Origin of the sequence: Acidovorax sp. Root70, from assembly GCF_001428225.1 — a bacterium.
Lineage (GTDB): Bacteria > Pseudomonadota > Gammaproteobacteria > Burkholderiales > Burkholderiaceae_C > Acidovorax.
On sequence record NZ_LMHQ01000012.1, the window covers coordinates 1 to 55955 of the forward strand.

At 65.4% G+C, this 55955-nt stretch carries 48 protein-coding genes and 2 pseudogenes (1 of these 50 running past the window's edge); 34 read left to right on the forward strand and 16 right to left on the reverse strand.

All coding sequences use genetic code 11. The features are described 5' to 3' along the window. Nucleotides 1-246, forward strand: a 246-nt coding sequence (locus tag ASD94_RS07590) for an electron transfer flavoprotein subunit alpha/FixB family protein (protein WP_200954207.1), incomplete at its 5' end; no start/stop codon positions are given. Between the two features lie 126 nt (nt 247-372). After that, nucleotides 373-1356, forward strand: coding sequence for a tripartite tricarboxylate transporter substrate binding protein (locus tag ASD94_RS07595; protein ID WP_056640862.1), 984 nt, complete (start codon nt 373-375; stop codon nt 1354-1356). A 35-nt stretch (nt 1357-1391) separates the two neighbouring features. On the opposite strand, the gene ASD94_RS07600 is transcribed toward ASD94_RS07595, so the two are convergent. Then, nucleotides 1392-2237, reverse strand: a complete 846-nt coding sequence (locus ASD94_RS07600) for a MurR/RpiR family transcriptional regulator (RefSeq protein WP_015012602.1) — start codon at nt 2235-2237, stop codon at nt 1392-1394. Nucleotides 2238-2495: 258 nt separating this feature from the next. On the opposite strand from ASD94_RS07600, the gene ASD94_RS07605 reads away from it, so the two are divergent. The 4 genes from ASD94_RS07605 to tal all read left to right on the forward strand — a co-directional run bounded on the left by ASD94_RS07605 (nt 2496) and on the right by tal (nt 7852). Then, nucleotides 2496-3524, forward strand: coding sequence for an ABC transporter substrate-binding protein (locus ASD94_RS07605; protein WP_108626587.1), 1029 nt, complete (start codon nt 2496-2498; stop codon nt 3522-3524). Between the two features lie 99 nt (nt 3525-3623). Further along, nucleotides 3624-5783 (forward strand): iron ABC transporter permease, encoded by a 2160-nt coding sequence (locus ASD94_RS07610; protein ID WP_235510612.1) that lies wholly within the window; start codon nt 3624-3626, stop codon nt 5781-5783. 28 nt (nt 5784-5811) lie between these two features. Beyond that, nucleotides 5812-6894 carry an ABC transporter ATP-binding protein gene (locus ASD94_RS07615; RefSeq protein ID WP_056640868.1) on the forward strand — a complete coding sequence of 361 codons (1083 nt, stop codon included), beginning with the start codon at nt 5812-5814 and terminating at the stop codon, nt 6892-6894. A 7-nt stretch (nt 6895-6901) separates the two neighbouring features. Then, the gene (tal, locus tag ASD94_RS07620; protein ID WP_056640870.1) at nt 6902-7852 is read left to right on the forward strand and encodes a transaldolase; all 951 of its coding nucleotides are present in this window, start codon (nt 6902-6904) and stop codon (nt 7850-7852) included. A gap of 1002 nt (nt 7853-8854) precedes the next feature. On the opposite strand, the gene ASD94_RS07630 is transcribed toward tal, so the two are convergent. Both ASD94_RS07630 and ASD94_RS07635 read right to left on the reverse strand, forming a co-directional pair. After that, on the reverse strand, nt 8855-10252 hold the full coding sequence (locus ASD94_RS07630; protein ID WP_056058424.1) for a sensor histidine kinase: 1398 nt from the start codon (nt 10250-10252) through the stop codon (nt 8855-8857). A 156-nt stretch (nt 10253-10408) separates the two neighbouring features. Next, nucleotides 10409-11125: a response regulator transcription factor gene (locus ASD94_RS07635; protein WP_056640872.1), complete on the reverse strand. Its 717-nt coding sequence runs from the start codon at nt 11123-11125 to the stop codon at nt 10409-10411. A gap of 174 nt (nt 11126-11299) precedes the next feature. Here ASD94_RS07635 and ASD94_RS07640 point away from each other — a divergent pair, with 174 nt between their 5' ends. From ASD94_RS07640 to ASD94_RS07670, 7 genes are all read left to right on the forward strand, one after another. Next, complete coding sequence (locus tag ASD94_RS07640) at nt 11300-12550, forward strand: ABC transporter substrate-binding protein (protein ID WP_056640875.1); 1251 nt, start codon at nt 11300-11302, stop codon at nt 12548-12550. 124 nt (nt 12551-12674) lie between these two features. Further along, nucleotides 12675-13793 (forward strand): carbohydrate porin, encoded by a 1119-nt coding sequence (locus ASD94_RS07645; RefSeq protein WP_056640877.1) that lies wholly within the window; start codon nt 12675-12677, stop codon nt 13791-13793. A gap of 182 nt (nt 13794-13975) precedes the next feature. After that, nucleotides 13976-14854, forward strand: coding sequence for a carbohydrate ABC transporter permease (locus ASD94_RS07650; protein ID WP_015012611.1), 879 nt, complete (start codon nt 13976-13978; stop codon nt 14852-14854). After that, entirely contained in the window at nt 14844-15713 is an 870-nt protein-coding gene (locus ASD94_RS07655) for a carbohydrate ABC transporter permease (RefSeq protein ID WP_056058434.1), read from the forward strand. The genes ASD94_RS07650 and ASD94_RS07655 overlap by 11 nt, the downstream gene beginning before the upstream one ends. A 3-nt stretch (nt 15714-15716) precedes the next feature. Continuing rightward, nucleotides 15717-16778, forward strand: coding sequence for an ABC transporter ATP-binding protein (locus ASD94_RS07660; protein WP_015012613.1), 1062 nt, complete (start codon nt 15717-15719; stop codon nt 16776-16778). Nucleotides 16779-16888: 110 nt separating this feature from the next. Continuing rightward, a complete protein-coding gene (gene glk, locus ASD94_RS07665) occupies nt 16889-17866 on the forward strand; it encodes a glucokinase (RefSeq protein WP_056640880.1) in 978 nt (325 codons plus the stop codon). Next, nucleotides 17863-18294 carry a VOC family protein gene (locus ASD94_RS07670; RefSeq protein ID WP_056640883.1) on the forward strand — a complete coding sequence of 144 codons (432 nt, stop codon included), beginning with the start codon at nt 17863-17865 and terminating at the stop codon, nt 18292-18294. Before glk ends, ASD94_RS07670 begins: the two co-directional genes overlap by 4 nt. 45 nt (nt 18295-18339) lie before the next feature. Here ASD94_RS07670 and zwf read toward each other — a convergent pair whose 3' ends face one another. After that, the gene (gene zwf, locus ASD94_RS07675) at nt 18340-19794 is read right to left on the reverse strand and encodes a glucose-6-phosphate dehydrogenase (RefSeq protein ID WP_056640886.1); all 1455 of its coding nucleotides are present in this window, start codon (nt 19792-19794) and stop codon (nt 18340-18342) included. Between the two features lie 174 nt (nt 19795-19968). Here zwf and pgi point away from each other — a divergent pair, with 174 nt between their 5' ends. From pgi to ASD94_RS07690, 3 genes are all read left to right on the forward strand, one after another. After that, entirely contained in the window at nt 19969-21537 is a 1569-nt protein-coding gene (gene pgi, locus ASD94_RS07680) for a glucose-6-phosphate isomerase (protein ID WP_056640889.1), read from the forward strand. 113 nt (nt 21538-21650) lie between these two features. After that, nucleotides 21651-22883, forward strand: coding sequence for an AGE family epimerase/isomerase (locus ASD94_RS07685; protein WP_056640893.1), 1233 nt, complete (start codon nt 21651-21653; stop codon nt 22881-22883). Nucleotides 22884-22930: 47 nt separating this feature from the next. Further along, nucleotides 22931-23371, forward strand: a complete 441-nt coding sequence (locus tag ASD94_RS07690) for a GFA family protein (protein ID WP_056640895.1) — start codon at nt 22931-22933, stop codon at nt 23369-23371. A 54-nt stretch (nt 23372-23425) separates the two neighbouring features. Here ASD94_RS07690 and ASD94_RS07695 read toward each other — a convergent pair whose 3' ends face one another. Beyond that, nucleotides 23426-24358, reverse strand: coding sequence for an SMP-30/gluconolactonase/LRE family protein (locus ASD94_RS07695; protein WP_056640898.1), 933 nt, complete (start codon nt 24356-24358; stop codon nt 23426-23428). A gap of 101 nt (nt 24359-24459) precedes the next feature. Between ASD94_RS07695 and edd the strand changes: the two genes are divergently transcribed. From edd to ASD94_RS07710, 3 genes are all read left to right on the forward strand, one after another. Further along, nucleotides 24460-26229 (forward strand): phosphogluconate dehydratase, encoded by a 1770-nt coding sequence (gene edd / locus ASD94_RS07700; RefSeq protein WP_056640902.1) that lies wholly within the window; start codon nt 24460-24462, stop codon nt 26227-26229. Beyond that, a complete protein-coding gene (eda, locus tag ASD94_RS07705; protein WP_056640906.1) occupies nt 26220-26876 on the forward strand; it encodes a bifunctional 4-hydroxy-2-oxoglutarate aldolase/2-dehydro-3-deoxy-phosphogluconate aldolase in 657 nt (218 codons plus the stop codon). Before edd ends, eda begins: the two co-directional genes overlap by 10 nt. 228 nt (nt 26877-27104) lie before the next feature. After that, nucleotides 27105-27404: a DUF805 domain-containing protein gene (locus ASD94_RS07710; RefSeq protein WP_015012623.1), complete on the forward strand. Its 300-nt coding sequence runs from the start codon at nt 27105-27107 to the stop codon at nt 27402-27404. A 122-nt stretch (nt 27405-27526) separates the two neighbouring features. Here the strand turns inward: ASD94_RS07710 and groL are convergent, their stop codons facing one another. After that, nucleotides 27527-29179, reverse strand: coding sequence for a chaperonin GroEL (gene groL, locus ASD94_RS07715; protein WP_056640909.1), 1653 nt, complete (start codon nt 29177-29179; stop codon nt 27527-27529). Nucleotides 29180-29275: 96 nt separating this feature from the next. Continuing rightward, complete coding sequence (locus ASD94_RS07720; RefSeq protein ID WP_005799501.1) at nt 29276-29566, reverse strand: co-chaperone GroES; 291 nt, start codon at nt 29564-29566, stop codon at nt 29276-29278. Between the two features lie 522 nt (nt 29567-30088). Between ASD94_RS07720 and ASD94_RS07725 the strand changes: the two genes are divergently transcribed. Both ASD94_RS07725 and ASD94_RS07730 read left to right on the forward strand, forming a co-directional pair. Then, the gene (locus ASD94_RS07725; RefSeq protein WP_056640913.1) at nt 30089-30421 is read left to right on the forward strand and encodes a metal-sulfur cluster assembly factor; all 333 of its coding nucleotides are present in this window, start codon (nt 30089-30091) and stop codon (nt 30419-30421) included. 218 nt (nt 30422-30639) lie between these two features. Then, nucleotides 30640-31575 carry a hypothetical protein gene (locus tag ASD94_RS07730; protein ID WP_235510601.1) on the forward strand — a complete coding sequence of 312 codons (936 nt, stop codon included), beginning with the start codon at nt 30640-30642 and terminating at the stop codon, nt 31573-31575. Nucleotides 31576-31695: 120 nt separating this feature from the next. Here the strand turns inward: ASD94_RS07730 and argC are convergent. Further along, nucleotides 31696-32650 (reverse strand): annotated as a pseudogene (gene argC / locus ASD94_RS07735) (N-acetyl-gamma-glutamyl-phosphate reductase). A gap of 101 nt (nt 32651-32751) precedes the next feature. Here argC and ASD94_RS07740 point away from each other — a divergent pair. Next, nucleotides 32752-33639, forward strand: coding sequence for a LysR family transcriptional regulator (locus ASD94_RS07740; RefSeq protein WP_056640915.1), 888 nt, complete (start codon nt 32752-32754; stop codon nt 33637-33639). A 47-nt stretch (nt 33640-33686) separates the two neighbouring features. On the opposite strand, the gene petA is transcribed toward ASD94_RS07740, so the two are convergent. Continuing rightward, nucleotides 33687-34313, reverse strand: a complete 627-nt coding sequence (gene petA, locus ASD94_RS07745; protein WP_056640918.1) for a ubiquinol-cytochrome c reductase iron-sulfur subunit — start codon at nt 34311-34313, stop codon at nt 33687-33689. A gap of 336 nt (nt 34314-34649) precedes the next feature. On the opposite strand from petA, the gene ASD94_RS07750 reads away from it, so the two are divergent. Further along, entirely contained in the window at nt 34650-36026 is a 1377-nt protein-coding gene (locus ASD94_RS07750; protein WP_056640920.1) for a sigma-54-dependent Fis family transcriptional regulator, read from the forward strand. Nucleotides 36027-36106: 80 nt separating this feature from the next. Here the strand turns inward: ASD94_RS07750 and ASD94_RS07755 are convergent. After that, nucleotides 36107-36813, reverse strand: a pseudogene (locus tag ASD94_RS07755) (TetR family transcriptional regulator C-terminal domain-containing protein). 182 nt (nt 36814-36995) lie between these two features. Between ASD94_RS07755 and ASD94_RS23490 the strand changes: the two are divergent. The 6 genes from ASD94_RS23490 (at nt 36996) to ASD94_RS07780 (ending at nt 44355) form a co-directional block, all read left to right on the forward strand. Then, the gene (locus ASD94_RS23490; RefSeq protein ID WP_156391371.1) at nt 36996-37145 is read left to right on the forward strand and encodes a hypothetical protein; all 150 of its coding nucleotides are present in this window, start codon (nt 36996-36998) and stop codon (nt 37143-37145) included. Then, nucleotides 37145-38494, forward strand: coding sequence for an NAD(P)-dependent oxidoreductase (locus ASD94_RS07760; protein ID WP_056640923.1), 1350 nt, complete (start codon nt 37145-37147; stop codon nt 38492-38494). The genes ASD94_RS23490 and ASD94_RS07760 overlap by 1 nt, the downstream gene beginning before the upstream one ends. Nucleotides 38495-38547: 53 nt before the next feature. After that, the gene (preA, locus tag ASD94_RS07765) at nt 38548-39861 is read left to right on the forward strand and encodes an NAD-dependent dihydropyrimidine dehydrogenase subunit PreA (RefSeq protein WP_056640925.1); all 1314 of its coding nucleotides are present in this window, start codon (nt 38548-38550) and stop codon (nt 39859-39861) included. Nucleotides 39862-40082: 221 nt separating this feature from the next. Further along, complete coding sequence (locus ASD94_RS07770; RefSeq protein WP_056640928.1) at nt 40083-41540, forward strand: NCS1 family nucleobase:cation symporter-1; 1458 nt, start codon at nt 40083-40085, stop codon at nt 41538-41540. Between the two features lie 80 nt (nt 41541-41620). Beyond that, nucleotides 41621-43072: a dihydropyrimidinase gene (hydA, locus tag ASD94_RS07775; RefSeq protein WP_056640931.1), complete on the forward strand. Its 1452-nt coding sequence runs from the start codon at nt 41621-41623 to the stop codon at nt 43070-43072. A gap of 26 nt (nt 43073-43098) precedes the next feature. Beyond that, nucleotides 43099-44355 carry a Zn-dependent hydrolase gene (locus ASD94_RS07780; RefSeq protein ID WP_056641741.1) on the forward strand — a complete coding sequence of 419 codons (1257 nt, stop codon included), beginning with the start codon at nt 43099-43101 and terminating at the stop codon, nt 44353-44355. Nucleotides 44356-44433: 78 nt separating this feature from the next. Here ASD94_RS07780 and ASD94_RS07785 read toward each other — a convergent pair whose 3' ends face one another. Further along, nucleotides 44434-45471 carry a bifunctional nicotinamide-nucleotide adenylyltransferase/Nudix hydroxylase gene (locus ASD94_RS07785; RefSeq protein ID WP_056640933.1) on the reverse strand — a complete coding sequence of 346 codons (1038 nt, stop codon included), beginning with the start codon at nt 45469-45471 and terminating at the stop codon, nt 44434-44436. 556 nt (nt 45472-46027) lie between these two features. Between ASD94_RS07785 and ASD94_RS07790 the strand changes: the two genes are divergently transcribed. Then, entirely contained in the window at nt 46028-47269 is a 1242-nt protein-coding gene (locus ASD94_RS07790) for a diguanylate cyclase (RefSeq protein ID WP_056640936.1), read from the forward strand. Between the two features lie 33 nt (nt 47270-47302). Here the strand turns inward: ASD94_RS07790 and ASD94_RS07795 are convergent, their stop codons facing one another. The 3 genes from ASD94_RS07795 to metK form a co-directional block, all read right to left on the reverse strand. After that, the gene (locus tag ASD94_RS07795) at nt 47303-47761 is read right to left on the reverse strand and encodes a hemerythrin domain-containing protein (RefSeq protein WP_056640937.1); all 459 of its coding nucleotides are present in this window, start codon (nt 47759-47761) and stop codon (nt 47303-47305) included. Between the two features lie 36 nt (nt 47762-47797). Beyond that, on the reverse strand, nt 47798-47983 hold the full coding sequence (locus tag ASD94_RS07800) for a DUF1328 domain-containing protein (protein ID WP_056640940.1): 186 nt from the start codon (nt 47981-47983) through the stop codon (nt 47798-47800). Between the two features lie 399 nt (nt 47984-48382). Next, on the reverse strand, nt 48383-49564 hold the full coding sequence (metK, locus tag ASD94_RS07805; protein ID WP_056640943.1) for a methionine adenosyltransferase: 1182 nt from the start codon (nt 49562-49564) through the stop codon (nt 48383-48385). 132 nt (nt 49565-49696) lie between these two features. Between metK and ASD94_RS07810 the strand changes: the two genes are divergently transcribed. Both ASD94_RS07810 and ASD94_RS07815 read left to right on the forward strand, forming a co-directional pair. Further along, nucleotides 49697-50560, forward strand: coding sequence for a lysophospholipid acyltransferase family protein (locus tag ASD94_RS07810; RefSeq protein WP_056640946.1), 864 nt, complete (start codon nt 49697-49699; stop codon nt 50558-50560). Nucleotides 50561-50565: 5 nt separating this feature from the next. Beyond that, nucleotides 50566-51438 carry a lysophospholipid acyltransferase family protein gene (locus ASD94_RS07815; RefSeq protein ID WP_056641746.1) on the forward strand — a complete coding sequence of 291 codons (873 nt, stop codon included), beginning with the start codon at nt 50566-50568 and terminating at the stop codon, nt 51436-51438. A gap of 48 nt (nt 51439-51486) precedes the next feature. Here ASD94_RS07815 and ASD94_RS07820 read toward each other — a convergent pair whose 3' ends face one another. Together ASD94_RS07820 and yihA are read right to left on the reverse strand one after the other, a co-directional pair. Continuing rightward, complete coding sequence (locus tag ASD94_RS07820; RefSeq protein ID WP_056640950.1) at nt 51487-52395, reverse strand: alpha/beta fold hydrolase; 909 nt, start codon at nt 52393-52395, stop codon at nt 51487-51489. A 50-nt stretch (nt 52396-52445) separates the two neighbouring features. Continuing rightward, on the reverse strand, nt 52446-53201 hold the full coding sequence (gene yihA, locus ASD94_RS07825; protein WP_056640953.1) for a ribosome biogenesis GTP-binding protein YihA/YsxC: 756 nt from the start codon (nt 53199-53201) through the stop codon (nt 52446-52448). Nucleotides 53202-53273: 72 nt separating this feature from the next. Between yihA and ASD94_RS07830 the strand changes: the two genes are divergently transcribed. Beyond that, a complete protein-coding gene (locus ASD94_RS07830; RefSeq protein WP_056640955.1) occupies nt 53274-53903 on the forward strand; it encodes a cytochrome c in 630 nt (209 codons plus the stop codon). Nucleotides 53904-54041: 138 nt separating this feature from the next. Then, a protein-coding gene (locus tag ASD94_RS07835) for a cytochrome c biogenesis protein ResB (RefSeq protein WP_056640957.1) crosses the window boundary here: on the forward strand, nt 54042-55955 show its 5' portion. The gene runs 240 nt beyond the window's last position; the window shows 1914 of its 2154 coding nt (coding positions 1-1914); its start codon is at nt 54042-54044; the stop codon falls past the right edge of the window.

A 55955-nucleotide genomic window follows, 5' to 3' on the forward strand; every position in this document is an offset into this window, starting at 1 on the left:
GCGGCGGTGGACGCAGGCTACGCACCGAACGACTGGCAAGTGGGCCAGACGGGCAAGATCGTGGCACCGCAGCTGTACATCGCGGCCGGTATCTCGGGCGCCATCCAGCACTTGGCGGGCATGAAGGACTCCAAGGTGATCGTGGCGATCAACAAGGACCCTGAGGCCCCGATCTTCAGCGTGGCTGACTATGGGCTGGAAGCGGATCTGTTCGCGGCCGTGCCGGAACTGGTCAAGGCGCTCTGAGCCCCTGCAGATCACAAGCACAGCCCATCTGATGGGATCTGGTTGCTACAAAAAATAGAGCTATCAGCGCTTATTGGATAAGCGCTGCGGCTGTTTTATGCCTAAAAATTAGCAGGAGACAAAACCATGAGTACATTCCTTTCCCGTCGCAGGCTGGTCCAAGCCACCGGTGCAGCACTGGCCAGTGCTGCATTGCCAGCGCTGGCCCAAACCACTTGGCCCAGCCGTCCGATTCGCATCATCGTGCCTTACACGGCGGGCGGGTTTACCGACCAGATGGCGCGTCTGCTGACGGTGGGCCTGCAAAAGCAGTTCGGTCAGCCGGTTGTCATCGACAACAAACCCGGCGCGAACAGCATCATCGGTGTGGATGCCGTCGCCAAGTCCGCCCCGGACGGTCACACCTTTGGCGTGGTCATTCCGGCCTTTACCGCCAACACCACGCTCTACCCCAAGCTGCCCTACAACCCTCGAAAGGACCTGATGGGGGTGTCGCTGCTGGGTGTTTCTCCGTTGGTGGCCGCAGTGGCGCCCAATGCACCGTTCAAGACGGTGAAGGAACTTGTGGCCTATGCCAAGGCCAACCCGGGCAAGGTGAGCTTTGCTTCGTCAGGCACAGGCTCTGCGGCGCACCTGACCAGCGAACTGCTCAAGTCACTGACCAAGACCTTCATGGTCCACATTCCCTACCGCGGCGCAGCCCCGGCGCTGACGGACCTGCTCGGTGGCCAGGTGCCCTTGTTCCTCGACCCTCCGCCCAACCTGATCCAGCCCGCCAAGGCAGGCCGCATCACCCTCATCGGCGTGGCCAGCGAAAAGCGCTTGCCCATGCTGCCTGACGTGCCTACCTTCATTGAGCAGGGCGTGCCCGGCATGCTGGGCAGTACCTGGGCCAGCATGATTGCACCCGCGGGGACGCCGCGCGACATCGTCAAGCGCATGTCGGACGCGGTGAACGCCATCATCCAGAGTGATGAAACCAAGGCCAAGCTCGACACCATGGGCACCTTTGGTGAAGGCACCACGCCTGAGGCGTGCGACGCCTTTTTGGCGGCCGAAACGACCAAGTGGGGCAAGGTGATCCGCGACGCGGGTGTCACGCTGGACTGAGAAGGCGTGCGCCGGCCTGGCCTGACGGCCAGGATTTACGCGTAGCGCTTGGCCCGCAGGTTCTCTTTCATCTGCTGCAGGATGGGCTGCAGCGAGCTGCCGATGCGCAGCGCCACGCAGGTGGCCAGCACGTCGATGATGAGCAGGTGCATGAGGCGCGACACCATGGGGCTGTAGCGGTCGTAGCCCTCGGGGTGGTCGGCTGCCAGGTGGATCTGGCAGGTGCTGGCCAGGGGCGAGCCGCTGGCGGTGATGACGATGGTGGTGGCGCCGTTGCGACGGGCGATGTCTGCCGCGTCCATCAGGTCGCGGGTGCGGCCCGAGTTGGAGATGATCACCGCGCAGTCGCCCGGGCCCAGCAGGGTGGCGCTCATCACCTGCATGTGACCGTCGCTGCTGGAGATGGAGGTCACGCCCAGGCGAAAGAACTTGTGCTGCGCGTCCTGCGCCACGATGCCCGAGTTGCCCACGCCGTAGAACTCGATGCGCTTGCCCTTTTTCCAGGTGTCCGCAATCGCGTCGGCCGCGCGTTCGATGGCCACGGTGCTGGCCGCGTTGCGGTATTGCAGAAAAGCCGCCACGGCGTTGTCCACCACCTTCACCAGCACGTCGCCGGTCTTGTCGTCGGCATCCACACTGCGGTGGATGAAGGGCACGCCCTCGCTCACGCTGCCAGCCAGCTTCAGCTTGAAGTCCGCCAGCCCGTCGTAGCCCATGCTGCGGCAAAAGCGCACCACGGTGGGCTTGCTCACGTGCGCGCGCTCGGCCAGCTCGCGCACGGGCAGGCGGGCGAAGGTGCGCGGGTCGGTCAGCACCAGCTTGGCCACGCGCTGTTCGGCGGGGGCCAGCGAGGGCAGGGAGGCGGTGATGCGGTCGAGCATGTCAGTCTGTGAAGGCGGGGCAGGCTGCTCAGGGGCCTTTGAAAAAGGGGCTTGGACGGGACGCTCCATCTGGCTGCGGTCAGCGCGGTGGCGGGGCCGTCCTCATTTAATGTAACTCGGTTCCCAAAGCGGCGGGGTCCGCGCAATCCCTGCCTTTCAACCTGCTTGCGCCGACCCTGGGCGTTTCCCCCCTGGCCCGGGCGGGCTCTGCACGCATAGCATCCTCCATCACGTTATCCAGATACTGAGGAGCCTTCCATGCGCAAACCCTTGCTGACAAAACTTCTGGCCGGTGCGGCCCTGGTGGCTGCTGCGTCGGGCAGCTGGGCCCAGGGCCAGGTCAACATCATCTGCTCGGTGCAGGCCGAGTGGTGCAACCTGATGTCCACGGTGTACGCCAAGACCACGGGCACCAAGGTGAACATGACGGCCAAGGGATCGGGCGAGGCGCTGGCGCAGCTCAATGCCGAGCGCGCCAACCCCAAGACCGACATCTGGTTTGGCGGCACGGGCGACCCGCACCTGCAGGCGGCCGAACAGGGCCTGACGCTCGAATACAAGTCGCCCCAGCTCGCGCAGCTCTACCCCTGGGCGCAAAAGCAGGCGGCGGATTCCAAGTACCGCACCGTGGGCGTGTACCTGGGCCCGCTGGGCTTTGGCTACAACAAGGAGCTGCTGGCCAAGCGCAAGCTCAACCCGCCCCAGTCGTGGGCCGACCTGCTCAAGCCCGAGTTCAAGGGCGAGGTGCAGATGGCCAACCCCGCATCGAGCGGCACGGCCTACACCATGATCGCCACGCTGGTGCAGATCATGGGCGAGGAAAAGGCGTTTGAATACCTCAAGGCCCTGCACCCCAATATCAGCGCGTACACCCGTTCGGGCACAGCCCCGGTCAAGGCGGTTGCACGCGGCGAGACCACGGTGTCCGTGAGCTTTGTGCACGACGTGACGACCGAGGCGGTCAATGGCTTCCCTGTGGGATCGGCCACGCCGTCCGAAGGCACGGGTGCCGAGGTGGGCTCCATGAGCATCGTCAAGAACGGCCCCAACACCGAGGCGGCCAAGAAGTTCTACGAATGGGCGCTCACGCCCGGTGGCCAACAGTTTGGCCTGGCGGCCAAGCAGTTCCAGCTGCCCAGCAACACGCAGGTGCCCAAGGACCCGCGCATGACCGATCCGGCCAAGATGAAGCTCATCAACTACGACTACGCCAAGTACGGCGCCAGCGCCGAGCGCCGCCGCCTGATTGCGCGCTGGGAAAAAGACGTGCAGAACGCAACGCGCTAAGGGGTGGTGGTGTCGGCGGCAGCGGCGGCAGCGCACGCAACCCCCCGGACCCGGGCTCCCGGTGCCTCGGTCAACCGGCCCCTGTGGGTCTGGCTGGCCATGGGCGTGCTGGGGTACCTGGTGTTCCCCTGGTATGCACAGCAGGACGCCAATGGCCTGCTGGCGGTGGGCCAGGTCTTCAGCAGCGAGCAGGCGGCCAACGGACTGATGCAGGCGGCCTTGTTCGGGCGCCCCTGGCTGTGGCTGGGCCTGGCCGGGCTGGTGGTGGCGGGCCTGGGGGCCTGTCTGCCAGCAGGGCGCAAGCAGGGCACCCTGCTGGTGGCGGGGGGCGCGCTGGGGCTGGCGGCCCTGCTGCTCAGCGGCTTTGCGATTGGTGCGCGCGGCTGGGCGTTTGAATGGATGAACACCCACCTGGGCGAACTGGGCGCGCGCCAGCCCGGCATGGGCTGGGGCGGGTTTGTGGTGCTGTCGGCGCTGCTGGTGCTGTTGTCGTTCGGCGTGGCGCGGCGCGGCTTCTTCAAGGGCGACCTGTTCGTGGCAGCCGCCGTGGTGGGCTGTGGCAGCCTGCTGGCGCTGTTCATCGTGTTCCCGGTGCTCAAGGCGCTGTCGGCGGCGTTTTTTCTGGAAGACGGCCCGTTCTCGCTGGCCGTGGTGTGGGAGCGCATTGCGCACGAGCGCAACTTCAGCCTGTCGTGCCTGGCGAACTTGGGTGGAGGCCAGCGCTGCGGCGTGGCCTGGAACACGCTGTTCCTGGGCCTGATGACCGCTACCAGCACGACGCTGCTAGGCACCTTCATGGCGCTGATGGCCGAGCGCGCTTCGCGCCGCTATGCGCGGCCGCTGAACATCGTGGCGCTGCTGCCCATCATCACGCCGCCGTTTGTGGTGGGCCTGGGGCTCATCCTGCTGTTTGGCCGCGCAGGGGTGTTCAACCAGTTTCTGGAATACGCGTTCGGCATCACGCCGTCGCGCTGGTTCTACGGATGGCTGGGTGTGTGGGTGGCGCAGACCTTTGCGTTCACGCCCATTGCTTTCATGATCATGCGCGGCGTGGTGCAGGGCGTGGCCCCCAGCCTGGAAGAGGCCGCGCAAACCCTGCGCGCCAGCCCGCACCGCACCTTCATGACCGTGACCCTGCCGCTGCTCAAGCCCGGCCTGGCCAATGCGTTCCTGGTGGGTTTCATCGAAAGCATGGCCGACTTTGGCAACCCCATCGTGGTGGGCGGACAGTTCTCGGTGCTGTCCACCGAAATCTTCTTTGCCATCGTGGGTGCGCAGTACGACCAGGGCCGTGCCGCGTCACTGGCCTGGATCCTCACATTCTTTGCGCTCACGGTGTTTGCCATCCAGCGCGGCCTGCTGGGCAAGCAGAACTTCACCACCGTGTCGGGCAAGGGCGATGCAGGCATTGCCATGCCGCTGCCCCAAGGCGTGCGCCGCGTGGTGCATTCGATTGCGCTGCCCTGGATGGCGTTCACGCTCATCGTGTACCTGTTTGCGCTGGCCGGTGGCTTTGTGCAGACCTGGGGGCGCGACTACACCATCACGCTGGCGCATTTTCGTACCGCGTTCAGCGTGGAATGGGGCGAGTTTGGTGTGGTGTGGGCGGGCACGGCGTGGAACTCGTTCTTCACCACCCTCAAGCTCGCGGCCATCTCGGCGCCGCTCACGGCCACGCTCGGCATCGGCATTGCATGGCTGCTGGCACGCACCGAGTTCCGGGGGCAGGGCGCGTTTGAGTTTGCGGCGCTGCTGGCCTTTGCCATCCCCGGCACGGTGCTGGGTGTGAGCTACATCCTGGCCTTCAACGTGCCGCCGTTCGAACTGACGGGCACGGCGCTGATCATCGTGTTGTGTTTCATGTTCCGCAACCTGCCGGTGGGTGTGCGCGCGGGCACGGCGGCGTTCAAGCAGCTCGACCGGTCGCTCGATGAAGCGTCCGTCATGCTGCGCGCAGGCAGCGTGCAGACGCTGCGCCATGTGGTGCTGCCGCTGCTCAAGCCCGCGCTGGTGGCTGCGCTGGTCTATAGCTTTGTGCGTGCCATCACCACCGTGAGCGCGGTGATCTTCCTGGTCACGGCCGAGAACGAGCTGGCCACCACCTACATCATCGGCCGCGTGGGCAATGGCGACTATGGCGTGGCGCTGGCGTACTGCACGGTGCTCATCATTCTCATGTCGGCCTCCATCGGCCTGATCCAGCTGCTTGTCGGCGACCGCAAGTTGGGCCGGCGTGGAGCTGCCCCCGCCGCGCACTGAACACCCTTGCAGAAAAAGAAGAAACGCCATGAACCATAACGACGCGGGCATCGTGTTCCGTAACATCACCAAGCGCTACGGCAGCGACAGCAGCACGGCCCTGGCCGTCAAGGGCATCAGCTTTGAGGTGCCGCGCGGCACGCTGACCACCATCCTCGGCCCCTCGGGCTGCGGCAAGACCACCACTTTGCGCATGATCGCGGGGCTGGAGTCGCCCACCTCCGGCGAGATCTTCATCGGCGGCAAGGATGTGACCACGCTGGGCCCCGCCCAACGCAACGTGAGCATGATGTTCCAGAGCTACGCGCTGTTCCCGCACATGAACGTGGTGGAGAACGTGATGTACGGCCTGCGCATGTCGGGCCAGCCCAAGGAGCCCGCGCGCGCCAAGGCTGTGGAGGCGCTGCGCGGCGTGGGCCTGGTGGGCTATGACGACCGCCTGCCCAGCGAACTCTCCGGCGGTCAGCAGCAGCGTGTGGCCCTGGCCCGCGCGCTGGTGCTGGAGCCTGAGGTGCTGCTGTTCGACGAGCCTTTGTCCAACCTCGACGCCCGCCTGCGCCGCGAGATGCGCGAAGAAATCCGCGCGCTGCAGCAGCGCCTGTCACTCACGGTGGCGTATGTCACGCACGACCAGGCTGAGGCCATGGCGGTGAGCGACCAGATCATTGTGATGAACCAGGGCCTGATTGCGCAAAAGGGCTCGCCCCGCGTGCTGTACGAAACCCCGCACAGCGAATTCGTCGCGGGCTTCATGGGCGAGGCCATGCTGTTCCCGGCTGTGGCCGACCCTGATGGCACGGTGGCACTTGGCCCACTGGTGCTGCGCCCGCGCATGGCGGTGCAGAGCGGCCGCGTGAAGGTGGCGGTGCGCCCTGAGGCCTGGCGTATTCATCGCCAGGGCGTGGGCCTGCTGCCCGCCCGGCTGGACAAGCGCGCCTACCTGGGCGCGGTGTACGAATACACCTTCGAGACCGCGCTCGGCCACATCTTTGTGGTGTCGTCCGACCTGGACGATGTGCTGGCCGTGGGGGACGAGGTGCAATTGAGCCTGGGTGCCCATGGCGTATCGGTGGTTGGTAGTACCGAAGCTGCCCGGACCAATGCGGAATAATGGCGCCATGACGAACCAACTCGACGCCCTCAAACAGTACACCACCGTGGTTGCCGACACCGGCGACTTTCTGCAACTGGCCCAGTTCCGTCCGCAGGACGCGACGACCAACCCTTCGCTGATCCTCAAGGCGGTGCAGAAGCCCGAATACGCACCCTTGCTCAAGGACACCGTTGCCAAGTGGCAAGGGCGTGCGATGGACGAGGTGATCGACCGCCTGCTGGTGCGTTTTGGCTGCGAAATTTTGACCCATGTGCCCGGCCGCGTCTCCACCGAAGTGGACGCCCGCCTGAGCTTTGACACCAGCGCCACCGTCACGCGCGCCGAGCGCATCATCGAGCTGTACCAGGCCGAAGGCATCCACATCGACCGCGTGCTCATCAAGATTGCGGCCACGTGGGAAGGCATCCAGGCCGCCGAAAAGCTGGAGCGCAAGGGCATCCACACCAACCTCACGCTGTTGTTCTCGTTCGCCCAGGCCGTGGCCTGCGGCCAGGCCAAGGTGCAACTGATCTCGCCCTTTGTGGGCCGCATTTACGACTGGTACAAGAAGCAGGCGGGTGCCAGCTGGGACGAGGCAGCCCGCGCTGGCGCCAACGACCCGGGCGTGCAGTCGGTCACGCAGATCTACAACCACTACAAGCGCTTCGGCATTGCCACCGAGGTGATGGGCGCGAGCTTCCGCAACGTGGGGCAGATCACGGCGCTGGCGGGGTGCGACCTGTTGACCATTGCGCCCGAGCTGTTGGCGCAACTGGCTGCGAGTGATGCGCCGTTGCAGCGGGCGTTGGATGCGGAGGCGGCCAAGGCGATGGACTTGCCAGCGGTGAACTATGACGAGGCGGAGTTCCGGTTTGCGCTGAATGAGGATGCGATGGCGACCGAGAAGCTGGCTGAGGGGATTCGGGCGTTTGCAGTGGATGCTGTGAAGCTGGAGAAGTTGATCCTCGCTGCTTGAGGTCTGTTTTTTTATTGGAGCGGCTGGTGCCTGGGTTGCAGGTGCTGGCCGCTTTTGTTTTTGCTGGGCTATTGCTAGCACATCGGGCTGCATGCTTGTGTTTGGGGCGGGAGCCGGGTTGTCGCCCCGGCGGGCGAGGTACTTTTCTTTGCTTCGCCAAAGAAAAGTACCCAAAAGAAAGGCGACCCCCAGTCTGCGACCCCTTCGCGGTGCGAAGGTGCGTCGTGTCGGTTGCGGGGTGCGCCGTGGAACTCGCTTTGCGCTCGCGCGCTCCGCTCAGACAGCCACGGCGAGCTAGAGCACGAAGCATGGGCGCTGCGACGCCCATGCCACCCCACAACCGCCCCGCCGCAGGCGCAGCCAGCAGGGGTGGGACAGCCGAACATCCAAACAGCCGGACATCCATTCGGGCCATTGCTGCGCTCGGCCTCGTCTTGCGGGCGCAAGCGCCACGCGCTGCGCAAGCTGGGCCGAGCGAAGCAAAGGCCCGTGTGGATGTTCTGCTCCCTTTGCCCCTCTGGATGCGCCGAGGAGCGCAGGGTTTGGTGGATCAGGGCTCGCGATTGTCTGAGCGCAGCGAGTTCGAGCGAGACCCCGCCAAACCCGAGCACCGCAGGTTGCCCCGAAGCGAAGCGCAGGGGACGCAGACAGTGGGGTCGCCCTTTCTTTGGTTCCTTTCTTTCGGCGACGCGAAAGAAAGGGACTCGCATGCCGGGCGACTCCCGNAGGGGACGCAGACAGTGGGGTCGCCCTTTCTTTGGTTCCTTTCTTTCGGCGACGCGAAAGAAAGGGACTCGCATGCCGGGCGACTCCCGGCCTCCGCCCTCAACGAAGGCACGCCATTCGATGCGCACTAGCCCCCAGACTCAGCGCGCAAAACAGACGCATGAAGCCGTCAACTTCCGCCGGCCATCTCCAGTCCCGTAGCTAGAGTGATCACTATAAAAATCATAGCTACCAAGGCATGAGGCACTAGCGCACCCAGCCAAAAACACCAAAAAATCACCCCGCAGGCAGCCGCATCCCCACCCGCAACCCCTTCGGCACCACCCCTTCCGCCACCGTCCGCCCTCCGTGCCGCAGCGCGATCTCTTCCACGATCGACAGCCCCAGCCCACACCCCCCCGCCTTGTCTGACCCGCGCCAGAACCGCGCAAACAAATCGCCCAGGTGCTCGGCTGGTACGCCTGGCCCATCGTCCTCCACCACCAGCAGCGCCCAGTGCCCGGGCTCCTCATGGCCCACGCGCACTGTCACCGTGGCGCCGGGGCCGGCGTAGTGCAGTGCGTTGTCGATGAGGTTGTTCAACGCCTCGCGCAGCAGCAGCGGGTGGCCCTGCGCTGGCAGGTGGTCCACGCCTTCGTAGCCCAGGTCCATGCCCTGGGCCAGGGCGCGGGCGGCCCATTCGCGGGCCACCTCGCGGGCCAGGGCGGCGAGGTCGATGGACTGCATCTCCACGTTCGACTCCGAGCGCGCCAGCTGCAGCAGCTGGTGCACCAGGTGGGCGCTGCGTTGTGCGGCCGACAGCACCTTCTGCAGACGGGCCTGCACTGCGGGTTCGTGGCTTTCGTGCAGGGCCAGCTCGGTCTGGCCGATCAGGCCGGCGAGCGGCGTGCGCAGCTGGTGGGCGGCGTCGTTAAGAAAGCGCTTTTCCTTTTGCTGGCCGCGCGCCACGGTCTCCAGCAGCCGGTTGATGGTGCTGGCCAGCGAATGCACTTCTTGCGGTGCAGAGGTCAGCTCGATGGGCGGCAGCGGCGTGGTGCCCGTGTGGGGCTGCGCGCCTGCGCGTTCAATTTGCGCCTCCAGGCGTTTGAGGGGCTGCAGGCCGCGCAGCACGCCGGCGTACACCACGGCGCTCAGGGCCAGGCCCATCAGGCCCATGGGGAACACCATGCGCTCCAGCAGCTCCTGCGCAATGCGCTCGCGCACCGTGAGGCTCTGGGCCACCTGCACGCGCAGGCGCTGGCGGGTGGAGGCGGTGCCGTAGTCCACGTCCAGCAAGGCCACGCGCACCGGCTTGTCGTCCACCCGCGCCTGGTACAAAAACGCCTCGCCCACCGCCACATCGACCTGGGCAGGCGGTGCTGGCAGTTGCGCGTTGCCCAGCAAAAAGCGGCCCGGCGGGGACGACACCATGTAGGTGATGCGGTCGGCCGGATCCTGCTCCAGGATGTCCTGCGCGGCCTTCGGAAAGTCCACCAGCAGCCCGTCGCCAATCGGCTTGATCTGCCGCGCCAGCGCCCGCACCGACTGGGTCAGCGTCTGGTCAATGCCCTTCTCTCCGTTCTGCAGCGCAATGCGCCACGCCAGAAACCCGCCCGACAGCCACAGCACCAGCTGCGGCAGCAGCAGCCACAAAAGCAGCTTGCGTTGAAGAGAGACCCCGGGTACGTGGCGCATGTTTCAGCAGTCAAAAATAGGCGGCGCTGCGTTGGAAACGGGCTCGGCCCATGCGAGGGCCGCCGCGCAAGGGCCGCCCCGCCGCGCTGGCGGCGTCCCCCTTCCCGCGCACCGCGCGAGAGAAGGGGGAAGCGGCGCAGCCGCTCAGGGGGATGGTCACGGTTTATTCAGCATGTACCCCAGCCCCCGGATATTGCGGATCACCAGGTTGGACTGGTCGAGCTTCTTGCGCAGGCGGTGCACATACACCTCCAGCGCATTGGAGTTCAACGGGGCAGCGATCTGGCCGGGTTCGGGCGGGCTGGCGCGCCAGGCGGCCAGCACATCGTCGCGGGTGACGACTTCGCCGCAGCGGTGGGCCAGCAGCTCCAGCAGTTCCCACTCGCGCTGGGTCAGCTCCAGCAGGTCGCCGTTCAGGGCAGCGGCATGGCTGGCGTGGTCCAGCACCAGCGGGCCGATGGTGGTGCTGGCAACGCCGGCCGCGCTGCTGGCCTGGGTGAAGGCCGGCTGGCGCGCGCGGCGCAGCATGGCCTGCAGGCGGGCCTGCAACTCCTGCATGTTGAAGGGCTTGGTGATGTAGTCGTCGGCCCCGGCGTTCAGGCCCAGCACGCGGTCATCGACACCGTCGCGGGCAGTAAGGATCAGCACGGGCAGGCCGGCAATGTGCGCGCGGGCCCAGGTCAGCAGTTCCATGCCGTCGGCGCCAGGCAGGCCCAGGTCCAGGATGATGCCATCCACTGCCTGCGTCTGCAAAAGCGCCATGGCCTGCGCCACGCTGCTGGCGGTGCAAACGCTGTAATCGAGTTGCTTGAGCTGGCCGGTGAGAGCGTCGAGCAGGAGGGCGTCGTCTTCGACAATCAGTATCGTGGCCATGGATTGAGCATAACAAAGGCCCCTGCAGCGGGCCTGTTGTGGGGCCGCTGCGACTCTCAGGGAAAGTCCTGAGAATTAAATTAATTATTGTAATTAAAGTACCAACTGCGCTGAACGGCACCGGTATCACGGCGCAGCAACGGGTTCTGAAAACAACGTCGAGGAGACAAGGGTATGTGGAAGATGACAAAGATCGCCGCACTGGCGGTGGGCCTGGCGGCCGCGATGTCTGCCAGCGCGGGGGAGGTCGAGGTTCTGCACTACTGGACATCGGGCGGCGAGGCCAAGTCGGCTGCCGAGCTCAAGAAGATCATGCAGTCCAAGGGCCATACCTGGCGCGACTTTGCCGTGGCGGGTGGCGGTGGCGACAGCGCCATGACGGTGCTCAAGAGCCGCGTGATCTCGGGCAACCCGCCCTCGGCCGCCCAGGTCAAGGGCCCGGCCATCCAGGAATGGGCGTCCGAAGGCGTGCTGGCCAATGTCGATGCCCTGGCCAAGACCGAGAAGTGGGACGACGTGCTGCCCAAGGTGGTCGCCGACGTGATGAAGTACAAGGGCAGCTACGTGGCCGCCCCCGTCAACGTGCACCGCGTGAACTGGCTGTGGGCCAGCTCCGATGCGCTGAAGAAGGCGGGCGTGGCCAGCATGCCCAAGACTTGGGACGAGTTCTTTGCCGCAGCCGACAAGCTCAAGGCAGCAGGCCTGATCCCCGTGGCGCATGGTGGCCAGAACTGGCAAGACTTCACGACCTTTGAATCCGTGGTGCTGGGCGTGGGCGGTGCCAAGTTCTATCAGGACGCGCTGGTCAAGCTGGACGACAAGGCCATCAACAGCGACACCATGAAGAAGTCGCTGGAGACCTTCCGCCGCATCAAGACCTATACCGACCCGGGCGCTCCCGGCCGCGACTGGAACCTGGCCACGGCCATGCTCATCCAGGGCAAGGCGGGCTTCCAGCTGATGGGCGACTGGGCCAAGGGCGAATTCATTGCCGCCAACAAGGCGCCGGGCAAGGACTTCCAGTGCGCAGCGGCACCGGGCACGGCCAACGCGTTCACCTTCAACGTGGACTCGTTCATCCTGTTCAAGCTCAAGGATGCCGCAGCACAGAAGGCGCAGAGCGACCTGGCCAGCTCCATCATGAGCCCCGAGTTCCAGGAGGTGTTCAACCTCAACAAGGGATCGATCCCTGTGCGCGCCGGACAGAAGATGGACAAGTTTGACGACTGCGCCAAGCTGTCCAGCAAAGACTTTGCCGACACTGCCAAGAGCGGTGGCCTGGTGCCGAGCGTGGCCCATGGCATGGCGATTGCGCCTGCCACCGAAGGGGCGATCAAGGATGTCGTCAGCCAGTTCTGGAACGACGACAAGGTGAGCGTCGCCGACGCCATGAAGAAGATCGCGGCCGCCGCGAAGACCAAGTAAGCCGTGTACGACACACGTACCTACACGCACTAAAACCAAACCCCAGAGGGATCCCATCATGAAGACAAGAAACCGCCTCACGGCGGTGGCTTTGGCCGCCGCATGCGCGAATGGCGCCTTTGCTATGGACGTAGCAGGCTTTGAGTTCAACGGCTACTCCCGCGGTGGCCCGGTGTTCAACCACTCCGACGGCGTCAAGGGCAACCTGACGCTGGGTGGCGAACTCCAGAAATACCGCCTGGGCAACGAGGGCGACAACGGCATCGAAGTCAACTTCGCCAAGGGCTTCGAGGCCGGTGGTATCAACTGGAAGGTGAACTACATGCCCGCCAAGTGGGGCAGTGGCGACATCAGCACCGAACAGGCGTTTGTGGAAATGAGCGGCTTCTCGTTCTCGCCCGAAGCCAAGTTCTGGGTCGGCCAGCGCCGCCTGCGGATCCAGGACGTGCACATCGTCGACTACTTCCTGCTGAACTACGGCGACAACGTCGGCGCCGGTGTGACCGACGTGCCTGTGGGCGGCATGAAGCTGGGCGTGGGCGTGTTCTCGGGCGACAAGTTCGACGGCGGCCTGCCCAACAACGTGAAGGCGCACCGCATCAATGCCGACCTGTCTGACATCAACACGAACCCCGGCGGCAAGCTGCGGGTGCTGCTGACGGCCGTGGGGGGCAAGAACCAGGTGGGCGGCGCGTCGGGTTCCGGCATCTCGCTGATGCACACGCAAAAGGAATTCCTGCTGCCCAGCATCAGCAACACGCTGTACCTGCAGACATCGCGTGGCCATGCCCGCATCGACGGGGAGTTTGAGGCCATCGAGGGCACCAGCGCAGGCAAGCGTGCCACCCGCATCGCCGACTCCATCAACTGGCAAAGCGGCCCGTTTGGCGGTCAGGCCCTCATTGGCTACCAGACCAACAAGGCTGACCTGACCGGCGTGGAGACCAAGGACTTCTCGCTGGGCGGCCGTGGCTCGTACGCGTTCACCAAGAACTTCAAGGGCCTGGTGGAACTGTCCACCACCACCCGCAAGGGCAGCGGTCCGGACCAGCGCCTGTCCAAGGTCACGCTGGCGGGTGCCCTGGCCCTGAATGAAGACTTCTGGTCACGCCCTGAGCTGCGTCTGTATGTGACCAAGGCCAACTGGAACCAGGCGGCGGCCGTGGCCAACGCCGGCACCTTTGGCGCCAATGGCAAGACCTCGCGCACGCTGGTGGGCGTGCAGTACGAGGTGTGGTGGTAAGTGAGTGAGTAGCGAGTTAGTTTGAGGTAGACACTTTGTTCATTGGGGGGTGCTCTGTGCGCACCCCCCTTTTTTCATGTGACACAAAGTGGATGTGTGAATGAGTGAAACGGTGGTTGAGTGATTGATCGAGATACCGCGTACCGCGCGCGCAGTGCGTACGCAAGAGAGATTCGCAAGCAATGAAGAATTCCTTTGAAACCTGGCTGCCTAGGCTGGTGGTGACCCCGGCGTTTGTGCTGGGTTTTGCCTTCATCTATGGCCTCATGGTGTGGAACGGCGTGCTCAGCTTAACCGCATCGCGCATGCTGCCCAACTACGAATGGGCGGGCCTGGCGCAGTACGAGCGCCTGTGGGAGATGGACCGCTGGTGGGTGGCCCTGAAGAACCTGGGCATTTTTGGCGTGGGCTACGTGGGCGGCTCGCTGGTGATTGGCGTGGTGCTGGCCGTGCTGCTGGACCAGAAGATCCGCGCCGAGGGCGCGCTGCGCACCATCTACCTCTACCCCATGGCGCTGTCGTTCGTGGTGACCGGTACGGCCTGGAAGTGGCTGCTCAACCCCGGCCTGGGCATCGAGAAAATGGTGCGCGACTGGGGCTTCACGAACTTTGAATTTGGCTGGCTGGTGGATACCGAGATGGCCATCTACTGCGTGGTCATCGCTGGCATCTGGCAGAGCGCCGGTTTTGCCATGGCGCTGTTCCTCGCCGGGCTGCGTGGCATCGACGACAGCATCATCAAGGCCGCACAGGTCGATGGTGCCTCGCTGCCGCGCATCTACTGGCGCATCGTGCTGCCTGCGCTGCGGCCGGTGTTTTTCTCCACGCTCATGGTGCTTTCGCACCTGGCCATCAAGAGCTTTGACCTGGTGATGGCGCTGACGGCCGGCGGCCCCGGCTTTGCCACTGATGTGCCGGCCACCTTTATGTACACCATGTCGTTCTCGCGCGGCCAGATCGGCCTGGGCGCGGCCAGCGCCACCATGATGCTGGCCACCGTGGCGGCCCTGGTGATTCCTTATCTTTACAGCGAACTGCGGAGCAAACCCCATGACCGCTAAGCCCTCTGTGTTTCCGTCCGTGGGCCGCCTGCTGGTCTATGGCGTGCTGGCCCTGGCCACCGCGTTCTTTCTGCTGCCGCTGTACGCCATGCTGGTCACCTCGTTCAAGGACGCCGAGGAGATCCGCAGCACCTCGCTGCTGGCGCTGCCAGGCGGGTTGAACTGGTCGGCTTGGTCCACCGCATGGTCCAGCGCCTGCACGGGGGTGGATTGCAATGGCCTGCGCCCCTTCTTCTGGAACTCGGTGGCCATGGCCGTGCCGGCCGTGCTGATCTCCACCGTGTGGGGCGCGCTCAACGGTTATGTGCTGAGCCTGTGGAAGTTTCGCGGCAGCGACACGTTGTTTGGCCTGCTGCTGTTCGGCGTGTTCATGCCGTTCCAGGTCGTGCTGCTGCCCATGAGCCAGGTGCTGGGCTGGCTGGGGCTGTCCAGCTCCATCACCGGGCTGGTGCTGGTGCACTGCCTGGCCGGGCTGGCGGGCACCACGCTGTTCTTTCGCAACTACTACGCGGCCATCCCCAAGGAGCTGGTGAACGCAGCCCGCATGGACGGCGCGAGCTTCTGGCAGATCTTCTGGCGCATCGTGCTGCCGCTGTCCACGCCCATCGTGATGGTCACGCTGATCTGGCAGTTCACCAACATCTGGAACGATTTTCTGTTCGGTGTGGTGTTCTCGGGCACCGAGTCCAAGCCCATCACCGTGGGGCTGAACAACCTGGCCAACACCAGCAGCAGCGTGAAGGCCTACAACGTGGACATGGCGGCCGCCATCATCGCCGGCTTGCCCACGATGGTGATCTATGTGCTGGCAGGTAAATTTTTTGTGCGCGGGCTGACGGCTGGCGCAGTGAAGGGATAAATCATGGCTTCTTCGTTGGATATCGCAGGCATCAACAAGCGCTTTGGCAAGGGCGACAAAAGCGTGGAAGTGCTGCGCAAGGTGGACATCCACGTCGCGCCCGGCGAGTTCCTCATCCTGGTCGGCCCATCGGGCTGCGGCAAGTCCACGCTGCTCAACATCATTGCGGGGCTCGACGAGCCCACCGAGGGCGAGATCCGCATCGGTGGCAAGAACGTCGTGGGCATGCCCCCGCGCGACCGCGACATCGCCATGGTGTTCCAGAGCTACGCGCTGTACCCCACCTTGAGCGTGGCCGACAACATCGGCTTTGCGCTAGAGATGCGCAAGATGCCCAAGGCCGAGCGCCAAAAGCGCATCGACGAAGTGGCCACCATGCTGCAGATCAGCCACCTGTTGGACCGCCGACCCAGCCAGCTCTCGGGCGGCCAGCGCCAGCGTGTGGCCATGGGCCGGGCGCTCGCACGCCAGCCGCAGCTGTTCCTGTTTGACGAGCCGCTGTCCAACCTGGACGCCAAACTGCGCGTGGAGATGCGCGCCGAAATCAAGCGCCTGCACCAGGCCAGCGGCATCACCAGCGTGTACGTCACGCACGACCAGGTCGAGGCCATGACGCTGGGCTCGCGCATCGCGGTGATGAAGGGCGGCGTGGTGCAGCAGCTGGGCACGCCGGACGACATCTACAACCGCCCGGCCAACACCTACGTGGCCACCTTCATCGGCTCGCCCACCATGAACCTGCTGCGCGGCGCGGCCACGGGCGGGCAGTTTGGCATCCAGGGTGCAGCGCTGAACCTGGCCGCTCCCGCCAGCGCCAACGAGGTGCTGCTGGGTGTGCGTCCCGAGCACCTGGTGATTCAGGAGACCGCCCCCTGGCGCGGCCGCGTCAGTGTGGTGGAGCCCACCGGCCCAGACACCTATGTGATGGTGGACACGGCCGCAGGCAGCGTCACGCTGCGCACCGACGCCCAGACCCGCGTGCAACCCGGCGACGCCGTGGGACTGGCGGTAGAGCCCGCCAACGCCCACTGGTTTGACGCCAGCAGCGAGAATCGGCTGGCCTGAGTTGCGCGGCGCAAGCGCCGCCAGGTCGTTGCATCTGATTGCTATTGAAACAATAGCTGTTAGCGCATGTCCTACTAGCGCTAGCAGCTGTTTTTGCTTAAAAACACCGCATGACACCCCTGCGCCTGCTGGCCGACATCGGCGGCACCAACATTCGCCTGGCCTGGCAAGACCAGCCCGATGGCCCCCTGCACGACACCCGTGTGTTGCCCTGTGCTCAGTTCCCCACGGTGGATGCTGCCCTGTCGGCCTACTTGGCCGAGGTGAACATCGCCACGCCCCGCGAGGCTGCGTTTGGCATCGCCAACCCGGTCACGGGCGACGCGATCCGCATGACCAACCACAGCTGGAGCTTTTCGCAGCGGGCCGTGCGCGAGGCGTTTGGGTTTGAGCGGCTGGTGGTCATCAACGACTTCACTGCACTCGCGCTGGCGCTGCCCCTGCTCACGCCCGAGCAGCTGCGCCCCGTGGGCGGCGGCGGGGCTGTGCCGGGCGCTGCGATTGCGCTGCTGGGCCCGGGCACGGGCCTGGGCGTGTCGGGCCTGGTGTTTCCGCCCGGCTCCAGCCTGGGGGTGCCGCTGTCGGGCGAAGGCGGCCATGTCACGCTGGCCGCGCAGACCCAGCGCGAATTCGATGTGCTGGCCATCCTGCAAGAGCGCTATGGCCACGTGTCGGCCGAACGCGCCGTGTGTGGCGCCGGGCTGGTGGACCTGTACCACGCGCTGCGCCGGCTGGCCCAGCGCGGCGGCAAGGAGGTCAGCTCGGCCGCGCAGGTGACCGAGCTGGCATTGCAAGCCAACGACCCGCTGGCGCTGGAGGCGCTGGAGCTGTTCTGCGGCTTCTTGGGCAGCGTGGCGGGCAACCTCGCGCTCACGCTGGGAGCGCGCGGTGGCGTGTTCATCGGCGGCGGCATGGTGCCGCGCCTGGGCACGTGGTTTGACCAGTCGCCGTTCCGCGCACGGTTTGAATCTAAAGGGCGGTTCCAGTCTTACCTGGCGACGATTCCCTGCTGGGTCATCGATCCGAGCGCCACACCCGCGCTGTTTGGCGCATCGCGCGCGCTGGACATTGCGGGCTCGGATGCATGAGCAGCGACAGCGCACCACCGCCCATGCTCCGGCCCAGCGGCGTACACCATGTGGCCATCATCGCCAGCGACTACGCCCGCTCCCGCCGCTTCTACACCGAGGTGCTGGGCCTGCAGGTGGTGCACGAGCACTACCGCGCCGAGCGGCAGTCGTACAAGCTGGACCTGCAGCTGCCCGACGGTACGCAGGTGGAGCTGTTTTCCTTCCCGCACCCACCCGCACGCCCGTCCTACCCCGAGGCCTGCGGCTTGCGCCACCTGGCCCTGCGCGTGGCCGACATGGAGGCCAGCGTGGCTGCCTTGGCCGCCCATGGCGTGGCTGTGGAGCCGGTGCGGGTGGACCCGTTCACCGGTGCGCTGTTCACGTTCTTTGCCGATCCGGATGGGCTGCCCATCGAGCTGGTGGGGCCTGTGCCCGACCCCCGCTGATCTGTCTGCGCTCATAAAAAAAGGCCCTGGTGGGCCTTTTCTGTGTCACATCTCTTCACTCCAGCAATACCCGTCACGCGCAATCATCGCGCTGGCCGCACGCGGGCCCCAGCTGCCTACAGGGTAGGGGCGGGGGCCTGCAGGGTCGTTCTTCCAGGACTGCAAGATGGGTTCTACCCAGCGCCAGGCTTCTTCCTGCTCGTCGCTGCGCACGAACAGGTTCAGGCGGCCTGCGATCACATCGAGCAGCAGGCGTTCGTAGGCGCCCACGCGCTCGGTGCCAAAGCGCTGGTCAAAGTCCAGGTTCAGGTGCACCTGCGACAGCGCGGGCTCGGTCTGGTGCTGGGCCGCGCCCTGCGCCATCAGGTGCAGCTCCAGCCCGTCCTTGGGCTGCAGGTTGATCACCAGCCGGTTGGCGGCACCCGCAGGCGTCTTGAAGATGGGGTGGGGCACGGGCCGGAAGTTGATGACGATGTGCGCGTCACGCCCCGCCAGCCGCTTGCCGGTGCGGATATAAAACGGCACACCCGCCCAGCGCCAGTTGCTGATCTCGGTGCGCAGCGCCACAAAGGTCTCGGTGGTGCTGTTGGGGGCCACGCCTTTCTCTTGCGCATAGCCGGGCACGGGCTGGCCCTGGTGGTTGCCTGCGGCGTACTGCCCACGGATCACGTGCTGGCCGATGGTTTCCGGGGTCCAGGGCTTGAGGGATTGCAGCACCTTGAGCTTTTCGTCGCGGATCGCGTTGGCGCTGGAGTTGATGGGCGGCTCCATGCCAATCGCGCACAGGAGCTGCAACGCGTGGTTCTGCACCATGTCGCGCATCGCGCCGGTCTGGTCATAGAACGCGCCGCGCGACTCCACGCCCAGCTCCTCGGCAATCGTGATCTGGATGTTGGCAATGGTCTCGCGGCGCCACAGGGGCTCGAACAGCGCGTTGCCAAAGCGCAGCGCAAACAGGTTCTGCACCGAGGGCTTGCCCAGGTAGTGGTCGATGCGGAAGACTTGTTCTTCCTTAAGCACGCGGCGCAGCGTGTCGTTGATGGCCTGGTTGGACTGCAGGTCGTGGCCCAAGGGCTTTTCCAGCACCACGCGGGTGGTGGGACCGTTCAGGCCCACGGCGGCGATCTGCTCGCACACGTTGGTGAACAGGCTGGGCGCGGTGGCCACGTACATCACCACCGAGTCGGCGCCGCGCGCTTTCAGTGTCTCGGCCAGGCGCTCGTAGTCCTGGGTTTTGGACAGGTCCATGCGCAGGTAATGCAGCAGTGCCGCGAAGCGTGCAAACTCGTCCGGGCTGGGGCGCTTGGCCAGTTCCACGCTGTCGAACCGCGACTGGATCAGGCTGCGGTATTGTTCGTCGCTCAGGTCGTCGCGTGCGACCGCGATGATGCGCCCCCCCTCAGGCAGCGTGCCATGCCGAAAGGCCTGAAACAATGCGGGCATGAGCTTGCGCCAGGCAAGGTCGCCGGTGCCGCCGAACAGGACGAGGTCAAAACTCATGGTGTCTCCGTGATGGGGTGGTTCGTTTTGTTGCGTGGGATTGTAATCACGTTACATGATTTTCCAAAGAATAGTGCCTTGTTACTGCTGCATGTAACCCAAAAGAACCTGTCAATAGGCCACTTTGTTGTGTAATCAAGTTACTATCTCGGCGCTTTTTACCTTACCTGTTTGATGACCATGCCTCTCCGTTGCGACCAGTCTGCGCTGTGGCCCCAGTTGGCAGCCCACTACGCCTCCCATGGCCAGTACCTGGACATGCGCCAGGCGTTTGCGCAGGACGCCCAGCGGTTTGCCGCCTTCAGCCAGCCGGCTCCGCATGTGTTTGCCGACCTGTCCAAGAACCTGTGGGACCAGGGCACCGAAGCGCTGCTGCTGGACCTGGCCCGCGACTGCGGCCTGGTGCAACACCGCGATGCGATGTTTGCCGGCGAGGCCATCAACACCACCGAAAACCGCGCGGTACTGCACACGCTGCTGCGCCGCCCTGCGGGCATGGCCCTGCCCGGTGATGTGCCCGGAACCGCGCAGCGCCTGGCCGACGTGCACCGCACGCTCGATGCGATGCTGCAGTACGCCGAGCAGGTGCGCAGCGACGCCGCCATCACCGACGTGGTGAACATCGGCATCGGCGGGTCGGACCTGGGCCCGCACATGGCTGTGCGTGCGCTCGAAGAGTTCCGCATCCCCGGCAAGCGCTTTCACTTTGTGTCGAACGTAGACGGGCACGAGCTGCACCATGTGCTCAAGGGCCTGCGGCCCGAGAGCACGCTGTTCCTGGTCGCGTCCAAAACCTTCACCACGGCCGAGACCATGACCAACGCGCGCTCGGCGCTCGCGTGGTTTGCTGCCCAGGGCGGTCGCGATGTGGCCCGCCACTTTGCGGCGCTCACCACCAACATCGAAGCCGCTGGCGCCTTGGGCATCACCACCACCTTCGGTTTCTGGGACTGGGTGGGCGGCCGCTACTCGCTGTGGTCGGCCATTGGCCTGCCGATTGCCATCTCGATTGGTGCGCAGGGCTTCCGTGAATTCCTCGCGGGCGCGCATGCGATGGACGAGCATTTCCGCACCGCGCCGCTGGCGCAGAACCTGCCCGTGCGCCTGGGCCTGCTCGATGTCTGGTACCGCAACTTCCATGGCTTTACCAGCCGCTGCATCGCGCCGTACCACGCGGCGCTGGGTCGCTACTCGGCCTACCTGCAGCAGCTGGAGATGGAGAGCAACGGCAAGCGCGTGGCGCAAGACGGCAGCACGCTGGCCTGCGTGACGTCGCCCGTGCTGTGGGGTGAGCCCGGCACCAACGGCCAGCACGCGTTCTTCCAGATGCTGCACCAGGGCGCCGACGTGCTGCCGCTGGAGATCGTGGCCGTGCGCAAGGCATCGCACCCGCTACCCGGCCACCAGCAAAAGCTGCTGGCCAACGCGCTGGCGCAGACGCAGGCGCTGATGGTGGGCAAGGCCAGCGACGACGGCCACCGGCACTTTCCCGGCAACCGTCCCAGCACGCTGATGCTGCTCGAATCCCTCACCCCCACCTCGTTGGGTGCGCTGATTGCGCTGCAGGAGCACCGCGTGTTTGTGAGCGGCAGCCTGTGGGGCATCAACAGCTTTGACCAGTGGGGCGTGGAGCTGGGCAAGGTGCTTGCCAAGGACCTGGAAGCGCGGCTGGAGAGTGGCGATGTGTCGGGGCTCGATGGCTCCACGGCAGGCCTGCTGGGCCTGCTGCGCAACGCGGCCTGACCCTCACGGCACAGCTCAATCCTCGGGGTAGCGCTGGCGTGAGACCAGGCGCCCTACCGGCAGAAACCGGCGCGGTTTCTCGCCAGCAGTCCAAAGAACAGGAGACACACACCATGGCGATCCCGCCCCTGCCAGACTTCCGTTCCGGTGCCTTTTTGCGCCAGCATCTGCGGGCCACCATGGCGTTCTACGACCCCGTGGCCACGGACCCGAGCGGCGGGCAGTTCCACTTCTTTCTGGACGATGGCACGGTCTACAACCCGCGCACCCGCCACCTCGTCAGCGCTACGCGTTTTGTAATCACGCATGCCATGCTCTATCGCACCACGGGCGAGGAGCGCTACCAAGTGGGCATGCGGCACGCGCTCACGTTCCTGAGCACCGCGTTTCTCGATCCTGCCACGGGCGGCTACGCCTGGCAGATCGACTGGCAGGAGGGCCGCGCCACCATACAGGACGCCACACGGCACTGCTACGGCATGGCCTTTGTGATGCTGGCCTATGCCCGTGCTTACGAGGCCGGAGTGCCCGAGGCCCGCGATTGGCTGGCTGAGGCTTTTCAAACGGCTGAGAAGCACTTCTGGCAACCCGCCGCTGGCCTGTATGCCGACGAGGCCAGCCCCGATTGGCAGCTGACCAGCTACCGGGGCCAGAACGCCAACATGCACGCTTGCGAGGCCATGATCTCGGCCTTCCGCGCCACGGGAGAGCGTCGCTACATCGAGCGTGCGGAGCAACTCGCGCAAGGTATCTGTCAGCGGCAGGCGGTGTTGTCCACCGCTGCCGTCGCCCCCGCTGCCGGAGGCTGGGTGTGGGAACATTTCCACGCCGACTGGTCCGTGGACTGGGACTACAACCGCCACGACCGCAGCAACATCTTCCGCCCCTGGGGCTACCAGATCGGTCACCAGACCGAATGGGCCAAGCTGCTGCTGCAGCTGGATGCCCTGCACCCCGCTGATTGGCATCTGCCCTGTGCACAGCGCCTGTTCGATGCCGCCGTAGAGCACGGCTGGGATGCCGAACACGGCGGCCTGTACTACGGCATGGCGCCCGACGGCAGCATCTGCGACGACGGCAAATACCACTGGGTGCAAGCCGAAAGCATGGCGGCTGCGGCGGTGCTGGCGGTGCGCACGGGCGACGAGCGCTACTGGCAGTGGTACGACCGCATCTGGGCCTACTGCTGGGCCCACTTTGTGGACCACCAACACGGCGCGTGGTTTCGCATCCTGCACCGCGACAACCGCAACACCACCCGCGAAAAGAGCAATGCGGGGAAGGTGGACTATCACGACATGGGGGCGTGTTATGACGTGTTGGGGGTGGTGGCAGCGGGGACTTGAGCGCGGAGAATGGCGGCTACTGCCATTTCCAAGGACGAGGTTTGTGTATGAGCGAGATCGCCACTGAGAGTCGGCCCATGTACCAAGCGGCCTGTCATTGCGGTGCAGTTCGGTTTGAGGTACAGCTCACAGACGGCTTGCGCAGTGCCCGTAGATGCAACTGCTCCTACTGCCGCATGCGTGGCGCGGTGGCTGTTTCTGCCAACTTGAGCGATATGAAGGTATTGCAAGGCGCGAATGTATTGACCCTGTACCAGTTCAACACGCGTGAGGCCAAACACTACTTTTGCTCCCGCTGCGGCATCTACACGTTTCATCAACGCCGGTCCTCTCCTGATCAATACGGGATCAATGTCGCGTGTATCGAAGGGATGAGCCCTTTCGACTTCGAAGAGGTGCCCGTCAGCGAAGGGCGGATGCACCCTAAGGATGTTGGTGGACGCAGCGGAATGATTGCTGGCTGGCTGCGATACACGGCCAATCGGTAAGCTGGGAAAACGGGCCTGCAAGCATTGCCGCTGGGCACTCTGGATCGCTCATTTTCATGCACATTGAAATGCGTTGACTGGCAGACCGGCAACTTGCACCCGCACACTGAACAATGACCCTGCCGGAATCGGTGCCTCCTGCTCCCGGGCAGGCCTCCCCGCCCGCGCCGACGTAATGAACAACGTGCGCAAATCCACCCCCCCAAAACACACCATGGTCGGACACTGCACCGGCACCGCAATGCGCTGCAGAACCTCACCCGCTGGCGAAAGCTGCAACACGCAAGCCCCTTCGTACATCGCCACCCAGTAGTTCCCCTCCACATCCACCGCTGCGCCATCGGGCCTGCCGCCATAGGGTTGGCCTTCTACCTTGCGGTCGAACTGCACCCAGGGGCGGCGGTTGGTGATCTCGCCGGTAGACACATCAAAGTCGAATTGGTCGATGCGGTGTTCGGGTGTGTTGGACCAGTACATCGTGCGGTCGTCGGGGCTGAAAGCCAGGCCGTTGGCGGTGAAGTTGTTGCCCGCCATGTGGCGCACGCGGTAGCCGGTGGCGCTGCTGGCATCGGCCTGCAGGCACCACAGCGCGGCATTCGGCGCCGTGCGGGGCGTGATGACCGAGCCCGCCCAGAAACGGCCTGCGGTGTCGCAGCGGCCGTCGTTCAGGCGCAGGACCGTGGTGTCATGCTGCTCGGGCGGCAGCAGGGCCAGGCAGGTGAGGGCGGTAGGGTCTGCGCTGTCCTTGGCCGCATCCAGAAGATAGAAACCGTTTCGTAACCCGATTACCAATCGACCATCAGCCGCAGGCGCGCAGCAGCCGGGCTCGCTGGGCATGCGCCACTGCCGGTGGTGGCCGCTGTCAGGATGCCATGCGTGCACCGCTTGTCCCTGAATGTCACACCAGTAAAAGGATTTTTCCGTGGGGTGCCAGAAGGGCGATTCGCCCAGTTCGGACGGAGGCAAGGGCAAGGTTTGCAGGGACATGGGTTGAAGCGGGGTGGTTATCGAGTTACATTCTAGGGCCTCAGATAACAGGCGCCGGGCACATCGCCCCGGGGCCTTGCCACCCACCGATGGAGACTTCCATGCACCCAGTTGTAGCGCGCGTGACCGAGCGCATTGTCCAGCGCAGCGCAGACACCCGCGGCGCCTACCTTGCCGGCGTTGACGCCATGATCGCCCGCAAGCCCGCCCAAGACCGCATGGGCTGCGCCAACCTGGCCCATGCCTATGCGGCGCTGCCGGGTTCTGACAAGTTCAAGGTCACGGTCGAGAAGGCGCCCAACATCGGCATCGTCACGGCCTACAACGACATGCTCTCGGCCCATCAGCCGTACCAGAGCTATCCCGCCGTGCTGCGTGATGAAGCAGCCCAGCAAGGAGCCACAGTGCAAGTGGCAGGTGGCGTGCCCGCGATGTGCGATGGGGTAACACAGGGTACGCCCGGCATGGAGCTGTCGCTGTTCTCCCGCGATGCCATTGCCATGGCCACTGCGGTAGCGCTGTCCCACGATGTGTTCGATGGTGCGCTGCTGCTGGGCGTGTGCGACAAGATCGTGCCGGGTCTGCTGATCGGTGCGCTGCACTACGGCCACTTGCCCTGCGTGTTTGTGCCTGCAGGCCCCATGGGCACGGGCCTGTCGAACAAAGACAAATCCAAGGTGCGCGAGCAGTACGCACAAGGCCTGGTGGGCCGCGACGAGCTGCTCAAGGCCGAGTCGGCCGCGTACCACAGCCCCGGCACCTGCACCTTTTACGGCACGGCCAACAGCAACCAGATGCTGCTCGAAGCCATGGGCCTGCACGTGCCCGGTGCGGCGTTCGAGTCGCCCGGCACCGAGGCGCGCGAGGCCTTCACCCGCCAGGCGCTGCGCACCGTGCTCGACATCGGCAAGCGCGGATCGCGTTTCACCCCCATCGGCAAACTGGTGGACGAGCGCTGCATTGTCAACGCCATGGTGGCCCTGCTGGCCACGGGCGGCTCCACCAACCACCTGATCCATTGGGTGGCTATTGCACGCAGCGCGGGCATCCTGATCGACTGGACGGACTTTGACGAACTCTCGTCCGTGGTGCCCTTGCTGGCCCGCGTGTACCCCAACGGCGATGCGGATGTGAACCAGTTCCAGGCCGCAGGCGGCCCGCCCTGGATTTTGCGCGAACTGCTGGCCGGCGGCTTCATGCATCCTGATGTGATGAGCGTGAACGCCGGTGGCATTGCCGATGGCGGCAAGAGTGCGCCCCCCGTGTCGGGCGACACCTCGGTGCTGCGGCCTGTGAGCGAACCCTTCTCACCCACGGGCGGGCTGCGCCTGCTGCAAGGCCGCCTGGGCCGTGCGGTGATCAAGGTCTCGGCCGTGCCCGAAGACCGCCACATCATCCAAGCACCAGCGCGCGTTTTTGATTCGCAGGAGGCCTTGCTCGCCGCCTTCAGCGCGGGCGAGGTCAACCAGGACATGGTGGCCGTGGTGCGTTTTCAGGGCCCGCAGGCCAACGGCATGCCCGAGCTGCACAAGCTCACGCCCCCGCTGGCGGTGCTGCAGAACCAGGGCTTCCAGGTGGCGCTGGTCACCGACGGCCGCATGAGCGGCGCATCGGGCCGTGTGCCTGCCGCCATCCACGTCACGCCCGAGGCACTGGCCGGTGGCCCGCTGGCCAAGGTGCGCGATGGCGACATCGTTCGGGTGGATGCGGTTGCGGGCACGCTCGATGTGTTGGTGGACGATGCCGAATGGGCCGCTCGCGCCCCGGCACCCTTCAACGCCCCATCACCCGTCGGCTTTGGCCGTGAACTCTTCACCAACTTTCGCCGCCACGCAGGCGGTGCCGAACAAGGAGCCTGCACATGGCTGTAACCCCTGCTTCCACCCCCATGAATCCCCTCGACATCGCCAGCCACGGCCCGGTCATCCCCGTCATCGTGATCGACCGCGTGGAAGACGCGCTGCCCCTGGCCGAGGCCCTGCTGGCCGGTGGCGTGAAGGTGCTGGAGGTGACGCTGCGCACCGCGGCCGGTCTGCCCGCCATCGAAAGCATCGCCCGCCATCTGCCCGAGGCCGTGGTGGGTGTGGGCACGGTGCTCAACGCCGATGACGCCCGCCGTGCGAGCGAAGCCGGTGCGCGGTTTGCCGTAAGCCCCGGTTACACGTCGGCCGTGGGCAGCGCCTGCAAGGGCCTGAACCTGCCGCTGCTGCCCGGCGTGGCCACGTCGAGCGAGATCATGGCGGCGCTGGCCGATGGGTTCTCGTTCCTCAAGCTGTTCCCGGCCGAGGCCGTGGGCGGCATCCCGCTGCTCAAGTCCTGGGCCAGCCCGTTTGGCCAGGTGAGCTTTTGCCCCACCGGCGGCATCACCAACGCCACTGCCTCCAACTACCTGGCGCTGCCCAATGTGCGCTGCGTGGGCGGCTCGTGGCTCACGCCCACCGACGCGGTGCGTGCGGGCGACTGGGCGCGCATCACGCAACTGGCGCGCGACACCCAGGCGTTGCGCAAGGCGGCCTAGGGATCGCTGGCGCTGGGTTTGCAGCAAAAAGCGCCCCATGCGCTAGTGCAATATGCGCTGACAGCTATCAAAATAAGAGCATTTGATGGCGCAGGCCCGTGGCGCAGGCGGCACAGCGTGACCGCTGCGTGTACCTAGTCCGCTGGACTTGTCGTGGCGCCCCTCTATCATGGCCGCGCGGGGATACCCCGTGACCGAGCAACGATTGTTCAAGAGAGGGAGTTCGCTATGGATTTTGTTTCGGCTGTCAAAAGCTGCTTCGCGCAGTACGCAGGGTTTTCGGGCCGTGCGCCACGCTCCGAGTTCTGGTGGTTCGCGCTGTTCCAGCTCGGCGTGCTGGTGATTGCCACCATGATCAGCCAGGTGCTCTACGGCATTGCTGCCCTGGCCCTGCTGCTGCCCGCGCTGGCCGTGGGCGCGCGCCGCTTGCATGACATTGGGCGCTCCGGCTGGTGGCAGCTGCTGTCGCTCACCGGGATCGGCACCCTGGTGCTGATCTATTGGTGGGTGCAACCCAGCGGGGAATAAAGCCACGGCAGGCCAGCGCCGCGAGCTGGCTCCATAAAAAAGCCCGCAGACCGTAAGGCCTGCGGGCTTTTTTGTCATGGGCTGCGCAGTCAACACCAGGCCGCTGCGCAGGGGCCGGGCAATTACATGCCCATGCCGCCCATACCACCCATGCCGCCCATGTCAGGCATGCCGCCGCCAGCTGGGGCGTCATCCTTAGGAGCCTCAGCCACCATGGCTTCGGTCGTCAGCAGCAGCGATGCCACGGAGGCAGCGTTCTGCAGAGCCGTGCGGGTGACCTTCGTGGGGTCCAGAATGCCCAGTTCGAGCATGTCGCCGTACGTGTCGTTGGAGGCATTGAAGCCGTAGTTGCCCTTGCCAGCCAGCACAGCGTTCACCACGACGGAGGCTTCGCCACCGGCGTTGTTCACGATTTCGCGCAGAGGCGCTTCGATGGCCTTCAGCACCAGCTTGATACCGGCTTCTTGGTCGGCGTTGTCGCCCTTGACCGAGTCACCCACGGCTTGCTTGGCACGCAGCAGAGCCACGCCGCCACCGGCCACAACGCCTTCTTCCACAGCAGCGCGGGTCGCGTGCAGTGCGTCTTCCACGCGGGCCTTCTTTTCCTTCATTTCGACTTCGGTGGCAGCGCCGACTTTGATCACGGCCACGCCGCCAGCCAGCTTGGCCACGCGCTCTTGCAGCTTTTCGCGGTCGTAGTCGGACGTGGCTTCTTCGATCTGCACGCGCACTTGCTTGACGCGGGCTTCGATGTCAGCTGCAGCGCCAGCGCCGTCGATGATGATGGTGTTTTCCTTGCCCACTTCGATGCGCTTGGCTTGGCCCAGATCGGCCAGCGTGACCTTTTCCAGGGTCAGGCCCACTTCTTCAGCGATGACCTTGCCGCCCGTCAGGATGGCGATGTCTTCCAGCATGGCCTTGCGGCGATCGCCGAAGCCAGGAGCCTTGACAGCCACAACCTTCAGGATGCCGCGGATCGTGTTGACCACCAGCGTAGCCAGGGCTTCGCCGTCGACTTCTTCGGCAATGATCAGCAGGGGACGGCCGGCCTTGGCGACTTGTTCCAGCGTAGGCAGCAGGTCGCGGATGTTGCTGATCTTCTTGTCGAACAGCAGCACGAAGGGGTTGTCCAGAATGGCGGATTGCTTTTCTGGGTTGTTGATGAAGTAGGGCGACAGGTAGCCGCGGTCGAACTGCATGCCTTCCACGACGTCCAGTTCGCTTTCCAGCGACTTGCCGTCTTCCACGGTGATCACGCCTTCCTTGCCAACCTTGTCCATGGCGTCAGCGATCAGCTTGCCGATGGTTTCGTCGGAATTGGCGGAGATCGAACCCACTTGGGCGATTTCCTTGGAGGTGGTGGTGGGCTTGGAAGCCTTCTTCAGTTCGGCGACCAGGGCCGTCACAGCCTTGTCGATACCGCGCTTCAGGTCCATGGGGTTGATGCCAGCGGCCACGTACTTGAAGCCTTCGCGCACGATGGCTTGTGCCAGCACGGTGGCGGTGGTGGTGCCGTCACCAGCGTTGTCGCTGGTCTTGGACGCCACTTCCTTCACAAGCTGGGCGCCCATGTTCTGCAGCTTGTCCTTGAGTTCGATTTCCTTGGCCACGGACACACCGTCCTTGGTCACGGTGGGGGCGCCGAACGAGCGCTCCAGCACCACATTGCGACCCTTGGGGCCCAGCGTGACCTTGACCGCGTTGGCCAGGATGTTCACGCCTTCAACCATGCGAGCGCGGGCTTCGCCGCCGAAAACTACGTCTTTTGCTGCCATGTTTGGCTCCTAAAATTTGATTCAAATTGCCTGATAGCGCTTATTTGATAAGCGCTATCAGCTATGAAAAGATGAGTGATTCAGAGGGGCGAGAAATTATTTCTCGACCACTGCAAACAGGTCGTCTTCCTTCATCACCAGCAGCTCGTCGCCCTTGACCTTGACGGTCTGGCCCGAGTACTTGCCGAACAGAACGCGGTCACCGACCTTCACGTTCAGGGCAATCAGCTCGCCCTTGTCGTTCTTCTTGCCGGGGCCGACGGCCAGCACTTCACCTTGATCGGGCTTTTCAGCGGCGTTGTCGGGGATCACGATGCCGGAGGCGGTCGTGGTTTCGCTTTCGATACGCTTGACGATCACGCGATCGTGCAGGGGGCGAAGGTTCATTGCATTGCTCCTGTTTTCAGTAAAAAAAGCTGAGGGACTCACACAGCCCCGGCCATCCGAGGCTGCCAAACTGCCAGCAGGGAGTGCGGTGTTAGCACTCGTCTGCGGTGAGTGCTAATGATACGGGCATTTGTGGCCATTTCAAGACACCCCGCCAATCAGGTGGGGCTTCTGAGCCAGTTGTTTGGAAAACGCCCGCCTGGGTGCAGTTTCCATGGGGCGCTGAGCGTTGCGCGGTGGATTGGGGGCAGGCTTTTGCTGCTTGGGGGGAACAAGTGCCGCGGCAAGGGTGAGAAAACGCCCTCGCAACCATCTCCGACCCGTATCGGTCTGCGCTTTTGATTGCTATCCATAATGCATGACAGCTGACTTTCCTTCAGGAGCCGCAATGTTCCAGTTCACAGCCTCGGCGCGAACATCCCCCGCGGGCGCCCCTCTGGCTCCCCTTCATGCGGGACCTATGGCTCATCCCCTTGTTGCTTTGTCGATAACGAGTGGGCGCCCTGCGGTGCGGGCTTTGCCATGAGCGAAGCGCCTTTCCCGTACGATGGTCCCGAGGAGTTGCGCCAACCCATAGTGGCGGCGCTGAGCCGGGTGGTCGATCCCGAGGTGGCCCTGAATGTGGTGGATGTGGGGCTGGTATACGGAGTCACCGTGGCGCAAGGAAAGCTGCATGCCCGGGTCACCATGACCTCTGCAGCGTGCCCCGTGACTGACGTGATCCTTGAAGAAATCGAAGCTGAGCTGGATCGTGACATGCCACCGGAGTTGTTGATCCAGGTCGAGCTGGTCTGGGAGCCACCATGGTCCACCGACCGCTTGAGCGAGAGCGCCAAGCGCTTCATGGGGTGGTGACCACTCCGGCGGGTTCATCTCCCGCCAGGCTGCGAGCGGCGTCCACGCACGCCAGTCGCTTCGTCCCCATCCTTTTGATACTGGTTGCCATCTCGCTGCTGGGCGGCATCGCAGGGGGCCTGCTGCGAGCCGGTTGGGTGCTGTCTTTGCCCTTTTCGGGTGGCCATTGGTTAGGGAATGGAGCGGTGAGCCACGGGGCGCTGATGATTTGCGGGTTCATGGGCACCGTCATCGGTATCGAGCGAGCCGTTGCGGTCAAGCGGCACGCGGCCTGGCTGGCGCCGGTGGCCTCCGGGTGGGGTGGGCTGTGCCTGCTGGCGGGTCTGACGACAGCGGGTGCATGGCTGCTTGCGGTGGCCGCTGTGGTGTTCGTGGGGGTCAACGTGGTGGTGGTTCATCGCCAGCGTGCCGCCCATACCGTCTTGCTGCTCGCCAGCGCGCTGGCATGGCTGACGGGTAGCTTGTTGTTCCTGTTACGGCCTGAGGACATGTCCAGCGTGCCTTGGTGGTTTGCCTTTCTGGTGATGACGATTGCCGCTGAGCGCCTGGAAATGACGCGGTTGATGCGCAGACGTCCAGGGGCGCAGGTGTCGCTTTGGCTGCTCCTGGGTGCGCTGGCCGCAGGTGCCGCGCTGTCAGCGTTCTCTGTGCGGGCCGGTGGCGTGCTCTACGGCCTTTCGCTGTTTTGCCTGGCGCTGTGGCTTGGCATTTTTGACATCGCGCGTCGCACCGTGCTGGCCCAAGGCCTGGCGCGTTTCATGGCAGTGTGTTTGCTGGGGGGCTATGCGTGGCTAGCGGTTGCCGGGTGGGCTTGGATCGGCGCCGCGCTGGGTCTTCCGCTGCGCGATGCCGCGCTGCATGCTCTGGGGCTGGGGTTCATCGTAAGCATGATGATGGGGCATGCTCCGGTAATTCTTCCTGCCATCGCTCGCATCAAGCTTCAATTCGGCTCACTGTTCTATGTGCCGCTGGCGGTACTGCATTTGTCGCTGATCGTGCGGTTGGGCATCGGGCTGAACGACTTTGCGTGGCGGGGCACCGGAGCCCTGCTCAACGCGGTAGCCATTGCCTTGTTTGCGGCCGTGATGGTCGGGGCCGCGGTGCTCTGGCAGGCGCGCCACCGCTCCGGTGCGCCAAAACAAGATAGGTCGTGAAGCTCTCGGCCACCCCTCGCTGGCCGTGATGAATGGCGCGGCAATTTCCAGTGCCGTGTCGCACCGACTCCCCATGTCTTTAAGAGACGGTGGCCTGCGATCGGCCGGCGATCTGGAGCGTCATGCCGCACCCGCTTGTTCAATGGACCGCCCCATCATCAAGTCCAGGTTCTGCACCGCCGCCCCCGAGGCGCCCTTGCCCAGGTTGTCGAACACGGCGGTCAGCAGCACCTGGCCGTGGCGGGCGTTGCTGAACACCCCCAGCCGCAGCTGGTTGGTACCGTTCAGGGCCTGTGGGTCCAGGTGTTCGGCTGCTTCGGTAGCGGCGGGGGGCATCACCTCGACAAAGGGGGGCGTCGGCATAGTGCTGCTGCAGGCAGGCGTGCAGGTATTCGCCTTGTGTGCCCGGCGCGAGCTGCCGCAGATGCAACCCGACGGTCAGCACAATGCCCTGGCGGAAGGCGCCGTACGAGGGCAAGAAAAACGGCCGCTGCGATAGCCCGGCGTGTTGCGCGATTTCGGGCGTGTGTTTGTGCTCCAGCTGCAGCCCGTAGACCTGGAAGGCGGGCGCATGGGCTGCCTCGGGGCCTTCGTGCGCTTGCACGCGGGCACGACCACCGCCGGAATAGCCTGACACCGCATGGATGTTGAGTGCATGGTCGGCGGGCAGCAAACCGGCCTGCACCAGGGGCCGCAGCAGGGCGACGGCGCCTGTGGGGTAACAGCCAGGGTTGCTGACGCGTTGCGCGCTGGCGATGCGCGCGGCCTGCGCCGCATCCATCTCCGGAAAGCCATAGACCCATTGCGCGTCCGTGCGGTGGGCCGAACTGGCGTCGATCACGCGCACGGCGGGGTTGTGGATGGCGGCCACGGATTCGCGGGCGGCGGCGTCGGGCAGGCACAGGATGGCGATGTCGCAGCTGTTGATGGCTTCGGCGCGGCGCGTGGGGTTCTTGCGGTCGGATTCGGGCAGTGTCAGCAGCTGCAGGTCGGTGCGGCCGTGCAGGCGCTGGTGGATTTGCAGGCCGGTGGTGCCTTGGTCGCCGTCAATAAAAATAAGGGGCTGGTTGGTCATGGTGCGGATTCCTGGCATGGGGGGATGTGGAATCTTCGGCGTCGGTCTAAACTTTGAAAAGTTGAATTTCACAAACATCAAGATCAGTTCAGCTGAACGTCATGCGCGAACTCAATCTCGACCGGCTGCGCACCCTGGTCACCATCGCTGACCTCGGGTCTTTTGCCGAAGCGGCCCGTACGCTGCACCTGGCGCCGCCCACGGTCAGTCTGCACATTGCGGACCTGGAGGCGTTGATTGGTGCGCCGTTGCTGGTGCGCAAGCGGGGCGAGGTGCGGCCGTCCGGCGCGGGCGAGGTGCTGGTGGAGCGGGCGCGGCGCCTGCTGGCCGATGCCGACGAGGCCATGGACCTGGTGCGGCGCCAGGTGCAGGGGCTGGAGGGGCGGGTGCGCCTGGGCGCGTCCACCGGCGCCATCGCGCACCTGCTGCCCCAGGCGCTGGAGGTGCTCGGCCAGCACCACCCCGGCATCGACGTGCAGGTGGCGGTGCTCACGTCGCAGGAGACTGTGTCGCGGCTGGCGCTGGGCACGCTGGACGTGGGCCTGGTGGCCTTGCCCATGGTCTCGGTGCGCGGGGTGACGGTGATGCCGTGGCGGCGCGACCCGGTGATGGCGTTTGTCCCCTCGGCCTGGGCGGCACCCCGCAGGGTCACGCCCCAGTGGCTGGCTGGGCAGCCGTTGATCCTGAATGACGACGGCACCAGCCTGTCGCGTCTGACGAGCGAATGGCTGGCCCTGGCGGGCGAGCAACCCAAGGCGCGCATCCAGCTCAACTACAACGATGCCATCAAGAGTCTGGTGGCTGCGGGCTACGGAGCCACACTGCTGCCGCATGAGGCCTCCACCGCCACGCCGCTGGACCCGCGCATCTGCATGCTGCCGGTGCAGCCCCGGCTGTGGCGCCCCCTGGGCATTGCCCACCGCGCGGGCCCGGTGGAGCGCGCCACCCAGCATGTGCTGGATGTGCTGTGGCAGCAAAAGCAGGTGTGACGCGAAGCTCAACCGGGATTTTGCTGCCCCAGGCCGCAGCCTGTCGCTCAGGCTGCGTCGTCCCCGATGAGCAGCCGGGTGTCGGACACGTAGCGGTGCGGCGGCACCTCCAGGTTGGTGGGTGCGGGCTTGTTCTTGAAGACGCGGCCCGCCAGGTCGAAGGTGGAGCCGTGGCAGGGACAAAAGAAACCACCCTGCCATTGGTCGCCCACGCTGGGGTTGCTGGTGCCTGCGGGCACGGCAGTGGGGGAGCAGCCGAGGTGCGTGCAGATACCCACCGTGACAAACACCTCCGGGCGGATGGAGCGTTGCGGGTTGCGGGCGTACTCGGGTTGCTGGTCCTTGCGCGAGGCGGGGTCGGCCAGCGCGGCGTCTTGCTGGGGCAGGGCGGCCAGCATTTCGGGCGTGCGCCGCATGATCCACACGGGCTTGCCGCGCCATTCCACCGTCTTCACGCCGCCGGGCGGCAGGTCGCTGATGTCTACCTCCACACCGGCGCCCATGGCCCGGGCGCGTTCGCTGGGGGCGAGGCTGGACACCAGGGGCACGGCAACCCCTGCCGCCGCCACGCAGCCCGTGGCCGCTGTCAGCAGCACCAGCTGCCGACGCTCTGCGGAGGGGTTGCCCTGGGTGCCTGGAAGGGATCCATTCGGTGTCGCGGGGTGGAGGGCCATGGGGTGCTTTCTGAGAGAGAGGGGGCTCGACGGGGTGACGCCCACCGCCCACAACGCTGCGGGTGGCCATGCCTTACCGCAAACGACGTGCCATCACCCGCAAGACCGGCCTGCCATGGCACGCACTGCATGAAAAGCCCGTGAATTCAATGGGTTGCGCGCGCGATGTCGGGTTGGCAGGTGCGCCGCAGGCCCGGCAGCGGCCGGATTCACTGCCACCCGGTCTGCCAAACCGGCTGCCAACTGCCATCCGTTGAAGTCCGCATGGCATAGATCAAAGGCCTGCCGGCGAAACCGGTGCACCGTCAGGGCCTTTGCCTGTACCGAGGTGTTGCCATGCCCCGTCTCTCCGCGCCGCCCACCGAACTGGTGTCCTTTCTGGAAGGGCTGCCCGATCCGCACATCCTGCTGGACGACCGCTATCGCATCCTGGCGGCCAATGGGGCCTATCGCCGCCAGTTCGGTGCAGCGGGCGGAGTGGAGGGACGCGTTGTGGGGCGCCCCTGTCACGCCGTGTCTCACCATGCCAGCGTGCCCTGTGACCAGGCGGGCGAGTCCTGCCCACTCGCGCAGGCGCGCGCCTCGGGGCAGCGCGAACGGGTGCTGCATGTGCACCACACGGACCAGGGCGAGGAATATGTACAGATCGAGCTGGCGCCGGTGGCGGGTGCGGACGGCACCACAGGGTTCTTTGTCGAAAAGATGGTGCCTTTGCCGGTGGCGGCGCAGCCGGTGCCGTCGGCGCAGGGGCTCATCGGGCGTTCGCCCGCGTTCCAGAGGATGCTGGGCCTGGTGGCGCGGGTGGCACCCTCGCGGGCTGCGGTATTGTTGCTGGGCGAGTCGGGCACGGGCAAGGAGCTGGTGGCCCATGCCGTGCACCAGAGCAGCCTGCGCGCGCGGCGCGCACTGGTGCCCGTGGACTGCTCCAGCCTGCCCGAGGCGCTGTTCGAGTCCGAGCTGTTCGGGCATGAGAAAGGGGCGTTCACCGGCGCGGCCCAAGCCCGGCCGGGGCTGGTGGAGGCGGCAGACGGCGGCACGCTGTTTCTGGACGAGGTGGGCGACATCCCCCTGCCGCTGCAGGTCAAGCTGCTGCGCCTGCTGGAGACTGGTACCTACCGCCGCGTGGGCAGCACCGAGCTGCGGCATGCCGACCTGCGCGTGGTATCGGCCACGCACCGCAATCTGCCGCACATGGTGGCTGCAGGGCGTTTTCGTGAAGACTTGTACTACCGCCTGAGCACCTTCCCCATCCACCTGCCACCGCTGCGCGAACGCCAGGGCGATACCGCCCTGCTGGCACGCGCGCTGCTGGAGCGTGTGGCACCCCCGCCCCGGGCGCTGCAGCTGTCTGGCGCTGCGCTGGCCTTGCTGGAGGTGCAGCCCTACCCCGGTAATGTGCGGGAGCTGCGCAACCTGCTGGAGCGCACCGCCTTGCTGTGCGATGGCGACACCATCGGCGCTGAGCATGTGCAGCAAGCGCTTGCCTGCGGCCTGCCGCCGCTCGTGAGTGGGGTGGAGAAGGGCGTAGTGGAGCCGCGTGCATTGGCGGCGTTGGCCGGGTCGTCACGTCAACGACGCTTGCTGGACGACGAGGCCCTGCAACAGGCTCTGGCAGCCCACCAAGGCAGCCGTGCCGCGCTGGCGCGGCAGCTGGGCATCAGCGAGCGGTCGCTGTACCGGCGGCTGAAAACCTTGGGCGCATGGCACCCATAGATGAAGAAATCGGCCCCAGGCGCATAGGTTGATTGCGTTAGCAGCTATTGTTTATATAGCGTCTGGTGTGTCGTGCCTGCTTACACCACCGCATCGGGCGCCAGCGCGCTCAGCACCATGCGCACGATCAGCTCTTCGGCCTTTTCGTAGTCGCGCTCGGTCAGAGCGGGCTTGCCCAGCAGCAGGGCGAACTGGGCCTCCTGCTCCGCGTACGCCTGGGTGACCGACCAGATGATGAACATGAGGTGCGTGAAGTTGACCTTGGCAATGCGTCCCTCGCGCGCCCAGCGCTCGAAGGTGCGACCTCGGTCTTGAGCAGCGGCGCCACACGTTCGGTGATGGCTGTGCCATACCGTGGTGCACCCGCAATCACCTCTTTGGTGAACACCTTGGCGCCCTGCGGGCGCGTGCGCGAGTAGTGCAGCTTGGCGCGGATGTAACGCCGCAGCGCCTGCTGCGGGTCGTCGCTGTGTGACAGGTCTTCCATGCCCGCCAGCCACTGGGTGAGCACATCGTCCAGCACCCGCTGGTACAGCGCCTCCTTGCTCGGGAAGTAATACAGCAGGTTGTGGCGGCTGATGCCGATGGCGGCGGCAATGCTCTCCAGCGAGGCGCCTTCAAAGCCGAATTGCGCAAACTGGTTCTCCGCCTCGGTGAGGATGCCTTGCTCCTTGAGCAAGCGCGACGCCGTGGGGGCGCGGGGCGCGGACTCGTCAAGTGCGGGCGGGCGGGCCACCTTGCGGGGGCGGGGGGCGGGATTGGCAGGGGACGGGCGGGCTGCAGTCATTGCACCATTGTGGAACAAGCCGGGGCCTGAAAACTGGCAATTGGCTGGCTGGAGGCTGGCACGCGGTTTGCTGTAGGGATTTTACCAATTGGTAAATTTTTACGGGTTGGTAAATTGACCCACAACGCAGGGCACCGCCGCCCCAAAGCAGCGGGCACCTGCACCCCACAGCGAGGACCACGATGAAACCTCCGAAGTTTGCGGATACCAGCCTTCACGCTGGTGCCGCATTGGTTGGCGCCACTGGCTGGCGCTCCAACGCTGCGCGGCGTGCGCTTGCACGCCCCCTGGGCGCCCAGACCCCCACCCTCACCCTCTCGGAGGAAACCTGATGGACACACCCGCAAGCCGTGCCTGCGGCATTCACGCCGCACGCCTGAACCTGGCCGACTACGCCGTCAACTTTGGCGACGCACACCCGCCGCTCACTCGGGCGCAAGCGCTGATCGAGGCTGAGCGCTGCTACTACTGCCACGACGCCCCCTGCGCCACGGCCTGCCCCACGGGCATCGACATCCCCTCGTTCATCCACCGCATTGCGCAGGACAACAACCGCGGCGCAGCGCGGGCGATTCTGGAGGCCAACCCGCTGGGCGGCATGTGCGCGCGGGTGTGCCCCACCGAGGTGCTGTGCGAGCAGGCCTGCGTGCGCAACACCAACGAAGACAAGCCGGTGGAGATCGGCTCGCTGCAGCGCTACGCCACCGACGCCTTCTTTGCCCAGCCCGGGGCTCCGCTGTTCCAGCGCGCAGCCGCCACCGGCAAGTGCGTGGCCGTGGTGGGCGCCGGGCCTGCGGGCCTGGCCTGTGCGCATGGCCTGGCCGTGCGCGGGCATGACGTGGTGCTGTTCGAGGCGCGACCCAAGCTCGGCGGCCTCAATGAATATGGCCTGGCCAGCTACAAGACCACCAACAACTTTGCGCAGAAGGAAGTGGAGTGGCTGCTGTCCATCGGTGGTATCGAGGTGCGCACCGGCCAGCAACTGGGCCGTGACATCACGCTCGATAGCCTGCTGGGCGCGTACGACGCCGTGTTCCTGGGGCTGGGCCTGCAGGGCGTGAACGCGCTGGGCGTGGCCGAGCCCACGGCCACCGGTTTGCGCAATGCGGTGGACTTCATCGCCGAGTTGCGCCAGAGCTCCGACCTCTCCACCCTGCCCGTGGGCCGCCGCGTGGTGGTGATTGGCGGCGGCATGACGGCGGTGGACGCCGCCGTGCAGTCGCGCAAGCTGGGGGCGGAAGAAGTGACCATCGTCTACCGCCGGGGCGCCGAGGCCATGTCGGCATCGGCCGTGGAGCAGCAATGGGCGCAGACGAACGGCGTGACCATTCGCCACTGGGCCGCACCGAAAGAGGTGCTGAGCGAAAACGGCGCGGTGAAGGGCGTGCGCTTCGCCGCCACGGCGTTGGGCGACGGCAAGCTGGTGGAAACCGGCGAGATCTTCACGCTCGAGGCCGACATGGTGCTCAAGGCCATCGGCCAGACCTTTGTGGCCGAGCCTGTGGGCAACCGCATCGCGCTGGAGGGCGGGCGCATTACCACCGATGCCGAAGGCCAGACCAGCCTGCCGCGTGTGTGGGCCGGTGGCGATTGCCGCGTGGGCGGCCGCGACCTCACGGTGGAGGCGGTGGAGCACGGCAAGGTCGCCGCTGTTTCCATCCACGCCGCACTGATGGCTTGAGATGGCCTGAAGCGGCCTGAACTCCTTCACCCCAGTTTTCACGGGAGCACCCCATGGCAGACATTCGCAGCAATTTTCTGGGCATCCAAAGTCCCAACCCCTTCTGGCTGGCCTCCGCACCACCCACTGACAAAGAGATCAACGTCACCCGCGCCTTCGAGGCGGGCTGGGGCGGTGTGGTGTGGAAGACGCTGGGCGAAGACCCGGCGGTCGTCAACGTGAACGGCCCGCGCTACTCCACGCTCATGTCGCAAGACCGCCGCGTGATCGGCCTGAACAACATCGAGCTGATCACCGACCGGCCGCTGCACACCAACCTGGAAGAAATCAAGCGCGTCAAACGCAACTGGCCGGACCGGGCCATGATCGTCTCGCTCATGGTGCCCTGCGAGGAGCAGAGCTGGAAGAACATCTTGCCGCTGGTGGAAGACACCGGCGCTGATGGCATTGAACTCAACTTCGGCTGCCCGCACGGCATGAGCGAGCGCGGCATGGGTGCGGCCGTGGGCCAGGTGCCCGAGTACATCCAGATGGTCACTGCCTGGTGCAAGCACTACAGCAAGCTGCCGGTGATCGTGAAGCTCACGCCCAACATCACCGACGTGCGCCAGCCCGCACGCGCCGCCAAGGCGGGCGGGGCCGATGCCGTGTCACTCATCAACACCATCAACTCCATCATGGGTGTGGACCTGGACCGCATGGTCATGAGCCCGAGCACGGACGGCTGGGGCTCGCACGGCGGCTACTGCGGTCCGGCCGTCAAGCCCATCGCACTCAACATGGTGGCCGAGATTGCACGCGATGCACAAACGGCCGGCCTGCCCATCAGCGGCATTGGCGGCATCACCACGTGGCGCGACGCGGCCGAGTACATCGCACTGGGCTGTGGCACGGTGCAGGTGTGCACGGCGGCCATGGTGTATGGCTTCAAGATCGTGCAGGACATGTGCGATGGCCTGTCCAACTTCATGGACGACCACGGCTACGCCACGCTCGACGACTTCAAGGGCCAGGCCGTGCCCACAGTCAAAGATTGGAAGAACCTCAACCTCAACCACATCGAAAAAGCCGTCATCAACCAGGACGCCTGCATCCAGTGCGGCCGTTGCCATGTGGTGTGCGAAGACACCTCGCACCAGGCCATCACCTTCACCAAGGACGGCGGCGTGCGCAAGTTCGAGATCAACGAGGCCGAGTGCGTGGGCTGCAACCTGTGCGTGTCAATCTGCCCCGTGCCCGAGTGCATCACTATGCGCGCGTTGGAACCCGGCGAGGTGGATGTGCGCACGGGCAAGACGGTGACGGGCGAATACGCCAACTGGACCACGCACCCCAACAACCCGCAGCGTGTGTCTGCAGCCGCTTGATATGTGCCCCTGCGTGCGTTTGCCACAGGCCCCGCAAGGCGTTGTGACGGCACCCGTGGTGGTGCCGATTTGCAACGCATGCTGCACTGCATCTGGTGCAGTTCTTGCGTGATCTCTAGCATCGCTCGCTTCCCTTTGCCCGCCATCTGCCAGCGTGAGGGCGCTGGAACAGACAGCGGGTTGTGTGCAACCCCAACGACGTCTTTGACAGGAGTACAGGCATGACCAACAGTACCGGCAGCGCGGCCCATGTGGCGGGGCTGATGCCCGGCGATGCATCCAACACGCTCGCCAATGAAGATCTGCTCCCCACCACCGCCGCGCAGCGACACTGGACGTGGAAGGACTTTGCCGCACTCTGGGTGGGCATGGTCGTGTGTGTGCCCACCTACACCATGGCCAGCTCCATGCTGGACCAGGGCTTTACCTGGCAGATGGCGGTGTGGCTGGTGTTCCTGGCCAACTGCATCGTGCTGGTGCCCATGGTGCTCATCGGGCGCGTAGGGCCCCGGTACGGCGTGCCGTTCCCGGTGTTGGCGCGTGCATCGTTTGGCGTAAAAGGCGCCAACCTGCCCGCCGTGCTGCGCGGCCTGGTGGCGTGCGGCTGGTTCTCCATCAACTGCTACTTTGGCGCGCTGGCGCTGCACGGGTTCCTCAACATCCTGGGCATGGGGCTCGCAGGCCCCGCCGATGGGCAGACCATCAGCACCTCGCAGTTCATGTGCTTCCTGGCGTTTTGGGCGGTGCACATCTGGTTCATCTGGAAGGGCCCGGAGTCCATCCGCAAGCTCGAAGTGATTGCCGCGCCGCTGATGATCATTGCGTCCATTGCGCTGGTCGTCGTGCTGATGATGAAGGTGCCCTCGGGCCAGCTTTTCAACCTGCCCGCCAAGGTGGTCGAGGGCGGCCCCAAGACCTGGGCGGCGCTGACCGGCCTGGTCGGCTTCTGGGCCACGCTGGCGCTCAACATTCCGGACTTCACCCGCTTTGCCAAGTCGCAGAAGGACCAAGTGTTGGGCCAGGCGATTGGCCTGCCGATTCCCATGGCGCTGTTTTCCATGGTGGGCGTGATCGGCTTCTCTGCCTCGGCCATCCTGTACGGCAAGGCCCAGCTGTTCCCCGATGGTCTGCTCACGCAAATGGGCAGCGTGGCCGCAGGCCTGGGCCTGCTGGTGATCTTGCTGGCCAACCTCACGACCAACGTGGCCGCCAACCTGGTGTCGCCGTCGTATGACTTCAGCCAGTGCGCGCCGTCCAAGATCAGCTTCCGCATGGGCGGTCTGATCGCTGCGGGCATCGGCCTGCTGTTCATGCCCTGGAAGCTGCTGGCCACCTCGGGCGGCTATCTGTTCACCTGGCTGGGCGGCTATGGCACGCTGCTGGGCGCCATTGCGGGCATCCTGCTGGTGGACTACTACCTGGTGCGCAAGAGCGAGCTGAAGGTGGACGACCTGTACCGCCGTGGCGGTGAATACGAGTACAGCAACGGCTGGAACCTGCAGGCCCTGATTGCCTTTGCACTGGGTGTGCTGCCCTGCCTGCCGGGCTACCTGGCGGTGTCGGGTGTGGTGGACAAGGCGGGCATGCCTGCCATCTGGCTGTCGCTGTTCGACTCGGGCTGGTTCTTCAGCCTGGCGGTGGCCGGCACCTACTACTACCTGACGGCCAAGAAGAAGTGATCCCCCGGACCCTGCCTGGGCCTGGTGCCAGTGCAGGGTCCCTTTTTTTGAATTGATCTGTATCCCTGAAGGAGATCCCCATGAGCCAAGCCCTTGTGATCCGCGGTGGCACCGTGGTCAACGCCGACCGTGAACAGCGCGCCGATGTGTTGTGCGTCGATGGCCGCATCGTGGCCGTGGGGGAGGATGCTGCTACTCAGGCCCCCGCGGGTGCAGAGACGCTGGACGCCAGCGGCCAGTACGTGCTGCCCGGCGGTATCGACCCGCATACGCACATGCAACTGCCTTTCATGGGCACCGTCACCATGGACGACTTCTTCACCGGCACGGCCGCCGCGCTGGCGGGTGGCACCACGAGCATCATCGACTTTGTGATCCCCGATCCGCAAGAACCCATCCTGGATGCTTATCGCAAGTGGCGCGGTTGGGCGGAAAAGTCGGCTGCCGACTATTCCTTCCACGTCGCCATCACCTGGTGGAGCGAGCAGGTGCGCGCCGACATGGGCACGCTGGTGCAGGAGGAGGGCGTGAACAGCTTCAAGCACTTCATGGCCTACAAGAACGCCATCATGTGCGACGACGAAACCCTGGTGAACAGCTTCAAGCGCGCGCTTGAACTGGGCGCCATGCCCACGGTGCATGCCGAAAATGGTGAACTGGTCTACCTGCTGCAGCAGGAAGTCGCCAAGATGGGCATCACCGGCCCCGAGGGCCACCCGCTCTCGCGCCCGCCCATGGTCGAGGCCGAGGCCGCCAACCGTGCCATCGCCATTGCCGACGTGCTGGGCGTGCCGATTTACGTGGTGCACGTGAGCTGCATGGAGTCTGCCGACGCCATCGCCCGCGCCCGCGCACGCGGCCAGCGCGTGTACGGCGAGGTGCTGGCCGGCCACCTGCTGGTGGACGACAGCGTGTACCGCGACCCCGACTTTGCCAAGGCCGCCGCCTATGTGATGAGCCCACCCTTCCGCCCCAAGGGCCATCAAGAGGCGCTGTGGCGCGGCCTGCAGTCGGGCCAGCTGCACACCACGGCGACGGACCACTGCACCTTCTGCGCCGCGCAAAAGGCCATGGGCAAGGAGAACTTTGCCAAGATCCCCAACGGCACCGGCGGCGTGGAAGAGCGCATGGCCGCGCTGTGGGACGGCGGTGTGAACACCGGGCGCCTCACGCCCAGCGAGTTCGTGGCCATCACCTCGGCCAACGCAGCCAAGCTGTTCAACATCTACCCCCGCAAGGGTTTCATCGGCGAAGGCGCCGACGCCGACCTGGTGCTGTGGGACCCGCAAGGCACCAAGACCGTCTCGGCCAAGACCCAGTTCAGCAAGGGCGACTTCAACATCTTTGAAGGCTGCACCGTGCGGGGCATCCCCAGCCACACCGTGAGCCAGGGCCGCGTGGTGTTTGCCAACGGCGACCTGCGCGCCGAGCAAGGCAAGGGCCGTTACATCAAGCGCCCGGCGTTTGGCGCCAACTTCCAGGCGGTGCAAAAGCGCGCGCAGGACCTGGCCCCCACGGCGGTGGCGCGCTGACCGCTGCAATGCATCTGGAGAACACCATGGACACCAAAGTCAAACCCAATATCGAAAACCTGCGCATCAACGGCCAGCGCCTGTGGGCTTCGCTCATGGAGCTGGCGCAGATCGGCGCCACCCCCAAGGGCGGCGTGTGCCGCTTGACCCTCACCGACCTGGACAAACAGGGCCGCGACCTCGTCACCCGCTGGGCATGCGAAGCGGGCATGACGGTGACCATCGACAAGATCGGCAACGGCTTCATGCGCCGCCCCGGCCGCAACAACAACCTGCCACCCATCATGACCGGCAGCCACATCGACACCCAGCCCACGGGCGGCAAGTTCGACGGCAACTACGGCGTGCTGGCGGGCATCGAGGTGGTGCGCACGCTCAATGACCATGGCATCGAAACCGAAGCCCCCATCGAAGTCGCGTTCTGGACCAATGAAGAAGGCAGCCGCTTTGTGCCCGTGATGATGGGCTCGGGCGTGTTCGCCAAGGCCTTCACGCTGGAGCACGCCTACGCCGCCACCGACACCGAAGGCAAGACGGTGAAGGGCGAGCTGGAGCGCATCGGCTACATCGGCGACCAGGAACCGGGCGACCACCCCATCGGCGCGTACTTCGAGACCCACATCGAACAAGGCCCGGTGCTGGAGGACAACGACAAGACCATCGGCGTGGTCAGTGGCGTGCTGGGCATCCGCTGGTTCGACTGCACCGTGACCGGCATGGAAGCCCACGCAGGCCCCACGCCCATGGCCCTGCGCAAAGACGCGATGCTGGCCGCCACGCGCATCATGCAAGACGTGGTGGCCGCAGCCCATCGCCACCCGCCCCACGGGCGCGGCACGGTGGGCATGGTGCAGGTGTTCCCCAACAGCCGCAACGTCATCCCCGGCCGGGTCAAGTTCAGCATCGACCTGCGCAACAGCACCGACGCGCTGGTCGATGCCATGGCGGCCGAGGTCAAGGCCTTTGCCGACCAGGTGGCCCAAGAGCACGGTGTGCAGGTGCACATCGAGATGGTGTCCAGCTACCCCGCGCAGCTCTTCCAGCCCGAGTGCGTGGAGGCCGTGGGCCGCGCCGCTGCCAAGCTGGGCTACAGCCACATGCCCGCCGTTTCGGGTGCCGGGCACGACGCCGTGTACATGGCCAAGCTCGCGCCCAGCGGCATGATCTTCATCCCCTGCAAGGACGGCATCAGCCACAACGAGATCGAGGATGCGAAACCTGAGCACATCGAGGCGGGGTGCAACGTGCTGCTGCATGCCATGCTGGAGCGGGCAGGCACCTAGTGCTATATAAAATATAGCTTCTGACGCATGTTACATAGGCACTTGCACCCGTTTTGATGCAAAACCGGGTGGGTAGGGTCAGTCCAGCTCCGTCAGCCCCAGAAAGTGGTCCAGCATGTGGAAGTGGTCTTCAAAGAATTCCTCTTCCATGCCTGCCAGCTGGTCGATGCGTGTCCACTGCACCAGCGCCGCATCGTCGTCGGCCTGCACCACCGGGAAGGGCGCATCGCCCAGGTCGAAGTAATGCGCATGCGTGATGGTGCGGCCGCGCTGGCTGCGGTCGGGGTGGTCGAACACGGCCACTGACTGGAGCGCGGCGCGCATGGTGGCCTCGGGCAGGTGGCAGTGGGTTTCTTCCACCAGCTCGCGCAGACAGGACTGCCACACCGTCTCCCGTTGCTCGATGAAGCCGCCGGGCACGGCCAGCTGGCCTTTGCCGGGCGCGTGGGCGCGGCGGATCAGCAGCACATGGTCCTGGCAGCGCAGCACGGCGTCCACCGTCACGAACACGGGCGGGTAGGGCGCGGCGGACCAGGCTTCGCGGTAGCTGCGCAGCATGCGCCACTCCTCCTGCAGTGCAGGGTAGTGCGGGGTCTGTGCAAAGTCTTCCAATCTGGCAATGGTGCTCTCGGGGATCTCGTTGGCCAGCGGCGCCACCGCAGCGCGTGCGGTGGCGGGTGTGGCGCCAAAGTACGCATCGCGGATGGCGGTGGCATCGATGCGGCCCTGGCGCTCCACATGGATCAGCTGCCAGCCCGGAAAGGCGCCGAGGTAGCCGCTGGTCGCATCCTTGAAGTGGCCCACCAGGCCGATGCTCGCGCCCGGTGCGGTCAGGCGGGCCACGCCCCGCCGCACCGCCTGCACCCACACGGTTTCGTTGTAGTAGTCGCGCATGGGCAGCACCTGCACCCGGGCGCTGTCGGCGGCGGGCAGGGCTGCGCGCAGCATGGCTTCGCGCTCCTGCCAGGTGAAGGGGTTCTTGGGCGAGCGCGCCTGCCAGGCTGAGCCGACCACCACGATGACCTGTGGTGCGCTGTCCAGCGCACGTTGCAGCAGGGCCATGTGGCCGCTGTGGACGGGCTCAAAGCGTCCGATGTAGAGGGCGGTATCGACCATGTGTCTCCGGCAGGTGGTGCGCATTGGGCCTTTTGTCTCCCTAGCCCGGGGGGCGCCTTGGTGCTTGCGGCGGCTGCGGCCGGCCCTGGCCTGGAAGGGCATGCGAGGGGCGTTGAAGCGGCCTTGGGGCAGGTTTTACAGGCTTTTTGGCTGGATGTGCAGAAATGATATGCGCTGGTAGCTATCTTTTTTGTAGTAATTTTATCGCCCATCTAGGCGTGAAGGGGTGGGGAGCCGGGCTGTGTCGTTGTCGCCCAGGTCGTTGTGTCGCCCGAGCCCATGGTGCTGCCCAGGCTGTCATGCAACGGGCTGGGCGGCGGTGTGCACCACGCGCTGGCAAAAAAGGGGTGGACCTGGTCCCGCAAACGTGGCGACAATGCGCCGCTTGCATGCGGGGCCCAGTGATTTCCCACCGCGGCTCCCGTCCTTTTCGCGCTTTGGTTCGGCGAGGCGGCGTGCAAGCCCACCTGTGTGAACCTGGGGGACGGCGCCCGCTGTGGCCTGTCCGCACCTCCAATAACAGGCCTGCAGAATGCGGGCCCTTCGAGGGAGATCCATGTCGTTGCGGCTCAAATTCAACCTGGTGCTGGCGGGCGTGCTGCTGCTGGCGGTGCTGGGCGCCGGCGCCTATGTGCACCGCTTCTTGCAGCAATCCGCCATCGAGGAGGTGCAGCACAACTCGCAGATCATGATGCACGCCGCCATGGCCATCCGCGACTACACGACCGAGCTGGTCAAACCCCACCTGGATGTGACGCTGGCAGAAAAATTCCTGCCGCAGACCGTGCCCGCGTACGCCGCCACCGAGACGCTGCGCCGCCTGCAAAACCGCTTTCCGGGCTATGAGTACAAGGAAGCGGTGCTCAACCCCACCAACCTGCGCGACCGGGCCAACGAGTGGGAGGAGCGCATCATCAGTGACTTCCGCGAAGGCCGGGCCGACCTCAAGAAGGAGGTGACCGGCGAGGTGGGTGAAGGCATGCACCGCGCCCTGTACGTGGCCCGGCCCATCACCATCAAGCAGCCGCAGTGCATGGCCTGCCACAGCACGCCGGCCGTGGCGCCGCCCACCATGCTCAAGGTCTACGGTGACAAGAACGGCTTTGGCTGGGGCATGAACGAGACCGTGGGTATCCAGGTGGTGAAGGTGCCCATGTACTTCCCGCTGGAGAAGGCACGTCAGACCTTCAACACCGTGATGGCGGCGCTGGTGGGCAGCTTTGTGTTGCTGTTTGTGGGTCTGAACCTGTCGCTGTCGTCGCTGGTGATCGAGCCCATGGCGCGGCTCAACCGCAAGCTGGAAGACCTGGCCACCAAGGATTTCCTGACGGACCTGGTGAACCGCCGCCGCTTCTTTGAAAGGCTGGAGACCGAGATGGCCGACACCCGCATCAAGAAGGGTAGTTTGTCGGTGGTGATGTTCGACATCGATTTTTTCAAACGCATCAACGATACCTTCGGGCATGACTCGGGCGATGTGGTGCTCAAGAGCACGGCGCTGCGTGTGCGCGAGCTGCTGCGCTCGTCCGACTGCGCTGCGCGCTTTGGAGGCGAGGAGTTCATCATCCTGCTCAAGGAAACCCCGGTGGACGCCGCCATGGCTATGGCAGAGGCCGTGCGTGCGCGCATTGCGGGGACGCCGTTTGACGCGGTGGGCCATGTCAGTGCCAGTTTTGGCGTGGCCACCTGGGACCACAAGGAAGACAGCCATGCATTGATCAAGCGCGCAGACACGGCGCTGTACAAGGCCAAGTCCAGCGGTCGCAACTGTGTGGTGCGGGCCGAAGAGGCGGCGTGATCCGGTGCGTGCATCGGAGCCGAGGCCGCCCGCTCAGGCCGTGACGGCCTTGGCTTCTTCGTAGTCCGCCCGGTAGCTTGCAGCCAGCGCCGTTTTCTGCCTTTCCGTCAATAACTTGCCGGCCATCTGGAAGAAGCGGTGTTCCTCTTCCTTCAGGTGGTGCTCCACCTTTTCGGCCAGCTTTTTTGCCAGCGGCAGCCAGGCGGGGCTCGAAGGCTCGGTCTCTTCCAGTGACTCCACCAGTTCGTCGATCTGGTGGTGCTCTGAAATGGCGTGGCGCGACAGGTCGATGCCCGCGTCGTGGGCCATCAGCGGCACATAGAAGTGCCGGTCCTCGGCCTGGGCGTGGGCGGCAAGCTCTTTCTTGAGTTGGTCGAACAGCTCACGCCGCTCGGGCGTGTCGCCGCTGGTGTCGATGAGTGCGCCGTACAGCGCGCGCTGGCGCTCATGGCTCTCGCGCAAGGCTTCAAAGATGTTGGTGGTGTCGGTCATGGGGCAGCTTTTTTGCGTGGATGAAGGTGCACAGGACTACTTGAGCACTTTGCGTGCAGCGCCCACCCCAATGATCGCCAGCACCACAAACACCACGGCAATCACCAGAAACAGCACGAACAGCACCTTGGCAATGCCCGCCGCACCTGCGGCGACACCGCTGAAACCCAGGGCCCCAGCCACGAGGGAAATCAGGGCAAAAATGATGGCGTACTTCAGCATGGTGGTCGCTCCTTGCAGTGAACAGTGGGGCAGCGCGGCGCTGCGGAAGGTGTGCAGGAACGATACCGACGGACTGTGGAGCGCGCCGTCAGTGCAGGCGGGCGGTGGGTGTAGGAGAGCACCGCTGAGGAGCCCGCGGGGCCAAAAGAAAAGCCGCAACGCGGGGCGTTGCAGCTTGGGAGGTGGGTGCGGCTCTGACGGCCTTTTGGCCTTTGCTCACATTGCTGCTCAATATGAGCTTCGTCCACGGACGGAGAGCCGCGACATGCGCGGGGGGCTTACAGCCCGGTTGCTGCGCGAAGCGCAGCGGCTTTGTCCGTACCTTGGTCTGCGTTCACATCGCTTGCGCGATATGAACTTCGCCCGAAGGCCGATACCGCCCTATTCGCGCGGCGGGCTTTACAGCCCGGCTGCAGCGCGAAGCGCAGCAGCTTTATCGGTCTTCTCCCAGCTGAACTCGGGTTCTTCGCGGCCGAAGTGGCCGTACGCTGCGGTCTTTTCATAGATCGGGCGCAGCAGGTCCAGCATCTGGATGATGCCCTTGGGGCGCAGGTCGAAATGCTCGCGCACCAGAGCGGCCAGGCGCTCGTCCGACACCACGCCCGTGCCCTCGGTGTACACGGTGATGTTCATCGGCTCGGCCACGCCGATGGCGTAGGCCACCTGGATCTGGCACTGGCGGGCCAGGCCGGCGGCCACGATGTTCTTGGCCACGTAGCGCGCGGCATAGGCGGCCGAGCGGTCCACCTTCGTTGGGTCCTTGCCGCTGAACGCACCGCCGCCGTGGGGGCAGGCACCGCCGTAGGTGTCCACGATGATCTTGCGGCCGGTCAGACCGCAGTCGCCTTGCGGGCCGCCGATGACGAAGCGGCCGGTGGGGTTGATCAGGTAGCGCGTGTCTTTGAGCCATTCCTTGGGCAGCACGGGCTTGATGATCTCTTCGATGATGGCTTCGGTGAACGAGGCCTTCATCTTGGTTTGCGTTTCGCTCTGGTCGGGGTGGTGCTGGGTGGAGAGCACCACGGTGTCGATGCTGTGGGGCTTGCCGTCCACGTAGCGCATCGTCACTTGCGACTTGGCGTCGGGGCGCAGGAACGGCAGGCGGCCGTCCTTGCGCAGCTGGGCCTGGCGCTCGACGAGGCGGTGTGCGTAGTAGATCGGCGCGGGCATCAGCTCGGGCGTCTCGTCGCAGGCGTAGCCGAACATCAGGCCCTGGTCACCGGCGCCGGTGTTCAAGTGGTCGTCGCTCGCGTGGTCCACGCCCTGGGCGATGTCGTTGGACTGCTTGTCGTAGGCCACCAGCACGGCGCAGCCCTTGTAGTCAATGCCGTAGTCGGTGTTGTCGTAGCCGATGCGCTTGATGGTGTCGCGTGCCACCTGGATGTAGTCCACGTGGGCGTTGGTGGTGATTTCGCCCGCCAGCACCACGAGGCCGGTGTTGGTCAGCGTTTCAGCGGCGACGCGGCTGCGGGGGTCTTGCTTGAAGATCGCATCGAGAATCGCGTCCGAGATCTGATCGGCCACCTTGTCGGGGTGGCCTTCGGAGACGGATTCCGAGGTAAAGAGAAAGTCGTTCGCCATTTGAATAAACTCCTGTGTTCCGGCATTTGGGGCGTTGCCCTCACCCCGAAGGAGCTTTGGCGAACGCTTTAGCAGTTTTTTTTAACGTCGCCCTGCAAGTTGCTCATTTAACTCAGCGACCCCTCTATTTTAATGCCAGTCGTCTTTCGATTCTTTTCCGTATTTCCACTGTGGTTGCTCCACGTCATGGGCGCGGCCATGGGCTGGGTGGCGTTTGTGGCATCGCCCACGTACCGGCGCCGGTTCCTCGCCAACTCGGCACTGGCGGGGTATGCGTTTGGCGATGTGCGTGCTGCCGTGGCCCACGCGGGGCGCATGGTGGCCGAGCTGCCGCGCCTGTGGCTGGGCGCCACCATGCCCTGCACCCTTGCGGGCGAAGCCTGCGTGGAGCGGGCCTATGCCGCGGGCCGCGGCATCGTGTTTCTCACCCCGCACCAGGGGTGCTTTGAGCTGTCGGCCCAGGCCGCTGCGCGGCGCTGGAGTGCGGAGCGTGGCCCCATCACGGTGCTGTACCGCCCCGCGCGCCAGGCCTGGCTGGCCAAGGTGATGGAAACCGCCCGCAACCGCCCCGGCATGCTGGCCGTGCCCACCACGCTGGCGGGGGTGCGCCAGATGATCAAGGCCTTGCGCCGGGGCGAGGCCGTGGGCCTGCTGCCCGACCAGGTGCCGCCCGAAGGCCAGGGCCAGTGGTCGCCCTTTTTTGGACGGGACGCCTACACCATGACCCTGGCCGTGCGCCTGGCGCAGCAGACCGGTGCGGCCGTGGTGCTGGCGCGTTGCGAGCGGCTGCCCTGGGGGCGTGGCTACGTCACGCATTTCGAGCCCTTGGCCCGGCCGCTGTCCGACCAGATGGACCAGGCTGTGCTGCAGATCAACCAGGCCATGGAACACCTCATTCGCCAATGCCCCGAGCAATACTTGTGGGGCTATGGCCGCTACAAGCAGCCGCGCGGCGAGGCTTCTCCTGCCGAACCTGCAGCAGGGGGCGCGGCATGAAGGGCCTGACAGGGCGTCTGGGCGTGGGGTTCATGCGGGTGCTGGCGCTGCTGCCGCTGCCGGTGTTGCGCGGCATGGGCTGGCTGCTGGGGCAGGCGGCGTTCGTGCTGGTGGCGCCCCGGCGTCGGGTGGCGTTGCGCAATCTGGCCCTGTGCTTCCCCGACTGGACCGAAGCGCGCCGCCGCGCCGTGGCGCGGGCCAGCTTTGTGGCGTTCTGCCAGACCTGGCTGGACCGCAGCTGGCTCTGGGCCGCGCCGCGTTCGGTGGTGGAGCAGCGTGTGCGCCTGACGGGCGCGGTGCACGAGCTGGAAGGCGACACGCCCACCATTCTGTTTGCGCCGCACTTCTACGGCATGGACGCGGGGGGGCTGGCCTTGCCGCTGCGCAGCAGCCGTGCGTTCACCTCCATCTTTGCCACCCACCCCGACCCGGCGGTGGATGCTTGGTTCATGGCGGGGCGCCAGCGGTTTGGCGATGTGCGCATGCTCAACCGTTCGGACGGCGTCAAACCCATCATCGCCAGCCTGCGCAAGGGCGGGCTGCTGTACCTGCTGCCCGACATGGACTACGGCCGCAACGATTCGGTGTTTGTACCGTTCTACGGCGTGACGGCGGCCACCATTCCGTCGCTGTCGCGGTTTGCGCGGCTGGGCCGGGCCAAGGTGGTGGGCGTGTATTCGCGCATGACGCCCACCGGGTACGTGGCCGAAGTCTCGCCGGCCTGGGCCAACTACCCCACTGACGATGCGGAGGCCGATACGGCCCGCATGAACCGTGAACTGCAGGCCGTGATCGACACCATGCCCGAGCAGTACTACTGGGTGCACAAGCGATTCAAGACCCGCCCGGAGGGCGAGCCCTCGGTGTATTCACGCTGAAATCTCAGGGAAAATGGCCTGAAGCGCTAGTACATCATGCGTTGATAGCTATTGTTTGGATAGCAAAAATCGCCGCAGTTCCATGGCCACGCGCTCGGGGTGCTCGTGCACGACCCAGTGTGATGCCTGCTCCACCTGCTGCACCTGCAACCGGGGAATCCAGCCGGGCAGGCCGTCGAGCAGGCCGGGCAGCAGGGCAGGGTCGTCCATGCCCCACACCACCAGCGTGGGCACGTCCACCGTCAACATCGATTCGGGCAGGGTGATGGCCTGGGCACCCGGGTCGCCCTCGCGCGGCGGGCGGATGGGGCTGGCGCGGTAGTAGTTGCAGGCACCCTGCAAGCCCTGCTGCCACAGGCCGCGGTACTGGGCGCGCACCTCATCGGTCAGCCATGCGGGCGCGCTGCCGTCCGGGGCGTTGAAAAAGGCGAACAGGCGGCGGAAGTCGTCTTCGGCCAGCAGGGCCTCGGCATCGGGCCTACACAAGAAGTGCATGTACTGGCTGCCGGCCTGCTGGGCGGCGTTGTGTGACAGCTCGCGCACAAACGCGCCGGGGTGGGGTGAGTTGATGATGGCCAGGCGCTTCATCAGCTGGGGCTGCTGGTTGGCCAGGTTCCACGCCACGGCGCCGCCCCAGTCATGCGCAATCAGGCATTCCAGCGCGCTGCCAGGGCATTCGTGGGTAATCAGTGCCACCAGGTCCTGCACCAGGTGCTTGGCGCGGTACGCGTCCACCGCCTGTGGGCTGCTGGACGGGCCAAACCCGCGCAGGTAAGGTGCCACACAACGATAGCCGCCGTTTTCGGGGCGGGCAAAGTGCAGCAGCAGTTCGTCCCAGATGAAGGCTCCCTCGGGGAACCCGTGCAGAAACAACAGCACGGGGCGCCCGGGGATGCCGCTCACGCGGCAGTGCAGGGTGATTCCGTGGGGGAGGTCAACAGGGCAATCTTGGATCATGGCGCTATGCATTTTGTAGCTGCGAGCGCATGAAAAGATTGCGCTTGCGGCTAGTTGGACTCGGATTCGCCGGTGGACGACGGCTGGGCGGGGCTGACGCTGTCCGCAGCGGCAGAGGGCTCTTCGGAGAGGGGCTTCACCGGGTGCGCCCACTGCCACAGCAGCTGGGCCACTTCATCCACCCCTTGCTTCTTGAGGGCGGAAAACATCTTCACCTCGCCGCCACCGGCGTGCAGTCGCGTAATCGACAGCACCTTGGCCTGTTCGGCGCGCGTGAGCTTGTCGGCCTTGGTCAGCACGATGAGGAACTTAAGGCCTTCTTCCACGCGAGGGCGCACCACTTCGAGCAGGGCTTCGTCCAGCTCGGTGAGACCCAGGCGCGGATCGCACAGCAGCACGATGCCGGTCAGGCCGGGCCGGCTGACGAGGTAGTTAACCATCACCTGCTGCCAGCGCACCTTGTCCGAGCGCGACACGGCGGCGTAGCCATAGCCGGGCAGGTCGGCCAGCACGGCGTCCATCACCCCTTGTTTGCCCAGCGAGAACAGGTTGATGTGCTGGGTGCGCCCTGGCTTTTTGGACGCAAACGCCAGCTGCTTTTGCTGGGTGAGGGTGTTGATGCAGGTGGATTTGCCCGCATTGGAGCGGCCCACGAAGGCGATTTCGGGCACGTCGATGGGCGGCAGGTGGTGCAGTTGCGCCGCCGTGGTGAGGAACCTGGCAGTGTGCATCCAGCCCATGGCGATTTTGGCGTCGGGTGCGGGCGGGAGAGAGCCAGCAACTGGCGCAGAGGGGGGTGTCGTCATGGGGAGTTGGGAGAGAAAGAACCGTCATTGTAGAATCGCGAGGTTTTGCGCACATAAACACACACCCTCGATATGAAGTTGCTCGCCTCATTGCTGACGGCTGCCGCACTGGCAGCACCTGTTTTCTCGGCCTTTGCAGCGGGTGATGCACCCAAAGCGGCCAAGCCGGATCTCGTCAAGGGCGAGGCCAGCTTCACTGCTGTGTGTGCGGCCTGCCACGGCGCAGACGGCAACTCCGCCATTGCGGCCAACCCCAAGCTGTCCCAGCAACACCCCGAATATCTGATCAAGCAGCTGCAGGAATTCAAGTCCGGCAAGCGCAACAACGCGATCATGAAGGGCTTTGCCACGGCGCTGTCGGATGACGACATGCGCAACGTCGCTTACTGGCTCACCTCCAAGCCCGCCAAGGCCGGCTTTGCCAAGGACAAGGATCTGGTCGCCATGGGCGAGCGCATCTACCGCGGTGGCGTCCCGGACCGCCAGATTGCCGCCTGTGCTGGCTGCCACAGCCCCAACGGCGCCGGCATTCCCGCGCAGTACCCCCGCCTGTCCGGCCAGCACGCCGACTACACGGTGTCGCAGCTGAACACGTTCCGCGACGGCTCGCGTGCCAACAGCATCCAGATGACCCAGGTGGCGGCCAAGCTCAACGACAAGGAAATCAAGGCCGTGGCGGATTACATCGCCGGCCTGCGTTGATTGATCTTTGTCATAGTCCGGCCTGTTTGACCGGGCCGCACGGAACCTACCGCCAATAACAACCCCAAAAAGGGCGGGTCCATCACAGCGATGGTCCCGCCCTTTTTCTTTCGCGCTTTGCAGACACTGCCTCCTCCCATGTCCGACAACACCCAGGGCCTTCGCATGAAGTCCGGCTCCCAGGCCCTGCGTGCCGGGGTCGAACTGCTGTCTTCCATGCGGTTCGCCATCTCGCTGCTGACGGTGATCTGTATCGCCTCGGTGATTGGCACGGTGCTCAAGCAGCACGAACCGGCCACCAATTACGTCAACCAGTTTGGTCCGTTCTGGGCCGAGTTGTTCGGCGCGATCCAGCTCAATGCGGTATACAGCGCCTGGTGGTTTCTGCTGATCCTGGCATTCCTGGTGATCAGCACCTCGCTGTGCATTGCCCGCAACACCCCCAAGATCCTGGTGGACCTCAAGGCTTACAAGGAAAACATCCGCGAGCAAAGCCTCAAGGCGTTTCACCACAAGGCACAGGCCGACTTGCCGGAATCGGCCGAGGCCGAGGCGCGCCGCATCGGCACGCTGCTGGCCGGCGGTGGCTGGAAGGTGCGCCTGCAGCAGCGCGACACGGCCGCAGGGCCTGGGACGGGCTGGATGGTGGCGGCCAAGGCAGGCGCTGCCAACAAGATCGGCTACATCGCAGCGCACAGCGCCATCGTGCTGGTGTGTGTGGGCGGTTTGCTGGACGGCGACCTCATCGTGCGCGCGCAGATGCTGCTGGGCGGCAAGTCGGTCTATAACGGCGGCGGGCTGATCGCCGATGTGAAACCCGAGCACCGCCTGTCCGAGCGAAACCCCACCTTCCGGGGCAATCTGCTGGTGGCCGAGGGCACGCAGTCGAGCACCGCGATCCTGAGCCAGTCTGACGGCGTGCTGCTGCAGGACCTGCCGTTTGCGATCGAGCTCAAGAAGTTCATCGTGGAGCACTACTCCACGGGCATGCCCAAGCTGTTTGCCAGCGAGATCATCATCCACGACAAGGCCACGGGCGAGAAGACGCCCGCCCGCGTCGAGGTGAACCACCCGGCCAGCTACAAGGGCATCGAGATCTACCAGTCCAGCTTTGATGACGGCGGATCGCATCTCAAGCTGCGCGCCGTGCCCATGGTGGCAGGGGCCAAGCCTTTCGACGTGGAGGGTGTGGTCGGCAATTCCACCCAGCTCACCAACCAAGGGGGCGGCCCAGGCAGCGACACGCTGACGCTGGAGTTCACAGCCCTGCGTACCATCAATGTGGAGAATTTTGGCGGCGCAGGCCCTGGCGGCAGCGGCGCAGACGTGCGCAAGGTGGATCTGCGTGAGTCGGTGGAGTCGCGCCTGGGCGCTGCCAACAAGACCGTCACCAAAAAGGAACTGCGCAACGTGGGCCCCAGCGTGAGCTACAAGCTGCGCGACGCCGCCGGCCAGGCCCGCGAGTTCCACAACTACATGCTGCCAGTGGATACGGGCGACGGCGTGCCCGTGTTCCTGCTCGGCGTGCGCGAGTCCCCGGCGGAGCCCTTCCGTTACCTGCGTGTGCCGGCGGACGACAAAGGCAGCACGGACGGCTTCATGCGCATGAAGGCCGCCCTGGCCGACCCCCAAGCCCGGGAGCAGGCGGTGCGCCGTTATGTGTCGCAGGCCATGGATGCCTCGCGCCCAGAGCTGGCCGAACAACTGCAGCAGTCTGCCGTGCGTGCATTGGCGCTGTTCGCGGGCAAGGGCATGGTCGATGGCAAGCCCACGGGCGGGCTGCAGGCGGTGTCGGACTTCATGGAGGCCAACGTGCCCGAGGCCGAGCGTGCGCGTGCGGGCGAGGTGCTGGTGCGTATCCTGAACGGCTCGCTGTTCGAGCTGGCCCAGCTGTCCCGCCAGCGTGCGGGGCTGCCGCCCTTGCCGCAGGACGAGCAGACCCGGGGTTTCATGACGCAGGCCGTGCTCTCGCTCAGTGACGCGCAGATCTACCCCGCGCCCATGGCGTTTGAGCTCAAGGACTTCACCCAGGTGCAGGCCAGCGTGTTCCAG

What these genes read in the sequence shown, in the direction of transcription:
- ASD94_RS07595 (WP_056640862.1), top strand. Translation starts at nt 373, where the DNA reads ATGAGTACATTCCTTTCCCGTCGCAGGCTGGTCCAAGCCACCGGTGCA.
- ASD94_RS07600 (WP_015012602.1), bottom strand. Translation starts at nt 2,237, where the DNA reads ATGCTCGACCGCATCACCGCCTCCCTGCCCTCGCTGGCCCCCGCCGAA.
- ASD94_RS07605 (WP_108626587.1), top strand. Translation starts at nt 2,496, where the DNA reads ATGCGCAAACCCTTGCTGACAAAACTTCTGGCCGGTGCGGCCCTGGTG.
- ASD94_RS07610 (WP_235510612.1), top strand. Translation starts at nt 3,624, where the DNA reads ATGGGCGTGCTGGGGTACCTGGTGTTCCCCTGGTATGCACAGCAGGAC.
- ASD94_RS07615 (WP_056640868.1), top strand. Translation starts at nt 5,812, where the DNA reads ATGAACCATAACGACGCGGGCATCGTGTTCCGTAACATCACCAAGCGC.
- tal (WP_056640870.1), top strand. Translation starts at nt 6,902, where the DNA reads ATGACGAACCAACTCGACGCCCTCAAACAGTACACCACCGTGGTTGCC.
- ASD94_RS07630 (WP_056058424.1), bottom strand. Translation starts at nt 10,252, where the DNA reads ATGCGCCACGTACCCGGGGTCTCTCTTCAACGCAAGCTGCTTTTGTGG.
- ASD94_RS07635 (WP_056640872.1), bottom strand. Translation starts at nt 11,125, where the DNA reads ATGGCCACGATACTGATTGTCGAAGACGACGCCCTCCTGCTCGACGCT.
- ASD94_RS07640 (WP_056640875.1), top strand. Translation starts at nt 11,300, where the DNA reads ATGTGGAAGATGACAAAGATCGCCGCACTGGCGGTGGGCCTGGCGGCC.
- ASD94_RS07645 (WP_056640877.1), top strand. Translation starts at nt 12,675, where the DNA reads ATGGACGTAGCAGGCTTTGAGTTCAACGGCTACTCCCGCGGTGGCCCG.
- ASD94_RS07650 (WP_015012611.1), top strand. Translation starts at nt 13,976, where the DNA reads ATGAAGAATTCCTTTGAAACCTGGCTGCCTAGGCTGGTGGTGACCCCG.
- ASD94_RS07655 (WP_056058434.1), top strand. Translation starts at nt 14,844, where the DNA reads ATGACCGCTAAGCCCTCTGTGTTTCCGTCCGTGGGCCGCCTGCTGGTC.
- ASD94_RS07660 (WP_015012613.1), top strand. Translation starts at nt 15,717, where the DNA reads ATGGCTTCTTCGTTGGATATCGCAGGCATCAACAAGCGCTTTGGCAAG.
- glk (WP_056640880.1), top strand. Translation starts at nt 16,889, where the DNA reads ATGACACCCCTGCGCCTGCTGGCCGACATCGGCGGCACCAACATTCGC.
- ASD94_RS07670 (WP_056640883.1), top strand. Translation starts at nt 17,863, where the DNA reads ATGAGCAGCGACAGCGCACCACCGCCCATGCTCCGGCCCAGCGGCGTA.
- zwf (WP_056640886.1), bottom strand. Translation starts at nt 19,794, where the DNA reads ATGAGTTTTGACCTCGTCCTGTTCGGCGGCACCGGCGACCTTGCCTGG.
- pgi (WP_056640889.1), top strand. Translation starts at nt 19,969, where the DNA reads ATGACCATGCCTCTCCGTTGCGACCAGTCTGCGCTGTGGCCCCAGTTG.
- ASD94_RS07685 (WP_056640893.1), top strand. Translation starts at nt 21,651, where the DNA reads ATGGCGATCCCGCCCCTGCCAGACTTCCGTTCCGGTGCCTTTTTGCGC.
- ASD94_RS07690 (WP_056640895.1), top strand. Translation starts at nt 22,931, where the DNA reads ATGAGCGAGATCGCCACTGAGAGTCGGCCCATGTACCAAGCGGCCTGT.
- ASD94_RS07695 (WP_056640898.1), bottom strand. Translation starts at nt 24,358, where the DNA reads ATGTCCCTGCAAACCTTGCCCTTGCCTCCGTCCGAACTGGGCGAATCG.
- edd (WP_056640902.1), top strand. Translation starts at nt 24,460, where the DNA reads ATGCACCCAGTTGTAGCGCGCGTGACCGAGCGCATTGTCCAGCGCAGC.
- eda (WP_056640906.1), top strand. Translation starts at nt 26,220, where the DNA reads ATGGCTGTAACCCCTGCTTCCACCCCCATGAATCCCCTCGACATCGCC.
- ASD94_RS07710 (WP_015012623.1), top strand. Translation starts at nt 27,105, where the DNA reads ATGGATTTTGTTTCGGCTGTCAAAAGCTGCTTCGCGCAGTACGCAGGG.
- groL (WP_056640909.1), bottom strand. Translation starts at nt 29,179, where the DNA reads ATGGCAGCAAAAGACGTAGTTTTCGGCGGCGAAGCCCGCGCTCGCATG.
- ASD94_RS07720 (WP_005799501.1), bottom strand. Translation starts at nt 29,566, where the DNA reads ATGAACCTTCGCCCCCTGCACGATCGCGTGATCGTCAAGCGTATCGAA.
- ASD94_RS07725 (WP_056640913.1), top strand. Translation starts at nt 30,089, where the DNA reads ATGAGCGAAGCGCCTTTCCCGTACGATGGTCCCGAGGAGTTGCGCCAA.
- ASD94_RS07730 (WP_235510601.1), top strand. Translation starts at nt 30,640, where the DNA reads ATGGGCACCGTCATCGGTATCGAGCGAGCCGTTGCGGTCAAGCGGCAC.
- ASD94_RS07740 (WP_056640915.1), top strand. Translation starts at nt 32,752, where the DNA reads ATGCGCGAACTCAATCTCGACCGGCTGCGCACCCTGGTCACCATCGCT.
- petA (WP_056640918.1), bottom strand. Translation starts at nt 34,313, where the DNA reads ATGGCCCTCCACCCCGCGACACCGAATGGATCCCTTCCAGGCACCCAG.
- ASD94_RS07750 (WP_056640920.1), top strand. Translation starts at nt 34,650, where the DNA reads ATGCCCCGTCTCTCCGCGCCGCCCACCGAACTGGTGTCCTTTCTGGAA.
- ASD94_RS23490 (WP_156391371.1), top strand. Translation starts at nt 36,996, where the DNA reads ATGAAACCTCCGAAGTTTGCGGATACCAGCCTTCACGCTGGTGCCGCA.
- ASD94_RS07760 (WP_056640923.1), top strand. Translation starts at nt 37,145, where the DNA reads ATGGACACACCCGCAAGCCGTGCCTGCGGCATTCACGCCGCACGCCTG.
- preA (WP_056640925.1), top strand. Translation starts at nt 38,548, where the DNA reads ATGGCAGACATTCGCAGCAATTTTCTGGGCATCCAAAGTCCCAACCCC.
- ASD94_RS07770 (WP_056640928.1), top strand. Translation starts at nt 40,083, where the DNA reads ATGACCAACAGTACCGGCAGCGCGGCCCATGTGGCGGGGCTGATGCCC.
- hydA (WP_056640931.1), top strand. Translation starts at nt 41,621, where the DNA reads ATGAGCCAAGCCCTTGTGATCCGCGGTGGCACCGTGGTCAACGCCGAC.
- ASD94_RS07780 (WP_056641741.1), top strand. Translation starts at nt 43,099, where the DNA reads ATGGACACCAAAGTCAAACCCAATATCGAAAACCTGCGCATCAACGGC.
- ASD94_RS07785 (WP_056640933.1), bottom strand. Translation starts at nt 45,471, where the DNA reads ATGGTCGATACCGCCCTCTACATCGGACGCTTTGAGCCCGTCCACAGC.
- ASD94_RS07790 (WP_056640936.1), top strand. Translation starts at nt 46,028, where the DNA reads ATGTCGTTGCGGCTCAAATTCAACCTGGTGCTGGCGGGCGTGCTGCTG.
- ASD94_RS07795 (WP_056640937.1), bottom strand. Translation starts at nt 47,761, where the DNA reads ATGACCGACACCACCAACATCTTTGAAGCCTTGCGCGAGAGCCATGAG.
- ASD94_RS07800 (WP_056640940.1), bottom strand. Translation starts at nt 47,983, where the DNA reads ATGCTGAAGTACGCCATCATTTTTGCCCTGATTTCCCTCGTGGCTGGG.
- metK (WP_056640943.1), bottom strand. Translation starts at nt 49,564, where the DNA reads ATGGCGAACGACTTTCTCTTTACCTCGGAATCCGTCTCCGAAGGCCAC.
- ASD94_RS07810 (WP_056640946.1), top strand. Translation starts at nt 49,697, where the DNA reads ATGCCAGTCGTCTTTCGATTCTTTTCCGTATTTCCACTGTGGTTGCTC.
- ASD94_RS07820 (WP_056640950.1), bottom strand. Translation starts at nt 52,395, where the DNA reads ATGATCCAAGATTGCCCTGTTGACCTCCCCCACGGAATCACCCTGCAC.
- yihA (WP_056640953.1), bottom strand. Translation starts at nt 53,201, where the DNA reads ATGACGACACCCCCCTCTGCGCCAGTTGCTGGCTCTCTCCCGCCCGCA.
- ASD94_RS07830 (WP_056640955.1), top strand. Translation starts at nt 53,274, where the DNA reads ATGAAGTTGCTCGCCTCATTGCTGACGGCTGCCGCACTGGCAGCACCT.